General features: G+C 60.6%; 52 protein-coding genes and 3 pseudogenes (2 of these 55 cut by a window edge). 31 read left to right on the top strand and 24 right to left on the bottom strand.

All coding sequences use genetic code 11. The features are described from left to right. The 3 genes and pseudogenes from ligD to FJ950_RS27975 form a co-directional block, all read left to right on the top strand. On the top strand, positions 1-1,109 hold the 3' portion of the coding sequence (gene ligD, locus FJ950_RS27985) for a DNA ligase D (RefSeq protein ID WP_281408405.1). It extends 796 nt beyond the left edge of the window; 1,109 of the gene's 1,905 nt are visible here — the last part of the coding sequence; its start codon lies beyond the left edge, outside the window; its stop codon occupies positions 1,107-1,109. A gap of 59 nt (positions 1,110-1,168) precedes the next feature. Next, a pseudogene (locus FJ950_RS27980) lies at positions 1,169-1,654 on the top strand (AGE family epimerase/isomerase); the annotation flags it as partial. A 204-nt stretch (positions 1,655-1,858) separates the two neighbouring features. Then, on the top strand, positions 1,859-2,776 hold the full coding sequence (locus tag FJ950_RS27975; RefSeq protein ID WP_140620282.1) for a nucleotidyltransferase and HEPN domain-containing protein: 918 nt from the start codon (positions 1,859-1,861) through the stop codon (positions 2,774-2,776). 325 nt (positions 2,777-3,101) lie between these two features. Here the strand turns inward: FJ950_RS27975 and FJ950_RS27970 are convergent, their stop codons facing one another. Then, positions 3,102-3,773 carry an FCD domain-containing protein gene (locus tag FJ950_RS27970; protein ID WP_140620280.1) on the bottom strand — a complete coding sequence of 224 codons (672 nt, stop codon included), beginning with the start codon at positions 3,771-3,773 and terminating at the stop codon, positions 3,102-3,104. A gap of 190 nt (positions 3,774-3,963) precedes the next feature. Between FJ950_RS27970 and FJ950_RS27965 the strand changes: the two genes are divergently transcribed. The 13 genes from FJ950_RS27965 to FJ950_RS27905 all read left to right on the top strand — a co-directional run bounded on the left by FJ950_RS27965 (position 3,964) and on the right by FJ950_RS27905 (position 19,999). Beyond that, entirely contained in the window at positions 3,964-4,842 is an 879-nt protein-coding gene (locus FJ950_RS27965; protein ID WP_140620278.1) for a fumarylacetoacetate hydrolase family protein, read from the top strand. Then, a complete protein-coding gene (locus FJ950_RS27960; RefSeq protein ID WP_140620276.1) occupies positions 4,839-5,618 on the top strand; it encodes an alpha/beta fold hydrolase in 780 nt (259 codons plus the stop codon). The genes FJ950_RS27965 and FJ950_RS27960 overlap by 4 nt, the downstream gene beginning before the upstream one ends. Before the next feature lie 52 nt (positions 5,619-5,670). Then, positions 5,671-7,002 carry an amidohydrolase family protein gene (locus tag FJ950_RS27955; RefSeq protein ID WP_140620275.1) on the top strand — a complete coding sequence of 444 codons (1,332 nt, stop codon included), beginning with the start codon at positions 5,671-5,673 and terminating at the stop codon, positions 7,000-7,002. 62 nt (positions 7,003-7,064) lie between these two features. Further along, a complete protein-coding gene (locus FJ950_RS27950; RefSeq protein ID WP_181166481.1) occupies positions 7,065-8,066 on the top strand; it encodes a branched-chain amino acid ABC transporter permease in 1,002 nt (333 codons plus the stop codon). Next, positions 8,063-9,091: a branched-chain amino acid ABC transporter permease gene (locus FJ950_RS27945; protein WP_140620271.1), complete on the top strand. Its 1,029-nt coding sequence runs from the start codon at positions 8,063-8,065 to the stop codon at positions 9,089-9,091. Before FJ950_RS27950 ends, FJ950_RS27945 begins: the two co-directional genes overlap by 4 nt. A 50-nt stretch (positions 9,092-9,141) precedes the next feature. Then, positions 9,142-10,389 (top strand): ABC transporter substrate-binding protein, encoded by a 1,248-nt coding sequence (locus FJ950_RS27940; RefSeq protein WP_140620269.1) that lies wholly within the window; start codon positions 9,142-9,144, stop codon positions 10,387-10,389. A gap of 23 nt (positions 10,390-10,412) precedes the next feature. Continuing rightward, positions 10,413-11,198 (top strand): ABC transporter ATP-binding protein, encoded by a 786-nt coding sequence (locus FJ950_RS27935; RefSeq protein ID WP_140620268.1) that lies wholly within the window; start codon positions 10,413-10,415, stop codon positions 11,196-11,198. Beyond that, on the top strand, positions 11,191-13,416 hold the full coding sequence (locus FJ950_RS27930) for an ABC transporter permease (RefSeq protein ID WP_140620266.1): 2,226 nt from the start codon (positions 11,191-11,193) through the stop codon (positions 13,414-13,416). The genes FJ950_RS27935 and FJ950_RS27930 overlap by 8 nt, the downstream gene beginning before the upstream one ends. A gap of 83 nt (positions 13,417-13,499) precedes the next feature. Further along, the gene (locus tag FJ950_RS27925; protein ID WP_140620265.1) at positions 13,500-15,686 is read left to right on the top strand and encodes a flotillin family protein; all 2,187 of its coding nucleotides are present in this window, start codon (positions 13,500-13,502) and stop codon (positions 15,684-15,686) included. A 36-nt stretch (positions 15,687-15,722) separates the two neighbouring features. Next, entirely contained in the window at positions 15,723-16,160 is a 438-nt protein-coding gene (locus tag FJ950_RS27920) for an SRPBCC family protein (RefSeq protein WP_140620263.1), read from the top strand. Between the two features lie 9 nt (positions 16,161-16,169). Beyond that, on the top strand, positions 16,170-17,690 hold the full coding sequence (locus FJ950_RS27915) for a zinc-binding dehydrogenase (protein WP_181166478.1): 1,521 nt from the start codon (positions 16,170-16,172) through the stop codon (positions 17,688-17,690). A 1,108-nt stretch (positions 17,691-18,798) separates the two neighbouring features. Further along, positions 18,799-19,374: a recombinase family protein gene (locus FJ950_RS27910; RefSeq protein ID WP_140620261.1), complete on the top strand. Its 576-nt coding sequence runs from the start codon at positions 18,799-18,801 to the stop codon at positions 19,372-19,374. Positions 19,375-19,690: 316 nt separating this feature from the next. After that, positions 19,691-19,999 carry a hypothetical protein gene (locus FJ950_RS27905; RefSeq protein WP_140620259.1) on the top strand — a complete coding sequence of 103 codons (309 nt, stop codon included), beginning with the start codon at positions 19,691-19,693 and terminating at the stop codon, positions 19,997-19,999. A gap of 215 nt (positions 20,000-20,214) precedes the next feature. Here the strand turns inward: FJ950_RS27905 and FJ950_RS29980 are convergent, their stop codons facing one another. Further along, a complete protein-coding gene (locus FJ950_RS29980) occupies positions 20,215-20,400 on the bottom strand; it encodes a hypothetical protein (protein ID WP_246677804.1) in 186 nt (61 codons plus the stop codon). 286 nt (positions 20,401-20,686) lie between these two features. Between FJ950_RS29980 and FJ950_RS27890 the strand changes: the two genes are divergently transcribed. Further along, positions 20,687-20,974: a hypothetical protein gene (locus tag FJ950_RS27890; protein WP_246677803.1), complete on the top strand. Its 288-nt coding sequence runs from the start codon at positions 20,687-20,689 to the stop codon at positions 20,972-20,974. A 242-nt stretch (positions 20,975-21,216) separates the two neighbouring features. Here the strand turns inward: FJ950_RS27890 and FJ950_RS27885 are convergent, their stop codons facing one another. The 3 genes from FJ950_RS27885 to FJ950_RS29650 are packed head-to-tail and all read right to left on the bottom strand — an operon-like array spanning position 21,217 to position 22,405. After that, positions 21,217-21,936, bottom strand: coding sequence for an SOS response-associated peptidase (locus tag FJ950_RS27885; RefSeq protein WP_140620251.1), 720 nt, complete (start codon positions 21,934-21,936; stop codon positions 21,217-21,219). 46 nt (positions 21,937-21,982) lie between these two features. Further along, positions 21,983-22,204 (bottom strand): DUF768 domain-containing protein, encoded by a 222-nt coding sequence (locus FJ950_RS27880; RefSeq protein ID WP_140620249.1) that lies wholly within the window; start codon positions 22,202-22,204, stop codon positions 21,983-21,985. A 51-nt stretch (positions 22,205-22,255) separates the two neighbouring features. Continuing rightward, on the bottom strand, positions 22,256-22,405 hold the full coding sequence (locus FJ950_RS29650) for a hypothetical protein (protein ID WP_181166477.1): 150 nt from the start codon (positions 22,403-22,405) through the stop codon (positions 22,256-22,258). A 143-nt stretch (positions 22,406-22,548) separates the two neighbouring features. Here FJ950_RS29650 and FJ950_RS27875 point away from each other — a divergent pair, with 143 nt between their 5' ends. Then, on the top strand, positions 22,549-23,235 hold the full coding sequence (locus FJ950_RS27875; RefSeq protein WP_246677794.1) for a hypothetical protein: 687 nt from the start codon (positions 22,549-22,551) through the stop codon (positions 23,233-23,235). A gap of 337 nt (positions 23,236-23,572) precedes the next feature. Then, positions 23,573-23,746, top strand: a complete 174-nt coding sequence (locus FJ950_RS29645) for a hypothetical protein (RefSeq protein ID WP_181171474.1) — start codon at positions 23,573-23,575, stop codon at positions 23,744-23,746. 162 nt (positions 23,747-23,908) lie between these two features. Here the strand turns inward: FJ950_RS29645 and FJ950_RS27865 are convergent. From FJ950_RS27865 to FJ950_RS27850, 3 genes and pseudogenes are all read right to left on the bottom strand, one after another. Next, positions 23,909-24,632: pseudogene (locus FJ950_RS27865) on the bottom strand (RNA ligase family protein). Between the two features lie 745 nt (positions 24,633-25,377). Further along, the gene (locus tag FJ950_RS27855; RefSeq protein WP_140620245.1) at positions 25,378-25,623 is read right to left on the bottom strand and encodes a hypothetical protein; all 246 of its coding nucleotides are present in this window, start codon (positions 25,621-25,623) and stop codon (positions 25,378-25,380) included. 33 nt (positions 25,624-25,656) lie between these two features. Continuing rightward, positions 25,657-25,933: pseudogene (locus FJ950_RS27850) on the bottom strand (hypothetical protein). A 516-nt stretch (positions 25,934-26,449) separates the two neighbouring features. On the opposite strand from FJ950_RS27850, the gene FJ950_RS29640 reads away from it, so the two are divergent. The 3 genes from FJ950_RS29640 to FJ950_RS27835 all read left to right on the top strand — a co-directional run bounded on the left by FJ950_RS29640 (position 26,450) and on the right by FJ950_RS27835 (position 32,285). Continuing rightward, positions 26,450-27,043 (top strand): hypothetical protein, encoded by a 594-nt coding sequence (locus FJ950_RS29640; RefSeq protein WP_181166475.1) that lies wholly within the window; start codon positions 26,450-26,452, stop codon positions 27,041-27,043. A 602-nt stretch (positions 27,044-27,645) separates the two neighbouring features. Further along, complete coding sequence (locus tag FJ950_RS27840; RefSeq protein WP_140620243.1) at positions 27,646-29,823, top strand: adenylate/guanylate cyclase domain-containing protein; 2,178 nt, start codon at positions 27,646-27,648, stop codon at positions 29,821-29,823. Between the two features lie 272 nt (positions 29,824-30,095). Next, positions 30,096-32,285, top strand: coding sequence for an adenylate/guanylate cyclase domain-containing protein (locus FJ950_RS27835; RefSeq protein WP_140620241.1), 2,190 nt, complete (start codon positions 30,096-30,098; stop codon positions 32,283-32,285). Between the two features lie 106 nt (positions 32,286-32,391). Here FJ950_RS27835 and FJ950_RS27830 read toward each other — a convergent pair whose 3' ends face one another. The 4 genes from FJ950_RS27830 to FJ950_RS27820 all read right to left on the bottom strand — a co-directional run bounded on the left by FJ950_RS27830 (position 32,392) and on the right by FJ950_RS27820 (position 34,414). Beyond that, on the bottom strand, positions 32,392-32,895 hold the full coding sequence (locus FJ950_RS27830; RefSeq protein ID WP_181166474.1) for a YHS domain-containing (seleno)protein: 504 nt from the start codon (positions 32,893-32,895) through the stop codon (positions 32,392-32,394). A 12-nt stretch (positions 32,896-32,907) separates the two neighbouring features. Then, a complete protein-coding gene (locus tag FJ950_RS27825; RefSeq protein WP_140620240.1) occupies positions 32,908-33,498 on the bottom strand; it encodes an ankyrin repeat domain-containing protein in 591 nt (196 codons plus the stop codon). 464 nt (positions 33,499-33,962) lie between these two features. After that, positions 33,963-34,097 (bottom strand): hypothetical protein, encoded by a 135-nt coding sequence (locus tag FJ950_RS30150; protein ID WP_263492600.1) that lies wholly within the window; start codon positions 34,095-34,097, stop codon positions 33,963-33,965. Positions 34,098-34,156: 59 nt separating this feature from the next. Then, positions 34,157-34,414, bottom strand: coding sequence for a hypothetical protein (locus FJ950_RS27820; protein WP_140620238.1), 258 nt, complete (start codon positions 34,412-34,414; stop codon positions 34,157-34,159). A gap of 122 nt (positions 34,415-34,536) precedes the next feature. Here FJ950_RS27820 and FJ950_RS27815 point away from each other — a divergent pair, with 122 nt between their 5' ends. Next, entirely contained in the window at positions 34,537-36,036 is a 1,500-nt protein-coding gene (locus FJ950_RS27815) for a winged helix-turn-helix domain-containing tetratricopeptide repeat protein (RefSeq protein WP_140620237.1), read from the top strand. Positions 36,037-36,465: 429 nt separating this feature from the next. Here the strand turns inward: FJ950_RS27815 and FJ950_RS27810 are convergent, their stop codons facing one another. From FJ950_RS27810 to FJ950_RS27795, 4 genes are all read right to left on the bottom strand, one after another. Beyond that, positions 36,466-37,227, bottom strand: coding sequence for an AAA family ATPase (locus FJ950_RS27810; protein WP_140620235.1), 762 nt, complete (start codon positions 37,225-37,227; stop codon positions 36,466-36,468). After that, positions 37,224-37,613, bottom strand: a complete 390-nt coding sequence (locus tag FJ950_RS27805) for a hypothetical protein (RefSeq protein ID WP_210241266.1) — start codon at positions 37,611-37,613, stop codon at positions 37,224-37,226. The genes FJ950_RS27810 and FJ950_RS27805 overlap by 4 nt, the downstream gene beginning before the upstream one ends. Then, the gene (locus FJ950_RS27800; RefSeq protein ID WP_140620231.1) at positions 37,547-38,989 is read right to left on the bottom strand and encodes a hypothetical protein; all 1,443 of its coding nucleotides are present in this window, start codon (positions 38,987-38,989) and stop codon (positions 37,547-37,549) included. The genes FJ950_RS27805 and FJ950_RS27800 overlap by 67 nt, the downstream gene beginning before the upstream one ends. A gap of 266 nt (positions 38,990-39,255) precedes the next feature. Next, positions 39,256-40,212 (bottom strand): DUF4238 domain-containing protein, encoded by a 957-nt coding sequence (locus FJ950_RS27795; RefSeq protein ID WP_140620229.1) that lies wholly within the window; start codon positions 40,210-40,212, stop codon positions 39,256-39,258. A 548-nt stretch (positions 40,213-40,760) separates the two neighbouring features. On the opposite strand from FJ950_RS27795, the gene FJ950_RS27790 reads away from it, so the two are divergent. From FJ950_RS27790 to FJ950_RS27760, 7 genes are all read left to right on the top strand, one after another. After that, the gene (locus FJ950_RS27790) at positions 40,761-41,498 is read left to right on the top strand and encodes a sigma-70 family RNA polymerase sigma factor (RefSeq protein WP_181171472.1); all 738 of its coding nucleotides are present in this window, start codon (positions 40,761-40,763) and stop codon (positions 41,496-41,498) included. Between the two features lie 4 nt (positions 41,499-41,502). Next, positions 41,503-42,102: a hypothetical protein gene (locus tag FJ950_RS27785; protein WP_140620225.1), complete on the top strand. Its 600-nt coding sequence runs from the start codon at positions 41,503-41,505 to the stop codon at positions 42,100-42,102. Continuing rightward, on the top strand, positions 42,103-45,444 hold the full coding sequence (locus FJ950_RS27780) for a UvrD-helicase domain-containing protein (RefSeq protein ID WP_140620223.1): 3,342 nt from the start codon (positions 42,103-42,105) through the stop codon (positions 45,442-45,444). 163 nt (positions 45,445-45,607) lie between these two features. After that, entirely contained in the window at positions 45,608-46,078 is a 471-nt protein-coding gene (locus FJ950_RS27775) for a hypothetical protein (RefSeq protein ID WP_140620220.1), read from the top strand. Next, a complete protein-coding gene (locus FJ950_RS27770; protein WP_140620219.1) occupies positions 46,078-46,554 on the top strand; it encodes a hypothetical protein in 477 nt (158 codons plus the stop codon). The genes FJ950_RS27775 and FJ950_RS27770 overlap by 1 nt, the downstream gene beginning before the upstream one ends. After that, entirely contained in the window at positions 46,478-47,026 is a 549-nt protein-coding gene (locus FJ950_RS27765) for a Mov34/MPN/PAD-1 family protein (RefSeq protein ID WP_140824283.1), read from the top strand. Before FJ950_RS27770 ends, FJ950_RS27765 begins: the two co-directional genes overlap by 77 nt. Beyond that, a complete protein-coding gene (locus FJ950_RS27760; RefSeq protein ID WP_140620215.1) occupies positions 47,019-48,410 on the top strand; it encodes a thiamine biosynthesis protein ThiF in 1,392 nt (463 codons plus the stop codon). Before FJ950_RS27765 ends, FJ950_RS27760 begins: the two co-directional genes overlap by 8 nt. A gap of 108 nt (positions 48,411-48,518) precedes the next feature. Here FJ950_RS27760 and FJ950_RS27755 read toward each other — a convergent pair whose 3' ends face one another. Together FJ950_RS27755 and FJ950_RS27750 are read right to left on the bottom strand one after the other, a co-directional pair. Continuing rightward, on the bottom strand, positions 48,519-49,208 hold the full coding sequence (locus FJ950_RS27755; RefSeq protein WP_140620214.1) for an SMC-Scp complex subunit ScpB: 690 nt from the start codon (positions 49,206-49,208) through the stop codon (positions 48,519-48,521). 2 nt (positions 49,209-49,210) lie between these two features. Further along, positions 49,211-50,167 (bottom strand): DUF1403 family protein, encoded by a 957-nt coding sequence (locus tag FJ950_RS27750; RefSeq protein WP_140620325.1) that lies wholly within the window; start codon positions 50,165-50,167, stop codon positions 49,211-49,213. Between the two features lie 125 nt (positions 50,168-50,292). Between FJ950_RS27750 and FJ950_RS27745 the strand changes: the two genes are divergently transcribed. Beyond that, positions 50,293-51,507, top strand: coding sequence for a site-specific integrase (locus FJ950_RS27745; RefSeq protein ID WP_140620323.1), 1,215 nt, complete (start codon positions 50,293-50,295; stop codon positions 51,505-51,507). Positions 51,508-51,610: 103 nt separating this feature from the next. On the opposite strand, the gene FJ950_RS27740 is transcribed toward FJ950_RS27745, so the two are convergent. From FJ950_RS27740 to FJ950_RS27715, 6 genes are all read right to left on the bottom strand, one after another. After that, entirely contained in the window at positions 51,611-52,129 is a 519-nt protein-coding gene (locus FJ950_RS27740; protein ID WP_140620212.1) for an RES family NAD+ phosphorylase, read from the bottom strand. After that, positions 52,126-52,461 (bottom strand): antitoxin Xre/MbcA/ParS toxin-binding domain-containing protein, encoded by a 336-nt coding sequence (locus tag FJ950_RS27735; RefSeq protein ID WP_140620322.1) that lies wholly within the window; start codon positions 52,459-52,461, stop codon positions 52,126-52,128. The genes FJ950_RS27740 and FJ950_RS27735 overlap by 4 nt, the downstream gene beginning before the upstream one ends. A gap of 295 nt (positions 52,462-52,756) precedes the next feature. Then, on the bottom strand, positions 52,757-54,097 hold the full coding sequence (gene repC, locus FJ950_RS27730; protein ID WP_140620211.1) for a plasmid replication protein RepC: 1,341 nt from the start codon (positions 54,095-54,097) through the stop codon (positions 52,757-52,759). Positions 54,098-54,253: 156 nt separating this feature from the next. Continuing rightward, positions 54,254-55,219, bottom strand: coding sequence for a plasmid partitioning protein RepB (gene repB / locus FJ950_RS27725; RefSeq protein WP_140620209.1), 966 nt, complete (start codon positions 55,217-55,219; stop codon positions 54,254-54,256). A gap of 80 nt (positions 55,220-55,299) precedes the next feature. Next, a complete protein-coding gene (gene repA, locus FJ950_RS27720) occupies positions 55,300-56,502 on the bottom strand; it encodes a plasmid partitioning protein RepA (protein ID WP_140620207.1) in 1,203 nt (400 codons plus the stop codon). Positions 56,503-57,277: 775 nt separating this feature from the next. Continuing rightward, a protein-coding gene (locus FJ950_RS27715) for an EamA family transporter (protein WP_140620205.1) crosses the window boundary here: on the bottom strand, positions 57,278-57,671 show its 3' end. 554 nt of this gene lie beyond the right edge of the window; the window shows 394 of its 948 coding nt (coding positions 555-948); its start codon lies off the right edge, out of view; the stop codon is at positions 57,278-57,280.

Below are 57,671 nucleotides of genomic sequence, written 5' to 3'. Positions count from 1 at the left end.
CCCGTCTGATGAAGACCATGGCGCCACTCGAGCAGAAGGCCGCCACGGTCGAAGCGCCGCGGGCGGAGGTTCGCGGCGCGCACTGGCTGCGTCCCAGGCTTGTCGCCGAGATCGCCTTCACCGAGATGACCAATGAAGGAACACTGCGTCATCCAAGCTATGTGGGCCTGCGTGAGGACAAGAAACCGGAAGCGGTCGTGCTCGAGACGGAACACCGCACAGCGACACTGCCGCCGCCGACAACGACAACGACAACGATCGCGATTAGCAATCGCGGCCGCGTGATCTACCCTGAATCCAACATCACCAAGGGTCAGCTTGCCGATCATTACACCGACGCCGCGATCATGCTTCCCTGGGCCGGCAGCAGGCCGATCAGTCTTGTCCGCTGCCCGCAGGGCCGAGCAAAGAAATGTTTTTTTCAAAAGCATGACGCCGGCAGCTTCGGCGACAAGGTTCATCACGTCGGGATCACCGAAAAGGATGGTCACGATGAGCCCTATCTTTACGTCGACGACGCCGAGGGGCTTGTGACCTGTGTCCAGATGGGAACGATCGAGTTCCACGGATGGGGAGCGCGCATCGAAGACGTCGAGAAGGCCGACCGCCTTGTCTTTGACCTGGACCCGGACGAGGGATTGGATTTCGAGACGGTTCGCGCTGCCGCATTCCAGTTCCGCGACATGCTGAAATCCCTTGGGTTGACCACCTTCCCGATGCTGACGGGCGGCAAGGGCGTGCATGTAATCGCGCCGCTCACGCCGCGAGCTGAATGGCCTGAGGTGAAGGGCTTCGCCTCAGGCCTTGCACAGGCGGTCGCGCAGAGCGACCCTACCCACTTTACGGCCGTGTTGTCGAAGGCCAAACGCAAGGGACGTATCTTCGTCGACTATCTGCGCAACCAGCGCGGCGCAACGGCGATCATGCCTTATAGCGCTAGGTCGCGGCCAGGAGCCCCGGTCGCGGCACCGGTCACCTGGGCGGAGATGAAGACAATCGATGCGCCCTCCCATTTCCATGTCGGCGATGCGCCCGAGTTGAAGAAGCGCGCCGCATCGAAGGCCCTCGCGGGATGGGGCCGGGCCGATCAGTTCCTCCCGGATCTATAACGCCATGAAGATCGCGACGTACAACGTCAACGGCCGCCTGCCGGTGCTGATGCAGCGGCTGGAAATGGGCCAGGCTGATCCTGTAATTGTGGGTGCTGGGCGGCAAGAAGCAGGACTGGATGCCAGAGGCTGCGGAGACGCTGTTCCGGCGCTCAGTGGAATTGGGATGGGATGAAGCTAAGGGCGGCTTCTTCTACACGCTGGACTGGGCCGACAAGCCGGCATTCCGGTTCAAGCCCTGGTGGCCGATCGCCGAGGCCGCGGGCGCGGCCTCCTTCCTTGTCGAGCACCGCCCGAGGGCCTTCCATGAACAATGGTGCCGGCGCATCTGGAATACCATCGCCGAGACCTATATAGACCGCGAGCATGGCGGATGGTTCGAGGAGCTGGATGAGGGACTGCAGCCGGCGCATTCGCTGTTTGTCGGCAAGGCCGACTTGTACCACGCACTGCAGGCTTGCCTGATACCGCTCTATCCCGCGCAAGGGAGCCTAACAAACGTGATCCGCAAACGATACGACGCTCTCTCAACCAGGAATTCTTAGCGGTACCGCGACTCACCGAGGCGGCTATGACTCGAATCAGGACCATGCCGCCTTTACTCTGTACCGACTTACAACTCCTCTGGACGACCATGTTTATATTTTTGCAACAACTTTTACGTTGCTTGGCGCGGCCGGAAGGAGCTAATTACAGAACGAAGGCTTGGCCTTGCCTATCAATGCCATATGGGCGGTAGATCATTGTTCATGAAATCCAGCATCGACCACCTTCCTCCCCCGAAGCAGCGTGAGCTCAAAAAGGCAGTCGAGCTACTGCTTCGGGAGTTCGATGACGCTGTGAGAGGAGGAACCGCCAATTTCAAGAAGCGCGGGCGCATTCTGAAGATCATACTCTTTGGATCCTATGCCCGCGGCGGCTGGGTCGACGAGCCGCATACCAAGAAGGGCTACCGTTCCGATTACGATCTGCTGGTGGTGGTCAACAATCGAAAGCTGACCGACTTCGCCAGCTATTGGCAGCCTGCAGCCGACCGTTTGATGCGTGAGATCAATACGCCCGTCAGCTTCATCGTGCACTCGCGCCGGGAAGTGAACTCGGCGCTTAAGGAAGGCCAGTACTTCTTCGTCGACATTCGCCGCGAAGGAATCGTGCTCTACGAGCTTGACGACGAGCCGCTCACTAACCCAATCCCGGCAAAGCCGGCCGATGCCCTCCGGCTAGCAACTGAATACCTCAATGACAGATTGCCACACGCTCGGGTGTTCGCAAAAACCGCAGGATTTCTCCTTCGGGAATCCAATCTCAAAGAAGCGGCCTTTCTTCTTCATCAATCAATCGAACAGGCCTACGCAGCGTTGTTACTCGTATCAACGAACTACAGCCCTGCATCGCACAACATCAAGTTTCTTCGAAGCCTTGCCGAGGACCAGTCCCAGCAGCTAGCCGACGTATGGCCTCGTGACCAGCAGCGATTCGTCGCCTGGTTCAACATAATCAACGAGGCCTATGTGAAGGCACGCTATTCGAGGCACTTCGACATCACGCGAGAAGCTCTAGAGTGGCTCGCAGAGCGCGTCGATGATCTTATCGATCGGATTGAACCGATCTGCCGATCCCGCCTTGAAAAGTTGAGAAACGAAGCAGGCACCGCAGCTCAGGGTTGAGAGCAAGGCAGTCTCAATTCCAGACTGCCTTTTTATGCGACTTTTCGAGCACAGACCGGGAACATCTGAACGTTTCCATTCATCGCCAAGGCCAGTTTAGCGCTGGAAAAGCCAAAGTGTGGGAGTTCAGAAATGGCCGCAACGGGCCGATTCCGGTCAGGCAGGTTTCGGCGCAAGCGTGGCGGAAGCGGACGTTCGAGTCGACATGCGTTTCGTCTCTATCTGGTTCATGACTGACGTTTAGTGCTGTCAGCTTTTGACCGACGCCTCGAAATGATGCGGAAGGAGGTTTAGAACACACCCCAAAGTAGGGCAGCCCGATTGATCACCTGCCCAATAAGTTCTTCTCGACTGTCTTGAGGTGCCCGAGCATCGCCATCTTCGCGCCTTCCGGATCGCGGTGTAACAACGCTTCCAAAATGGCCTGATGTTCTCGGCAATACACCTGACGCCGTTCCTCCGAGAATGAGCGCCTCTTCATTTCGAACCAGGGTGACTGGTTACGAATGGCGCGCATGAGATTGTGAATCTCTTTGAGGAAATCATTACGGCAGCACGCAAACACCCGATGATGGAATTCGGCGTCCCAATGCTCGAAATCTGGCATGTCCTGGGCCTCGCGTGCTGTCTGATGGGCTTCGCGAACCGCGTTCAGTTCCGCAGCACTTGCGTTGGTCGCGGCAAAGGCTGCCGCTGCTGGTTCGAGCAACTGCCTGATCTCCATCATGTCAGCCGGGCTGATGCCTTCCATTCGTGCGACCATTGATGCGATTGACGTGGGGTTCGTCGCGGTCAGAAAGGTGCCCCGCCCGACATGCCGCACGACTGTTCCGTCGTCCTCCAAGAAGCCGACAGCACGGCGCACCGTGTTGCGCGCGACGCCGAATTCGGCGGCAAGGTCACGCTCGGGCGGCATGCGGCCGTCCTCAATCCACTCGCCGGAGGAAATCCGCTTCTTGAGCATTGTGGCGATATCGTTGGCGACGAGCTTCGGCATTCGATGATGGCTTTTACCTGATCCAATGTTGGACCAATGTTATCGATTGATTGCCATTCGGTCCAGTGCCCAGACACGGGATTGTTTTGTTGAGTGGTGAGCAGAAACCCTCTTGCAGCGTGAACCAATCGGCGGTAGCGTGTAACGAAAGAGCGGATATTGGTTCAGAAAAGGTTCAGGGAGGAATCGAATGCGGGTCGCGACATTTTCGATCGCCGGCGAACGTCGCGTAGGCCTTGTCGATCTTGATGCCCAGACCGTCGCACCATTCGATTTCGCCGTCGATCAGGCGAGGAACGGCATCCTGGCGCTAATCGAGCGAAACGACGCCGGTGTGCCGCGCACGCTTTCGGCCATTCCGCTGCCGCAGGTCGATATTGAAGCCCCCATCCCCTTGCCTTCGCGAAACATCTTCTGCGTTGGCAAGAACTATCATGAACATGCGCACGAGTTTGCCCGCAGTGGTTTCGATTCCAGCGCCGGCGCTGGAGCGATACCGAAACACCCGATCATCTTTTCCAAAGTGCCTGAATCGGTCGTGGCCAACCATGCCGATGTGTTGATCGACTCCTCGGTCTCGACGGCCATCGATTACGAGGCGGAGCTGGCCGTCATCATCGGCAAGGGCGGGCGCGGCATCTCCAGGGAAGATGCGCTCGACCATGTCTGGGGCTACACCATCGTCAACGACGTCACGGCGCGCGACCTGCAGGGCAAATACAGCCAGTGGCTGATCGGCAAATCGCAGGACACGTTCTGTCCGATGGGGCCTTGGGCTGTGACCCGAGACGAACTCGATCTGGCGACCACCGGCATCCGCTGTTTCGTCAATGAGGACCTGCGCCAGAATTCGCAGATATCGCTGCTCATCTTCGACATCCCGACCATCATCGCCACGCTGTCGCAAGGCATCACGCTGAAGCCAGGCGACATCATCGCCACAGGCACGCCGGTCGGCGTCGGCATCGGTTTTGATCCGCCGAAATACCTCAAGGCCGGTGACGTCGTGCGCATCGAGATCGATGGCATCGGTACGCTGGAAAACCGCTTTGTGGAGCATACTCGATGACCACGGTGACAGTTGGTCATATCGTCGCCGAGGTGGTCGGCGAAGGCCCTGCCGTGGTGATGATCCACGGCCTTGGCGGCACGTCGAACATGTTCCAGCCGCAGATGGCGGCGCTGTCGGGCTATCGCGTCATCCGGCTCGACCTGCCGGGTTCGGGCCGTTCGCCGCGGCCGATCGAACCGCTCACCGTTGAAGGGATGAGCGAGGCGGTCATCCGCGCCATGGCCGGCATGGGTGCCACCTCTGCGCATTTCGTCGGCCATTCCATGGGCACCATCGTTTGCCAGCATATCGCGGCGACGCAAACTTCGCTTGTCGCCTCTCTGGCGCTGTTTGGTGCATTGGCCGAGCCCGTCGAAGGGACACGGCAAGGCCTCGCCAAACGCGCGCAACTGGCACGCTCGGGCGGCATTGCCGATATCGCCGACCAGATCGTCGCCAACGCGATTTCGGCGCATACGAGGGAAACCTCGCCGGCCGCCGTCGCCTTTGTGCGGGAATCGATCACGCGCCAGGACCCGGAATCCTATGCCCGTACCTGCGAGGCGCTGGCCAAGGCGACCGCTGTCGACGCACGCCGCATAGCAGCGCCGACGCTGCTCGTCACCGGCGACGCAGACACCGTCAATCCGCCCGGTGTCGGACAGGCGCTTGCCGATAAGATCAAGGGCGCCGTATTCTCGTCACTGGATCGGTGCGGACACTGGGCGACGGTGGAAAACCCGCGCGAAAGCAGCCAGAAACTGGCCGATTTTTTAAGACGGGTTGATAGGTGAGAATTTCCGATCGAGCGTAGACTTATGCGCTCGGCAAGTTGGGAGGCTTGTGATGGCAGACGACAGCTGGAACGGCAACGGTTCGGGCAGCACGCTGTTCACCAACGTGCGCGTGCTCGACGCCACGGGTGAATATCCCTACACCGGCGAGGTGCTGGTGCAGGGCAACCGTATCAAGCAGATCACCAAGGGCTCGTCGCGCTACGGTTCGTCCTCGTCGTCCTCGTCCTACAATGGCGGTGCAACCGTGATCGACGGCATGGGCGCGACGCTGATGCCGGGAATGATCGACGCGCATCTGCATCTGTCGTGGAACAATGCGCCAGGCATCGACCCCATCCAGATGATGGAGGTCGAGGAGCATATGCTGGTCACGATGGAGATGGCCAAGCTGGTGCTCGATGCCGGCTTCACCGCTGGCCGGGGTGCCGCCGCCGCCAAGCCGCGCCTTGACGTGGTCGCCAAGAAATTCATCAACCAGGGCCGCTTCCCCGGACCGCGCTATCTCGCCGCCGGACCCGAGATAACCACGGTCGGCGGTCTCGGCGATTCCTCGCCCTCGCACATTCCGCATGAGGGTCTGAACCTCGGCCTGGTCGTCTCCGGCCCGGAGGAAATCCGCCGTACCGTGCGCCAGCTGATCAAATACGGCGTCGATTCCATCAAGCTGAACCTGTCGGGGGAAAGCATCACCGGCATGGGCGCCGAGGAGACGCCGATGTCGGAGGAAGAAGTCGCCATGGCCGCTTCCGAGGCGCGCTGCCGTAACAAGGTGCTGTCGGCGCATGCGCGCTCGTCCGGCTCGGTCAAGCAGTGTGTCCGCCACGGCATCCAGAACATCTACCATGCCTCCTTCGCCGATGAGGAAGCGCTCGACATGCTCGAGGCTGTCAAGGACAAGCACTTTGTCGCGCCCGGCATCGCCTGGCTGATCAACACCGCGCGCCATGCCGAGCAATGGGGCATCAAACCGGGCTCACCGCTGTCGCTCGAATATGAGCGCGAACTCGAGATGTGCGTCGACACGATGAAGAAGATGCACCGGCGCGGCATTCGTGTCTGCATTGGTGGCGACTACGGCTTTGCCTGGACGCCGCAAGGCACCAACGCCAAGGACATCCAGACCTTCGTCGAGATGCTCGGCTTCTCGCCGATGGAAGCGATCCAGGCCGGCACCAAATATGGCGGCCAGATAATGAACATGGGCGACGAGCTCGGCATGATCAAGGAAGGCTACCTCGCCGACGTGCTGCTGGTTGACGGCGATCCGATCTCCGACGTTCGCATCCTGCAGGACAGGAACCGCATCCTTGCCATCATGAAAGACGGCAAGTTTCACAAGGCGCCGCGTTTGAACGAGCAGCGCCGGCGGCTGACCGCATGAGTCTGCTCGACCGGCCATCCTCGCCGTCCCAGCTGTCCTCGCCGTCGATAGCGAATGGCGGGATGACGCATGGGCAGGTCTGGGGTGTGGTCGGCCTGCTTGCCGGCGCCGTGCTGGCATGGCTGGTCTTCGCCGTCTGGCCGGATTGGCTGAACGCCATCCTGATCTCGAAGAAGGCCTTCGTCAGCGCCATCCTCAATGGCATCACGCTGGCCGGCCTGTATTTCCTGGTCGCCAGCGGCTTCACGCTGATTTTTGGGCTGATGCGCAACGTCAATCTCGCGCATGGCTCGCTCTATCTGCTCGGCGCCTATATCGGCTACGAGGTCACCAGCCGAACCGGGTACTGGCTGCTTGGCGTCGCCGCTGGTTTCGCCGCCCTGGCGGTGGTTGGCCTCGTGATGCAGGTTTTTGTGTTTCGCCGCCTCGAGGGCGACGATCTCCGGCAGACTCTGGTCTCGATCGGCATCTCGATCGTTGCCGCCGACCTGATGCTGGCTGTGTGGGCCGGCGGCACCTATCAGATCACCACGCCGGAGTGGCTCGATGGCGCGCTGACATTGCCCGTGATCACCGCCGTGCGCTCGGATGGCGCCTCGGTGCTCCTCACCTATCCGCTCTACCGCGTCGTTGTCCTGGCGGCGGCGATCGTCATCGGCGTCGGGCTCTGGCTGATGCTGCACAAGACCCGCGTCGGCATGATGATCCGCGCCGGCGTCGACGACCGCGCCATGCTGCAGGCATCCGGCGTCAACGTGCATGCCGTGTTTGCCATCGTCTTTGCCGTTGGCGCGGGCCTCGCCGGCTTTGCCGGCGTCGTCGGCGGTTCGGCTCTGTCCGTCGCGCCGGGTGAAGATGTTCGTTATCTCCTGGCCTCGCTGGTCGTGGTCATCGTCGGCGGCATGGGCTCGATCACGGGTGCCGCCATCGGCGCGCTGCTGATCGGTCTCGCCGAACAGATCGGCCTTGTCTACTTCCCGACCTACGGCGTCGTGCTCACCTTCGTCATCATGGTGGTGACGCTGGCGATCCGGCCGCAAGGCATCATGGGGAAGGCCCGATGAGCCTGGCCATCGCTCCCGTTGGCGCGACCCCGCAACAGAACTGGCTGGAGAAGCTTGGCGCCAGCCACATCATCCTTGCCGTCGCACTGGTGCTCTATCCGCTGGTGGCCTCGGATTTCTTCCTGACGCAGATCGGCGGCTATTCCTTGATCTTCGGCATGATCGGCCTGTCGTTGATGCTGCTTGCCGGCTATGGCGGCATGGTCAGCCTGGCACAGATCACGGTTGCCGGCATATCGGCCTATGCCATCGCCATCCTGGGCAACAACAACTCCAACATTCTCGGCTTCGGCTGGCCGTGGTGGCTGGCCGTGCCGTTCGCGGTCGCGACGGCGGCCCTGGCATCGGCGCTGATCGGCTGGATCTCGGTGCGCACCGAGGGCATCTACACCATCATGATCACGCTGGCGATCGCCACCGCGACCTTCTATTTCGCGCAGCAGAACTACGCCATCTTCAACGGCCATTCCGGGTATGCCGGCATCCGCGCGCCGGCCTTCTGGAGCATCAACTGGCGCGACCCCAAGCCTTTCTACTATCTCTGCCTTGGCCTCGCGGTGCTGTCCTATGGAGCGGTGCTCTACGGCTCGCGCTCGACCTTCGGCATGACCTTGCAGGCGATCCGCGACAACCCCCGGCGCATGTGGGCGCTTGGTTACCACGTCACCGCGCACAAGGTCTTAGCTTGGCTGCTGGCCGGAATAATTGCCGGGCTGGCGGGTGTTCTGCTGGTCTGGTTCAACGGCCGCGTTTCGCCCGGCACCATCGGCGTCGATGCCGCGATCGACGTTTTGATCATCGCCGTCATTGGTGGCCTGCGTCATCCGATCGGGCCGTTTCTGGGCGCGGTCGTCGTCGTCCTGATGCAGACCTTCGCCCTCGACATCGTTGGCGCCGAGCGCTTCAACACGCTGATCGGCATGGTGTTCCTGGTGATCGTCTTTGTCTCACCAGATGGAATTCTTGGGTTGTGGGGGAGGATCAAGCCACATCTTGCCCAGGAGTCCTTGCGTCCCGGGCCATGAGTGCCGGGGCGGATGAACCACTGCAAACGAAATCAAAAGGGAGGAAAATCATGAGGATGCATAGACGTACGTTGCTGGCGCTCGCGGTGTTCACCGGGCTGACCGCCCCATCGATGGCGCTCGCCGCCGACGACAGCATCAAGATCGGCCTGCTTGCCACGTTCGAGGGGCCGTTCACGGTGCTCGGCGAGGATGGCGAACGCGGTGCGATGACCGCGGTCGAAGAGGTGAAGGGCATGGTCGCCGGCAAGAAGATCGAGATCGTCAAGGGCTCGTCCGACGCCTCGCCCGACAGCGCGGTGCGTGCCGCGCGCAAGCTGGTCGAACAGGATGGTGTCAAGGTCCTGATCGGCCCGCTTTCGGGTGACGAGGGCCTGGCCGTCAAGGACTACGCCAAGACCCAGCCCGGCGTGACCTTCCTGAACGGCGCTTCGGCCGCGCAGGACACCACCTTCCGCAATCCTGCGCCGAACTTCTTCCGCTTCGGAACCGACGGTGCGCAATGGATGGCCGGCCTTGGCACCTACGCTTTCAAAGAAAAGGGCTACAGGAACGTCGCCACCGTCGCCGAGGATTATTCCTTCCCCTACACGCAGGTGTTCGGCTTCATGGCCGAATTCTGCAAGGCCGGCGGCCATGTGCCGTCGAAGTCCTGGGTGCCGATCGGCAACAAGGACTTCTCCTCCGTCATCGCGGCCATTCCCGACAATGTCGATGCGATCTATGTCGCGCTTGGCGGCGCGGACGCGGTCAACTTCCTGACGCAGTACCAGCAGTCCGGCGGCGCGGCTCCGCTGATCGGCGGTTCGATCACCGTCGACCAGACGGTGCTGACCTCGAAGGGAAAGCTGAAGGATGTGCTGAAGGGCACGCCTTCGGCCGGCCCAACCGCCGACACCAACGACTCTCCCGCCTGGAAGACCTTTGTCGATGCCTATAAGAAGCAGCCGGGTGCGTTCCCGTCGCCTTCGCTGTTCGCGCACGCCTATTACATCAACATGAAGGCGGCACTGCTTGGGCTCGACAAGGTTGGCGGCGATGTGTCCGACGGCGGAACCAAGCTGCGCGACACGCTGTCGACGCTGTCCTTCGAAACGCCGACCGGCAAGGTGTCGCTCGACAAGAACCGCAACGCCATCGCCGACATCTTCCTGACCGAAGTGACGGAAGGCGCTGACGGCACGCTGCTCAACAAACTGATCAAGGTCGTGCCGCAGGTGAACCAGACGCTCGGCATTCCCGAGGACGAGTTCACCAAGCTTGGCGCGGTCAGCCGCGACAATCCAAGCTGTCCGTGATCGCGACTTTCGAGTAGCCGCCAGTGACCGAAAGCCTCGTTGCGAATCGTGTCCAGAGCTCCGGCGCCTATGCGCTGGAGCTCGATGGCGTGGCGCGGCATTTCGGGGCGCTGGTGGCGCTCTCGGGCATTAATATGAGGATCGCGGCCGGCGAACGGCGCGCGGTACTCGGTTCCAACGGCGCCGGCAAGACGACATTGTTCAACGCCGTCAGCGGCGACTTCATGCCGACGTCGGGGCGCATCCGTTTCTTCGGCGAGGACATCACGGATCTGCCGCCGCATGAGCGCATCCGGCGCGGCCTGCGGCGCACCTATCAGATATCGCAGCTGTTCAAGGGCCTGTCGGTCCTCGATTCGATTTTCCTCGCCTGCCGCGGCGTCTCGCGCCGGCGCTTTTCGCTGCTGCGCCCGGCCATATCTGACGTCAACATGGTGCAGACTGAATCGATCCTTAACGCCGTGCATCTGGAAGCCTATCGCGACACGCTGGTGGCGACGCTGAGCCATGGCCAGCAGCGCCAACTGGAGATCGCGCTGGCGCTCGCCGGTGCACCGCGCTTCATCCTGTTCGACGAGCCGGCGGCGGGTCTGTCGCCGACCGAACGCCGCGACCTCGTCGCCATCCTGAACGCGCTGCCTAAACACATCGGCTACATCATCATCGAGCACGATCTCGATGTGGCGCTGCGCGTCTCGGAATATGTTTCGATGATGCACAATGGCCGCCTGTTCAAGGAAGGCACGCCGCGAGAGATCGAAGCCGATCCGGAAGTCCAGGAGATCTATCTCGGAGGCAAGCATGGCTGAGCGCCAGGCCTCGTCCCCTAAAACCGTCAGGGCGATCCTCCGGATAGACGACCTGCAGGTCTTCTACGGCGAAAGCCATGCGCTGCAGGGCGTTTCGCTGACGCTGGAAGGCGGTGTGCTGTCGGTGGTCGGCCGCAATGGCATGGGCAAATCGACGCTCTGCAACACCATTGTCGGCCTGAGACGGGCGAAGTCCGGTTCGATCCGTGTCGATGGCCGTGAGATCACATCGCTCGAGCCGCACGAAATCCATCGTCTCGGCGTCGGCTATGTGCCGCAAGGGCGCCGGGTCTGGCCGAGCCTTACGGTCGACGAGCATCTGCGTCTCGCGGCCGGCAACAGCCGCGATGCCAGTTGGACGGTCGAGCGCGTCTACCAGACGTTTCCACGCCTGGCCGAACGCCGAGGCAATGGCGGCTCGCAATTGTCGGGCGGCGAACAGCAGATGCTGGCCATCTCGCGCGCCTTGCTCAGCAATCCCAAATTGCTGGTCATGGACGAGCCAACCGAAGGCCTGGCGCCTGTTGTCGTCGACCAGGTCGAACGGATGCTCGTCGAGCTCGCCGCCGAGGGCGAGATGGCAATCCTCGTCATCGAACAGAATATCGGCGTGGCCACAGCGGTGTCGAACCAGGTCGCTATCATGGTCAATGGCCGCGTCAACCGGTTGATGGAAGCAAAGGCGCTTTCCGCCGATCGCGAGCTGCAGCAGCGGCTGCTCGGCGTCGGCCGCCATGCCGAAGACGCACCCGTCACGCCGGTGGAGTCCGCGCAGGCCAAGGAACAACTGGCCGAAGTCTATCGCATCGACCGGACGGCCAACGGCTCGGCCGAGCCGGAGCCTCGCAATGGCGTCTATCGCCCGGTCACCGAATTGCCCAATCGCTGGAATGTGCCGGTCACTGAATTGCGGCAAGCGGCGGTCGAGAAGGCAGCACCGCAAGACGAGCTGAAGAAGGTCTTCTCCATCCCCTTCGCCGAGCGTTTTGGCAGGACCGTTCTGGTCGTCGGCACCTTCGACACCAAAGGCAAAGAATTGCGGTTTGTCGCCGACCGGCTGAAGTCGCTCGGCATCTCGGTTCGCACCGTCGATCTGTCGACGTCGGGCAAACCGACAAGCGCCGATGTGCCGGCGATGCAGGTGGCCGGCATGCACGCGCGGGGATCGTCGGCCGTCTTCACCAACGATCGCGGCGGCTCGGTCAGCGCCATGGCCGACGCCTTCGCGCGCTGGATCGAGCGCGAGCCTCGTATCGGCGGTGTCATCTCGGCAGGCGGTTCCGGCGGCACCACGCTGGCGACGGCGGGCATGCGCGTGCTGCCGGTCGGCATCCCCAAGCTGATGGTCTCGACGGTGGCTGCCGGTGACGTCGGCAAATATGTCGGCGGCGCCGACATCATGATGTTTCACTCGGTCGCCGATGTGCAAGGGTTGAATTCGATCACCGAGCAGGTGCTGTCCAATGCCGCGCACGCCATGGCCGGCATGGTCGCGCAACTGCCCAACGCCGAAGCGTGGGAAGCCAGGCGCAAGCTGGCACGCCCGGCCGTCGGCATCACCATGTTCGGCGTCACCACGCCTCTGGTGCAAGCGGTGACGAAACGACTTGAAGCGGATTATGACTGCCTCGTCTTTCACGCCACCGGCATAGGCGGGCGAGCTATGGAAAACCTTGGCGACTCGCGGCTGATTTCGGCCTTCCTCGACCTCACCACCACGGAGGTGGCCGACATGATTGTCGGTGGCGTCTTCCCTGCGACCCAGGATCGTTTCGGCGCGGCGATCCGCACCGGGCTACCCTATGTCGGCTCCACTGGCGCGCTCGACATGGTCAATTTCGGGCCGCGCGACAGCGCGCCCGAGAAATTCCGCAGCCGCAAATTCGTCATCCATAATCCCAATGTCACCTTGATGCGCACCACGCGCGACGAGAACCGGGCATTCGGCGAATGGATCGGCGCGCGGCTCAACGCCATGAACGGCCCGGTTCGCTTCCTGCTGCCTGAAGGCGGCGTTTCGATGCTCGATGCGCCAGGCCAGCCCTTTCACGACCCGGAAGCCGACAATGCTTTGTTCGAGGCGATCGAGAAGACGGTCCGCCAGACGCCACAACGTCATGTCGAGCGGGTACGGGCCAACATCAATGACACGCTTTTCGTCGATGCGGTGATCTCCGCGTTCCACGCGATCACGCCGAAGCTGCAGAGGCGGGCATGAGGAATTGGACTTCGCCACCCTGCGGGTGGATGTTTGAAATCGGTCGCCTCGCGCCGGCCGCATTGTCTTGGGGAGGATAGATCATGGACGCGCAGACCTTTGGCGCTTTCCTGTTGTGGCTGATCGTTGCCGCAGTCGTCGTGGTGATCGCGGTCTATATCTTGCGCTGGCTCTATCGCCGCTCGACCAAGGAGACGGCGTTCGTGCGCACCGGCTTCCTGGGCGAGAAGGTGGTGGTCAATGGCGGCGCCTTCGTCATTCCGGTGCTGCACGAGATCACCCCGGTCAACATGAACGTCCTGCGGATCGAGGTGCGCCGCGAAGATGGGCATGCGCTGATCACCAGGAACCGCATGCGCGTCGACCTGATCGCCGAGTTCTTCGTCCGTGTCGGCGCCAGCCGCGAGTTGGTTGCCGCCGCCGCGCAGACACTTGGCCGCCGCACGCTGCAGCCCGACAGCCTGCGTGAATTGCTGGAAGGCAAGTTCGCGGGTGCCTTGCGCACAGTCGCAGCCCAGATGACGCTGGAAGAAATGCATGAACTGCGCGGCGACTACGCCGCCAAGGTGCGAAGGCTGGCCGAGGAGTCGCTTGCCGCCAACGGCCTGGAACTCGAAAGCGTCGCCATCGTCGATCTAGACCAGACCAGCCTCGAATATTTCGACCCGTCCAACGCCTTCGACGCCGAAGGCCTGACCCAGCTGACGGAATCGATCGAGACCCGGCGCCGCATGCGCAACGAGATCGAGCAGCGCACGCTGGTCGATATCCGCAACCAGAACCTCGATACCCAACGCAAGGTGCTGGAGATCGACCGCGACAGCGAATATGCGCGCCTCGAACAGGAGCGCGAGGTCGAGATCCGCCGCGCCGCGCAACGTTCGGAATTGGCCATCGATCGGGCGCTACGCGACCAGGAATCTGAGCAGGCACAGCTTTCGTCGCGCGAGGCGGTCGAGAAATCGCGGCTCAACCAGGAGCGCAACATCACCGAGGAGCGCATCAAGAGCGAGGAAGACACGCAGCGCCGCGAGATCGCGCGCCGCCGTTCGCTCGACGAAACCGAGATGAAGATGCGCGAGCTGACCGAGCGCGAGCAGATCGCGCTCGAACTGTCGCTGGAGAAGGCCCGCATCGAGCGCGAGGGCACGCAGAGCCAGCTCGAGATCGAGCGCAAGAAATTGCTCGAAGTCGCCGAGCTGGAGCGCCAGATCGCCCTCGCCGAAAAGGCGCTGCAGGTGACCCGGGCCGAGGCGGAAAAGCGTCGTTCCGAGATCATCGAGAACCAGGCGACCGAGACGGCGCGCATCGCGCAGGACCGTGCCATCGACGAGGTCAGGATCGCAAGGGAGCGTCATCTCGAAGCACTGCAGATCGCGAAGCGCCAGGCCTTCGAGGAGGCCGAGATTTCGGCCGGCGAAGAGGTCGAACGCGCCCGCATCACCACCGAGCGCGGCATCGAGGAAGCGCGGCTGATTAAGGATCGCGACATCAGGCAGCTCGGCGTCGACCGTGACCAGAAGATCGAGATCGCCGAGATCCAGAAGGCGATCGACATCGCCAAGAAGACGCAGGAGCGTTCCTCCGCCATCGCCGCTTCCGAAGCCGTGCGCGCCAAGGCCGTCCAGGCCGAGGAGCAGGCCTTCACCGCCCGCGAACGCGAGATCGCCGAGCGTCGCAAGCTGACCGACCTGATCGGTGCGCAGCGCGAGGCCGAACGCGAGGCGCTGCGCATCACATCCGCAGCGGACGCCGAGATGAAGGCGGCGAAGAGTCTGGCCGAGGCGCAGAAGATCGCCGCCGTCGCTTCGGCCGAATCGGAGAAGATCCACGCCCTTGCCGCCGCCCAGCGCTACGAGGTCGATGCCGCTGGCCACCGCCAACTCAACGAGGCCGAGAACATCCTTTCCGAAGGCGCGAGGGCCGGGCGCCTGCGCGGCAAGCTGCTCGACCACATGGAAGGCATCATCCGCGAAAGCGTCAAGCCGATGGAGAAGATCGACGGCATCAAGATCCTGCATGTCGACGGCCTCAACGGTGGCACTGGCGGCAACCGCAACGTCACCGACGAGGTTATCGATTCCGCGCTGCGCTACCGCGTGCAGGCGCCGATCATCGACAATCTGATGAAGGAGATCGGCATCGAGGGCGGCTCGCTTGGCCGCATGACCGATGTGCTGCGCGACGCCAAGGATATTGCCAGCCTGACCCGCGACAAGAAGGGCAAGGGCAAACCCACCAAGGACGACGATGACGACCGCGATCACTGACGGGATTGCAGTGGCAAATATCGGCGGCTATTCGAAATGACCAAGGTCTATGTCTCCTCGGTCATTCCAGCGCCGGCGGCGGAAGTCTGGAAGCTTGTGCGCAACTTCAACGCATTGCCAAGCTGGGCGCCGTTCGTCGCCGAGAGCCGCATCGAGCAGAACGCGCAGGCAGACCAGATCGGCTGCATCCGGAGTTTCACGCTGAAGGACGGCGGGCGTGTCCGCGAAAGGCTACTGGCGCTGTCCGACTACGACCTATCCTGCAGCTACGCCATCCTCGAAAGCCCGATGGCGGTCGAGAACTATGTCGCCACCTTGTCGCTGACGCCGATCACCGACGGCAATTTGACGCTCGCCGAATGGCAGGCGGAGTTCGACTGCGCGCCGGATCGCGAGGCCGCCCTGATGCATCAGATCGGCCATGGCGTGTTCCAGACCGCCTTGGCCGCGCTGAAACATCGGTTCGGGCGCTGACGCCGGCCGATGGTCAAGGTCTGCCAGAGCACGATCATCGAGGCACCGGTCGACGAGGTCTGGGCGATCCTGCGCGACTTCAACGGCCATGGCCGCTGGCATCCGGCGATTGCCTTCAGCGAGATCGAGGGCGGCGAGCCGATCGACGCGGTAGGCTCAGTGCGCCACTTCAGGCTGAACGATGGCGGCGAATTGCGCGAGCAATTGCTGGCGCTGTCCGACAAGGACCGGCGGCTGAGCTATTGCCTGCTCGAAGCGCCGCTGCCGCTGATGGGCTATGTCGCCTCGATGCGGCTGAAGCCGGTGACCGACGGCAATGCCACTTTCTGGGAATGGCGCTCCGAGTTCACCCCGCCGGCGCATCGCCGCGACGAGCTGGTGAGGTTGGTCACCGAAGGCATCTATCAGGCCGGCTTCGCGGCCATGCGCAATCTTCTACGAGAGCGAAGCGTCGGCTCGCCGATCGATGTGAGGGCTTCCCGGGCGGTTGCCGCTCCTGCGCCATCGGCAGGTGTGCCGCCCGTCGTGCCAACGGTCATTGAGGGTCAGGCCGCAACAACCAGGGCGATCGTTGTCGAGCGCTATGGCGGCCCCGAAGAGCTGCGGCTCAGGGAAATCGGACTGCCGTGGCCGGCGCCGAACGAAGTGCAGATCCGCCATACGGTGATCGGTGTCAATTTCATCGACGTCTATTGCCGCACCGGCTATTTCGACCTTCTGCAGCCGCCTGGCGTTCCGGGCATGGAGGCGGCCGGCGTCATCGAGACGGTTGGGTCGGCGGTGTCGGGCTTCTCTGTCGGCGACCGTGTCGCCTATGCATGTCCACCGGTCGGCGCCTATTGCGAGCGGCGCAACATGGTGCCCGATCTTTTGGTCCAACTCTCCGATGATATCTCCGATGACATTGCCGCCGCCGGGCTGCTCAAAGGCATCACCGCGAGTTTTCTGCTGCACGACGTCCATGTTGTCCGTCCGGGCGAGATTGTGCTTGTCCATGCCGCCGCCGGCGGCGTCGGCCAATTGCTGGTGCAGTGGGCTCGCCATCTCGGTGCGACGGTAATTGCGACGGTGTCGAATAACGACAAGGCGCGGATCGTCGAACGGCTGGGGGCTCATCACGTCATCGTCTATTCGCGAGAGAATTTCGCCGAGGCGGTTATGCGATTGACTGGCGGCGCCGGGGTGGATGTCGCCTATGATGCTGTCGGAAACGACACCTTCGGCGGGTCGCTGGCAGCGCTCGGGGTACGAGGCCATCTCGTTAGTTTTGGCCAGGCTTCAGGCCCAGTCGGCAACTGGGACATTGGTCGGTTCTCCTCGAAGTCCGTCACGATCTCCCGGCCCAACTACGCTCACTATACGGACACACCGCAAAAGTTTGCTCCGCAATTGAACCGGTTCTTTGCCGCGCTCCGACTGGGCGTTGTCAAGGTCGAGCATCCACGGCCCTACGATCTTGCAGCAGCGTCTCAGGCCCATCGCGATCTGGAGTCTCGACGAACGACCGGCGCGCTGGTGCTAAAGGTTTGAGACAAGTTTTCACAATCGGAGTACGGGCGGCACCGCCCTTCGCGGTGCCGCCCGCGCAGCGGCGTCACACGAAGCTGGCGGTCGCTATTGCCGCCATTCATTTCAAGGCGTTGCGAATGGTTGCTGTCGGCGTAACCCCGACCAACCGCTGGCGCTCGCAGGGTCCGCTTTGGAGAACGCTTAGACGGGCTTCGACCACCGATATGAGGCGCAAAGCCGTCACTTCAGGGCATACCCCTAGGTGACGTCACTGGCACTCCCCTTCTCGGCGTAACATTTGGGCCAAGGTCAGCCATTTGTTACAGTGTTATCTCGGGCCTAAAACCTGATGTGACGCCCGGGGCCGATGATAGGTTACGCAGCTGCAAGGTCCATTGCCAGTAATGTCCAGATTGGACCGAAAACAGTCCGGCAACTTCGAGGCACGGATCATCAGAGCCCGCCATTGACGTGATGGCCAGCTTACGGCAGTCCGGTAATGATGTCGTCGACCATGCGGTCAGCGAAGTAATCCTGATCTGAGTCACCCATCAGGTCCGCGAATGGCAGGACCGCGACGGACGGTTTGTCGGGCAAAGTCACCAATGTTTATACTCGGCAGGACCGCCTGCACTGCCTAAATTGCCGGATGGATGTTGCCCCGCATGATATCGTGCACGTCTGCGAGATCGGCAAGGGCTTCCGCCGCGGCCTTGCTGTCAATGAGATCGATCGGGGAGCATCGTGGAATCCTATGCTATGGCGTCCGTTTCACCGGCAGGACCACAGGGAGTGGTCGTTCGAGTCCACGTGAACATCCCTCCAGTAAACAGCGCCAATTATTTCCGGACGTAGTCATCGTGGATTGGCTCGGACGCGTGCCGACCGGAGAGCCGTTGTTCTGTGCACGTGTGTGGCAAGAAAGTCCGAAACCAGCCCTCCTTACGAGCTGTCAGCCGTGCATGAACATTCGGCTGCTTTCGGGATCAGCACCGTCGACGCTGAATTACCAAGATGAGGCGCAAAACTGTCATTCGTATTGTGCTCTCACATGTGGTGCGCGATCAGCTTGACATCGACTATTTGCGGCAAGGTAGCATCAAGCCTTAGCACCTTGAGGTGACACCAAATGGCTCGCATTGGTTACGCACGCGTCAGCACAATCGATCAAGACCTCGATACGCAACTTATTAAGCTGAAAGCCGAAGGATGCGAGGTCATTCGCTCGGAGAAGGTTTCGGGCGGCAGTCGTGACGGTCGCGCCGAACTGGCAACGGTGTTGGATTTTCTTCGTCCTGGGGATGAGCTGGTGGTTACGCGCCTTGACCGGCTTGGCCGCGATACCCGCGACGTGCTTAACCTCATTCATGAATGCGAGCTGAAAGGCGCATTCGTTACCGTGCTCGATCCGCACGTCTCGACCCGTGGCGAGATGGGGCACGTCGTGCTGACCGTGCTTGGCATGGTCGCGCAAATGGAACGGCGCTTCATCAAAGAGCGACAGCGCGACGGCATCGAGCAAGCTAAGCGAGCGGGCGTATATCGTGGAGGGAAACGCCGATTGGATCGCGACACTGTTCTGAGGCTGAAACAGGAAGGCAACGGACCGGCAGCGATTGCCACTGCACTTGGCTGCTCCAGAATGCAGGTCTATAGGATTTTATTAGGCAATGTGAGGTGGGCTTGCCGGGCGTGGTTCTTTTGACGACCTTCATGTCGACTCCCGCCTCGGACTCCACGCGCTCACTTCAGCGTCACCGCCGTGACGTGCGGGCGGGTCGCGCATACTTCCAAGATCTGCGCGTTGAACGGCGCAGATGCTCCTTCGCGCCAGGGAATGCATGTCGACGCGATACCTCCGAGGTGAGCTGCGTTGAAGGGGCAGCTCCCGACACTTCTGCCGGAGCGCCTGGAGGGTGTGCGCGCCAACTCCGGGCCGAACGCTGATAGCTGGCAGCACGTCATGCAGGAACCTCCTGGCACGCATCGAGTTTGAATGACGTAGTCAAACGGAGCAACTGATGAACGTCGCCAACCTGCAACTCGAGGGGCTGCTGATGGCAATAGCGGCCATTAACAACGCGCTCGTCCACAATGGGGTGTTGTCGATAGATGCCATTGACGATGCACTGCGCAAGGCTGAAGCTTCAGTTACAGGCGAAGAGCGGGTATACGAGGACATGTCGCCGGCCAACAGGGATGCGATCCGCTTCCCGTTGAGGCTGCTGCAGCTCGCCAATCTCTCGCAGGACGAGACCGGGGTTCCGCCCTTCTCAGAGTTGGCGCGGCAGGTCGGGCAGACCAAGGAACCGTACAACGACCAGAGGTAGTTTGTAGAGCCGGCGAACCAAAGCATTGCGCCGCAACAGTGCTTTGTGGGCTGTGTGGTGTCTGTGTAGTTACGTGGGGGCAACCACGTCTTAGGCAGCCACCTTAACGGGCCGCGACGGTTGTGAAGGCTTGCCACAGGTAACGGCCTAGGCCCGCCAGGTAGGTTGCAGAGGTACCCGGCGGGCATCTTTGCAACGCTCCGAGAAAGAACCGCTCATCCCCTGAACCTTTCGGTGTACCAGGTGATCTTGCCGTCCACCTTCATCGGCTTGTGGATCATCAGACGCTTCGGAAGGTGCTCCGGATGGACTTCAAGGAGCGTGATCTTGATCGATGGCTTGCACCGGTTGCAGTCGAATTTCAGCTTCAAAGGATCAACCCCGCCGCCATAGACCATCATGAGATCGGCCGATCTGCAGTAACGGACATTGCCGCAACTGCATTCCACCTTCACAAGCATATTGTGCCGGGTCGCCTTCCCCAGCGTGTCGATCGGATCATGCGCCATGAGAACAGAAAAGGAACAAATTCCTTGCCCGTCAAGCGGTCTTATGGAATCTTTCCGCAGATGAGCGACGAACCGACCAGGCTTCCCGACGGCATAACGCCCGTGCCGCGCGAGCGTGCCAGAGTGCTAAGGCACATGTGCGAGCGCACAGGTTGCGCGAAGCGCGGAGGGTTCGGCTTTGCTCGGCCTCGCCAGGATCCGCATTGGTTCTGTTTCGAGCACCGAGATGATGGGGAGGCTATCTCTGAAGGAGGAAACCATGGCAGATAGACCACCATATATGCCCACAGGAATTGGCATCGGCATGCTGAGGGACGACGAAACGAAGATCGGCGTCCTGATTTTCGAGACGGCGGAAGGCAATTTCGACTTCGCAGTCAACTTGCAGGCGGTCGACGTCATTCGGAAGGCGCTCAGCAAAATCGAGACGCACCTCACGAACGGCAAAATCTCGGACGTGGATTAGCCGGTGAAACTATTTTATGCCCCTGACGTTCTTGCCGTCTCAGGTAGGTGGGCAGGTGGTACTTGGCAGGATTTAGGAAGTTCGGGTGTCGGCAATGTCTCGGCGCCGGCAAGGTTTTTCAAGCGCAAAGTGGCTGAGCTCAAACGGCACGTGTTGCCCGACGGGAGTGCACCGAACCGGCTGCAAAGGGTCTACGATCAGATGCCCTATGTGTCGTGGCAGCGGCCTCCAAAGCCCGGAACCTAGACGTCAAACAGATCAGTAGGCCCGCGACCGATCTCATCAATGATGTCGGGCGTGTTGTTGCGCGGAGATCCGACCTTGCTGTCGATCGGCCACATCTTCATTAGATCGGACGGAAAGGGCTTCATCAGCTCGCGAGGGTCCTGCTCCGGCCCAAGCCAGCGCATGTACTCGGCCGGCGCCAGGATCACCGGCATGCGGTCGTGGATGGTCGCCATCAGATCGTTGGGCTCGCAGGTGGCGATGGCAAAGGTCCGCACAAGTTCGCCCGTAAGCTTGTCGGCATACTCTTCCCATATGCCGGCCATGGCGAAGGGGTCATCAGACTTCATAGCGATAGCATAGGGCTGCTTCTTCTTCCCCGACGCGTCGAGCTTCTGCCATTCGAAATAGCCGTCGACGGGCACCAAGCAGCGGCGCGTATTGTAAGCCTTGCGGAACAAGCCATTACTGGCAATGGTCTCGCAGCGGGCGTTGACCGGCGGCGGGCGGCCGTCACCTTCCCGAGCCCATCCCGGGGCCAGGCCCCAGCGCGCCGACACAAAGCCGGCCATGCTGGTCGACAGCTCTTCACGGATGATGATCGGGTAGGTCAGGCTCGGAGCACCGTTCCAGAGAGGAAAGCTGTTGCCAAGCCGTTCGACCTCGCCAGGATGGGCGAATTCGAAGCGGCGAACCATGTCGGGGATTGTAGTCTTTACGAAAACTCGTCCGCACATGCACCAGAGATAGGGACCCGAAAAGCAATAGTCTACTTCGGGACCGCTATTCGATCGCGCCACCCTCATGATTGCTGACAGCCTCCGCTATTACGGCGAAGACGCTGTCGACCTCCTCATCTATCTCACGCGGCCGGATACCAGCCTTGATCGCGTCGGCCATGGCCTGATCGGCAAGATGAGCGATCAGGCCCGGATCGACGGAAGCATGTTCGGGTATATTTTCGCTCATCCAGCGATAGAGGAAATCCACGCCGCGTGTGCTCATTCGGCGATAAGTGCGATGGGTGCCCCTAAGTTCCCGGCTGGCACGCGTTGGCTATTGCTTATCCCGGAAATCGAGCAGCTTGGCGTAACGTAGCTTCTCCTCGCCCTTCAGGAACTTCACGCGGCCGACGAGGCCCGGCCTTAGCCATTCGGCCTTTTCCTTCGTGAGACCTTTCGGCGGCGGCGCGCCGATCTTACTCACGACACGGTCATTCGTACGGATGACGCATTTCCTGGTTCGTCGGCTAAGATTACTATCGGACGGCTCCCCTCAGTCTGGATTAAAAGATGATCTTGGAGCTATTTGGGCCCTCCGGCGCTGGTAAGACCACCTTGGCGTCCGAGTTGGCACGCGATCTGCGAGGTCAGGGCCAGCCCGTTCTTTTGCAGATCGCTGACCGTGCACACCCGGTTAGAAGAGCCGCCTTTAAACTGGTTTCTGGCGTTCATTCAAAGTGGATTGGACAGCATTCTCTCGGAGAACTGTTTGAGATTCTCCCACCCAAGAACGAGATGTGGGCAGCTCGTCTGAACTGGCATCTTGAGGCTCTTTTGCAAGCTTGGCGCGCCGCAATGGCGTCTAATCAAAAGATCTCAATTTTTGACCAAGGTATGGTTCAATTCGTATCCTCACTGGCTTTGTTCAGCGACATCACGGATCGTGAAAGAGTGTCGCGTGCTCTCGAACTTCTGCCCAAACCGGACCTTCTTGTCCGATTGCGGGCGCCAAGGCGAATTCTAGAGGTGCGGTTGAGGGAACGCCGGCGTACTCTCGGGATCATTCAGAAGTTCCTCGATCTTGATCTGCAGAGCAGTCTTGATCAAATCCACCACATTAATCTTGTCGAGGAAGAACTTAAATCGTTCCCGGTACCCACTATTTGTGTCGAGAGCTTGGATTCAGACGGCCTCAGAGCCGCCACCCGAGTAATAACGCTTCGATTAACAAGATTGCGCGGCGCGGCCGATATTCAAACGGGCTTGGTATCAACGAAGACAGATCGCCGACCAGAGCAAGATGTTGCGGATTAGAACGGCCAACGCCATCCACGGCGCACCTCCTTTAGCAATTAGCTAAAATAGTTTAGCAAGGCCAAGTGTTTGAAGGCCGCATGACGAAGCTATCTGGGTCCTCTGTAAATAACTACTCATGTGGTATGATTCGCTGCATGGACAAGAAGGCGAAGCACAGAGGAAAGCAGGCTATCATTGCACTCCGATGACGAGTGCAAACAGAAGCCGCTTACTATGCCCGCAAGTGCGGCATTACCCCGGAAGAAGCGGCCAAGATGATTCGGGAAGCCCACGCCCCAAAGCCCACCATCCTCTCTAGAGGACGTTGAGGCCATTATCCGTTGACGAAACTGAAGTGAACGTGCGCAATAAGCCCGGCCTTGCCGATATTAAGCGGAAAAAGCCCACCGGCCTGAGCCAGCGGGCGGTGAAAGGCAGATGTTTCGGTTATTCGATCGATCAGAGCGAGCGGCAAAGCCTCATCCGCATCAAAGAAACTCAGGAACTCATCGAGCAGAACCGCGGCTGAGAAAGAGGTCCCGCCAAATGCTTGCGCACGCGTCCGCCGCGCTTGGCAGCATTTAGGATCCCATACCCCGTCCGCATGGTGTCGGGCGTGTAGATGACGCCGACGCTCCCTGTCGATCAGTGACTCAAGCGTCCAGTTGTTACGCATCAAAGCACGATGTCCCTATTTTTCCGGAAAATCCTTGAGCGAGGCGTGACGTAGCTTCTCCTCGCCCTTCAGGAACCTCACGCGGCCGACCAGACCGGGCTTCAGCCATTCCGCCTTGTCGCTCTTAAGACCCTTCGGAACAGGTCCGCCGACCTTGCCCCTTCTCAGTATAGCACTTGATCTTGCGCCAGTTCATCGTCGTCCCGCTGCGATATTTGCTGTCCTTGCGCTTTGAAACCATGCCCTCCAGGCCGGCTTGGTTGACAAGGTGATAGACGGCATCGCCGGTCCCAAGCATTGCTTCGCTGAACTGGATGCGGCCACCGGTCGGGATCAACGCCTGAAGGATGTCGCGGCGGATTTCCTCTGGCATTTCGCGCAAATCACGGCCATTGAGGTGCAGGAGATCGAACGCCACGAGATACAGATCGCGAGACGGCTTGCGGCTGGTGATGGCTGATTGCAGTGCATGGAAGTCAGACAGCCCAGCTTCATTGATGGTGATCGCCTCACCGTCGATGATGAAATCCTTCGCTTCGATCGCCGCTGCTTCGCCGGCAAGCTGGATATAGCGACCTGTCCAATCGTAGCCATTCTTGGTGATCAGCCGAATCCCGTCGTCGTCCTTTGTGACTTGGGTCCGGTACCCATCGAACTTGATCTCGTGGAGCCATTCGGCGCCCTGTGGCGGGGTGTCGACCAGTTCGGGCTCCATTGGCTTAATGAACTTCAGACGCATCAACTCACTCACGCAAACCGTCGATTCAATAAGCTTTAGCTAAAATGGTTCCGGAACATTTAGCATGACCGGATGTTGCAGCCCGCATGACGAAGCTATCCGACCTTGGCCCTCGATTCCCGGCAAACTGTATGGGCGGGAAGAAATTGAAGAGCAACTTCACTTCTACAACTGCCCTGAATGTGGCCAGCGGGTCGACCAGCGCGATCTGCGGCAAATCTTGTGGCATGAGCGGCCCGGGTCATGAACCGCTGGAGCTGGAGACCGAGGTGATAGAATTTCCAAAGCGGAAATAACAAAGCTCGCCGGCCGGAGCCAGCGGGCGGTAAGTTCCGCTCAGAGTCGCAGAGCGCGGCCCACGTTAATGTATATTCAAGTTCTCTAATTTAACGTTTGTGAATGCGCTTCTCGGTTTTGCTTTTTTGCTGGGCAGCATTCTTCGGTTGGGACTTCGCCGCCAACGAAGGCGAATTCACCGTTGCCCTTGGTATGCGAGTTGCCCACCTAATCCACGTCATATCGGGATTGCTATAAAGCTGTGGCCCGTGTCCTGTTTCGTTCACAGTCTACGGGACGATAGCGCCTGACTTGGTGCCGAGCCGGTCGAGCAGCTTGCGGGATTCATCGATTATGCGGCGCGTCTCTGCGATGTCTGAGCGCAAATCCGCAACATGTGCCACCGCCCGTTGCTGATAGAGGCGAGCGCTCACGGTGAAATAATCGTCAGGCTCCCAAGGCTCCATCGTTATCGGGTCTGTTTTCGAATTAGCTCGAACGTGACCTTCACCACAAAAATAATTGGTTCGCTCGAACCATCATGCACATGCAAGGCGACCTCTCGGAAGGTGCCGTCCGGCATTTTGTCCCTGGCTATCGCTAGGAGTGCCGTTGCCGCCTCGTCTTCAGCGGATTCCAGGCTCGGAAGGTCAATTCCTTCAGTGTTCGGGTAGGCGGTTCCGTTATCGGTTAGATCGAAGTAGTAGCGCGCCATCGACGGCGAACGTGAAGGTTCGACGTTTGTTCCTCATCTGGGACTATTGCGTACGGTCTGGTACAAAAAGAAGCGCGCGGGCCTCGATGGAATTTTTTGAGCGGTCGCTTCGTGGTGGACGATCGCATCAAGGACCGCCTCATACGCTGCCGGTGTCTTCCTCGATCTCAGTGCTACTGATGCCGACCGTTTTGGCATCAGCGAAAAGCTTTTGTGTCAGCTCGGCAACTGAGATGACATCCGCACCGACTGTCTTCGGAACGTTGGACCGGATCCACTGGTCAAGGAAGTTTGTGCCGCGCGTACTCATGCAGCGATAAAGCTCCCAGGGAACGTTAGGTTCGGCTAATTGACAGCCCGAGGCGATCATCGTCACGGTGGAGAAGCTGACCAACTAGACGAACCACCAAATGGCAGCCAGCACAATTGCTGCAGCGATGAGACCGGCCAGTAGATCCAGTCGGGGAAGTAGAATGCTGCGGCGCGCCGCTTTGCGGGCTGCTGCTGGCGCATACGCACTGTAAAGACGCTGGCCATCTTCGGCGAAGCGGTCGCTGTTCGGGTAAGCTTTCTTAGGCTTTGGCCGTGGTCGAAGTATCCTCATGAGGACAATGATAAACCAGATGCAGGACGCCCGCCAGCCTACGCTGAAGCGGAAGACGCCGCTCGTCGACGAGCCGACGTAGGCGGGGCAAAAGTAATAACTGGGTATATTTGGTGTGCTTCTCATCTTAGGCGTCGAACGCGTTTACCCAAAATATTCGTAGACCCTTGCACGCTAACCACTTTGGGAGAAGCTGTCCTTTGGCCTTGGGAGGGCCAGGGGATGAAAATCAAATCAATAATGGCACTTGGTGCCATTGCAGTGCTATGCGGCTGCCAGACGAGTAATCAAGCTGACTATATGCAGATCGGCTACGGGCCGAGTTTCGACGTCGCCCATGCTCAGTGCGAACTGCAAAAGGGTTCGGCCGATCACGGCTATATTGCGATCGGATCGCCGGGCTGTGTCGCGGGTGCCGGAATAGGCAACGCTCTTGGCAACTTGGCCGCCGAAGATCAGTACATGAAGAACTGTCTGATCATCAATGGGTGGAAGCGCGCGCCTCACGGTCAGGGAGCTGCAGCAGCGGCGGCAGCCGTCGCGAGTGGCGCGCCACCGACACCATACAGGATAGCCCGCGCGCCTGGCAGCTGGATCGACACGGCATTGCTGGATTGGTCGGATGCGAACAACAAGTGCGTCGCCGGCGACAAGGCTGCCTGTGCGACCCGCGCAAATCCTCGGCGCGAAGCTCAGGGCGGCCGGCATCAACCCGTCACCGGTCTGAGGGCGCCGCCAATGCGCCTGCAGTGTGACTCTGGCGGCCGGCGAAGCCAACCACGCCAACACCCTCACTCAGACTGTGGACCCGTTTAATCCAAACAGCCAGAACACACACATCGAGGGCGATGGGCAGCGTTCGGCCGCTGTCGTGGCTCAATATCGCGGTCCGCCGGTGATGGGCGTGGCGGGTGCCACCGTAGGATCTGGCGGCGGCGGTAATGGATACAGTGGAAACTACCCAACGCCGGATCAAATTGCCGCCAATGACAAGCGGTGCGGTGGTCGGGCAGCGAGCGAACGGCCAGGAGGAGCATTGGGTCCATGAAGGGTGCGGCATCCGCATTGATCGCTTCTGCCGGTCGGGATCGCGGGCATGGCCGGTTGCCGAGTCCAAGCTCAAAATCATATCCCCGGCAACCGGACCGCCTACATCAATTGCTTTGGGCCGCAAGCAGTAAGTCCGCTTTTGGTGAGGAGAAAACGATAGCGGACCTTTTAACTTTGTTGGGTGACCCCGGGGCATCGTTCTGCTTCATCCATTTTTTGGCTATGAACTGCCCCACCTGGGCAATGACCGCGAAACCGACGGGTTGCATTGCACGCTGCCCCAAGGGGCCAAGCATGCTCGCAATCAAAGTAGTACTAGAGTACGCTCTCAAGCCAAGCTTTTGCCCTTGGAGGTGGGACACCAGCGTATGGAGCGACGGCTCACCGCAATCCTTGCTGCCGATGTGGTTGGCTACAGCCGCCTCATGGGCGAGGACGAGGTCGGGACGCTGGAGCGGTTGAAAAGCTGCCGTCGCGAACTGGTCGACCCCGCGATCCAGGAATTCCACGGTCGCATTATCAAGCTCATGGGCGACGGGGCGCTGGTCGAGTTCGCCAGCGTCGTCGATGCCGTCCAGTGTGCTGCCGCGATTCAGCGCCGGATGGCCGATCGCAACAAAGGCACCGCTGATGCCCGGCAGATCCGGTTTCGCATCGGCGTCAATCTCGGCGACGTCATCGTCGAGGAAAATGACATCTACGGCGATGGCGTCAACATCGCCGCGCGCCTTGAAGCGATGGCCGAGCCAGGCGGAGTCTGCATCTCCGGAACCGCGTTCGATCATGCCTTCCACAAGGTTGATGTCGGCTTTGCCAGCCTTGGCGAGCAGCGGCTCAAGAACATCGCCGATCCGGTTCGCGCCTATCGGCTGCTGCTCGATCCCGCAGCCTCGGGCAAGGTCGTGGCCACACCACACCGGCAAGGCCCACGCTTCATAATCCTGGCGAGCGTGGCCGCCTTGGCGATTGCCGCGATTGCCGGCATTTTTGCCTGGCAGAAATTCTCGGTGCCATCGCGGCCATCGGTTGCCGTGCTGCCGTTTGCAAACCTTGGCGGTGATCCAGGCCAGGACTATTTCGTTGACGGCATCACCGAAGATCTGATCACCGATCTCACCAAGCTTTCCGGTCTCGACGTCATCGCGCGCAACTCGGTGTTCGGCTACAAGGACAAGCCTCCGGCGCTGACTGCCCTCGCGCGCGACCTTGGGGTCCGCTTCGTCGTCACGGGCAGCGTCCGCCGTACCGGCGAGCAGATTCGCCTCAATGCCCAGCTCATCGATATGGCAACGGGTGACAATCTATGGGCCAACCGATTCGACCGTGGCATGGACGGCGTGTTTGCCGTCCAGGACGAGATGAGCGGCGAGATCGCCAAGGCGCTTGGCATCCGGGCTTCGGCAGCGGAGAGCGAACGAATGGCGCGCCCGCCGACGGAAAACCTCGAAGCCTATGACTTCTATCTTCGGGCCGAGCAGACAGCACGGACCGGTCGGCGCAACGGGCTGCGGGAGGCGCTTACGCTCTACGACAAGGCGGAGGAGCTCGACCCCGCTTTCGCAGAAGCTTTCGCGGCTGATGCAAGCACAACAGTCTATATCTGGCGCGAGTCGTTCAACGACATCATGCAGAGCGCGCCCGCGCGCAAGCGCGCCTATGAGAGGGCAAGCCGCGCGCTGCAACTCGACCCAGGCCTTTCGTCGCCTTATGCGATTCTTGGCATCATGCAGGTGGTGGATCGCCGCTACGAGGAAGCCGTCGCTTCGGCCGAACGAGCCGTCGCACTCGGCCCCGGCGATGCGGAGACGCAAATAGCTCTAGGATACGTGCAACTGTTCGCCGGCAATCATGCCGAAGCAGCCGCAGCGGTCGAGACCGCGCTCAGGCTCGATCCCAACCTTTCACCCATCAACCGGCAAATTGCCGGTTTGGTCTTTCTCATTCAAGGTAGCAACGACAAGGCGATCGAGGCGCTCGAACGCACCCACGACGATGCGCCGTCAGTCGGAGATTTCACGGTCACGCTTGGTGCCGCTTACGCCCGCGCCGGCCGCCTGCAGGATGCGAGGGCGGCGATCACGGACGGACTAGGTGCCATGTCGATACCGGGGTCCGATTCATTGTCCGCAATCCGGCTCAACGGGGCCCAATACCGTAACCCCCAGGATTTGGCTCTCATCATCGACGCGCTGCGGCAGGCGGGCTTGCCCGAATGGCCGTTCGGCTTCACCGGCGACGAACACAACCGCTTGAAGGGCGATGAGATCGCCTCGCTGGTGCTGGGCCATACGTTGCAAGGTCAGCTTGAACCCGGTCTCCAACCAGCCTTCCTCCAGATCGGGAGCGACGGCAAGGCAGCCTTCCGCTCGACGACGCGGCTGGTCACCGAGACCATCCGTGTCGATGGCGACCTTTTGTGCGAGTTGAGCGAGAATATGTTCGGGCGCCCCGACTGCGGACCTGTGTATAAACACCGCGACAATGCCAGCAAAGGATATTCCTATGCCAATACAAGTAAGGTATTTCACTTTACGGTGGTTCGGTAGGCGAACCTGGTCTCAGTGATACTTGTCGAGCTCCATAGCGGACGTTTTACCTCTAAGGTCCGATGTCGTGAGCTGACCCGAACCGGTTATTCCAACCGCATTCGGCGTCTCCAACGAAGACACTGGGCCAAGCCGCCGCTGTTCGCCCCAAGCAGACATCGACGAGTAACCCCGGCATCCTCTGGAAAGCGGCTGCGTACGCTCGCGTCCGACGCGGGACTGGAATAGGCTGCAGCAAAGCCGCGTAATCGACCGGGAGGGCGCAGGCAGGTATGGAGCGACGGCTCACCGCAATCCTTGCTGCCGATGTGGTTGGCTACAGCCGCCTCATGGGCGAGGACGAGGTCGGAACGCTGGAGCGGTTGAAAAGCTGCCGTCGCGAACTGGTCGACCCCGCGATCCAGGAATTCCACGGTCGCATTATCAAGCTCATGGGCGACGGGGCGCTGGTCGAGTTCGCCAGCGTCGTCGATGCCGTCCAGTGTGCTGCCGCGATTCAGCGCCGGATGGCCGATCGCAACAAAGGCACCGCTGATGCCCGGCAGATCCGGTTTCGCATCGGCGTCAATCTCGGCGACGTCATCGTCGAGGAAAATGACATCTACGGCGATGGCGTCAACATCGCCGCGCGCCTTGAAGCGATGGCCGAGCCAGGCGGAGTCTGCATCTCCGGAACCGCGTTCGATCATGCCTTCCACAAGGTTGATGTCGGCTTTGCCAGCCTTGGCGAGCAGCGGCTCAAGAACATCGCCGATCCGGTTCGCGCCTATCGGCTGCTGCTCGATCCCGCGGCCGCAGGGAAAATCAAGCAGGCAGTTCACCGGCCGATATCCCCCCGGGCGATCGGGATTGCAGGAATCGCGGTCCTGTTTGTCGTGCTCCTTGCAGGGTTGTTTGCGTGGCAATCGAGGACATCTTCCCGGGCCGACCGACCATCGGTCGCCGTAGTGCCGTTTACAAACCTTGGGGGTGATCCGAGCCAGGACTATTTTGTAGACGGCATCACCGAGGATTTGATCACCGACCTTACCAAGCTTTCCGGTCTCGATGTCATCGCGCGCAACTCGGTGTTCGCCTACAAGAACAAGCCTGCGGTGCTGGCGGACGTCGCGCGCGATCTTGGCGTCCGCTTTGTCGTCACGGGGAGCGTCCGCCGCACCGGCGAGCAGATCCGTCTCAACGCCCAGCTCATCGATACGGCAACGGGTGACAATCTGTGGGCCAACCGGTTCGACCGCGGCATGGCCGGCGTGTTTGCCGTCCAGGAAGAGATAAGCGGGGAGATCGCCAAAGCGCTCGGCATCCGGGCTTCGGCAGCGGAGAGCGAGCGCATGGCGCGCCCGCCGACGAACAATCTCGAGGCCTACGACTACTATCTCCAAGCCGAGACGGCGTCACGCAGCGGCCTGCTGGCCGGTCTGCGGAAGGCGCTTGCGCTTTATGAAAAGGCGGAGGGGCTCGACACCGCCTTCGCGGAAGCCTTTGCGGCCGACGCGCGCACGACAGTCTATATCTGGCGCGAGGCCTTCAACGACATCATGCAGAGCGCGCCCGCGCGCAAGCGAGCCTACGAGAAGGCGAGCCGGGCTTTGGAACTCGAACCGGACCTTTCATCGCCCTATGCCATTCTCGGTATCATGCAGGTCGTGAATCGCCGCTACGACGATGCGATTGCCTCTGCCAGGAAGGCTGTTTCAATCGGTCCGGGCGATGCAGAGGCGCAAGCAGCCCTTGGATATGTTCAGTTATGCGCCGGCAATTATGCCGAGGCAGCCGCAGCGGTCGAGATAGCGCTCAGGCTCGACCCCGACCTCTCCGCTATCAACAGGGAGACTGCCGGGCTGGTTTTTCTTCTCCAGGGGAATGTCGATAAAGCGATCGAGGCTCTCGAACGCACCCGCGACAATGCGTCCACGGTTGGCAACTTTCGCTTTACACTCGCTGCGGCGTATGTCCACGGCGGCCGTCTACCGGATGCGAAAGCCGAAATCGCAGCTGGGCTCCACCTCGTAGCAGGGTCCAGCTATGTGGACTCTTTGGCTGGATGGCAGATGACTCATGCACATTTCCGGAACCCGCAGGACCTGGCGATCCTCGTCAACGCACTGCGGCAGGCAGGCCTACCCCAATGGCGCTATGGCTTTACCCCGGACGAGCACGACCGATTGAAGGGTGCTGAGATCGCTTCCCTCGTCATTGGCCATACATTGCAAGGCCAGATCGAACCCGGTCTCCAACCGGCCTTCCTTCAAATCGGGAGCGACGGCAAGGCGGCCTTCCGAACGACGACGCGGCTGGTCACCGAGACCGTCTACGTCGATCGCGATTTCTTGTGCGAGCATAGCGAGAACCTGTTCGGACGCCCCGACTGCGGTCCCGTCTACAGGCGCAATGACGCAGCCGGCAAAGGCTACTCCTATGCCAATACAAGCAAGGTGTTTCACTTCACGGTGGTCCGGTAGGCGAACCTGGAGCATTTCACCGTTTCACGGAGACGGCGAACGCTCCATCTTTATCACGAAATTCCGGACGAAAAACCGATCACACTTTTCCTGGATTGCTCTAGGCTCAGTGATACTTGTCGAGCTCCAGATTGGCCGCGACCTGCGGCCAGTTGGCATCGGCTTGCGGTATGTTTTCAGCTGCGTGCGCGGCGAAATCATCCGCATTGCCGACGTCGTAGATCAGGTAGAGCTTGCCGTCGATAATCTTGAATGCTTCCGGATCGACATTGATCGTGACCCCACCGCCCACGACTTCGCCAGCACAGTAGCCGCCATATTGAGGAGCGTACTTGACCGGTTCGCTCATGAACATTTCCTGGTGTTTCTTGCTGGCGAAATGCCAGGGTGTCCCTAACCATTCATAGGTGAACTCTTCGGAGCCCTTCACGGCCTTGCCGTCGGTGAAGTAAGCGACTGTGTCGTAGCCCATGATCGCCACACCGCCGAAATAGCCGGTGTTTACCGAATCGTCGGCCCGGGCCGATCCCGCGCCGGCGACCGCAGCTACCGCGACCAGGGCAGCCGCCCCCAGATTCCGAACCAGTCGTAACTTGATCATCGTGCTCATCTGCATCCTCCGTCAGTCGTGGATTTCGGCGCACTTGGCCGCGTTCGCCTCGCCAAGGACCTTGGCTTGGCAGGTAGCGCCATGGCGTTTGAACAGTCGTAAGATATCCGTATTGCCCTTCCAGAATGCGCGCGTTATCGGCATGTAACCATGAGCCTCGGGATGGTTCACATCGGCACCTTTCGCGATAAGGAATTCGGCCAGTTCTAGGTGGTTTTCCTCGCCGGCCACCAACAACGGCGTAGCGCCCGCCTTGTTGGCGGCATCGTCGAGCACCGCGCCTATCTGCAGCAGCATCTTGGCGATCGGCAGGCTGCCCGAGAAGGCCGCCGCATGAAGCGGGGTAAAGCCGCCCGAATTACGCGCCATGACGTCGGCGCCCTTGCCCACCAGGAATTCGGCGATTTCGGGCTGGTTGTTGAGCGCGGCAGCGATGAGGAGAGTTGCCTGGTCGCGTGCCCGGCTGTCGATATCGGCACCGCCTGCCAGGGCTTGCTCCACGGCGCCCTTGTCGCCAGCGGCGATGGAGTCGAACAACGGCTCACCTGCGGCTGCAGTTGTAGCCGCTAATACCAGCATTCCAAGTGCCAGCAGTCCGCGCATGTCGCAGGAGTAGCATATATTAGCCTGGAATCATACAAGCGGTTTGGGCTCACCGGGAGGATGCCGACGTGCGATCCAGCCGGGCGTAGCGAACGCGGCCCAGGTGGAAGAGGCGCAGGGCTAATGGCTTCGACTAGGGCCTCAGTTCTGGTTTTGACTTGAAAATCCGACTACCGGTGCTGGGCGGCCTCACACAAACGTGTCTAGTTCCTCGATTGGACGGCCGGCAACCGCTAACGTAGCCGTTCACTGGGATGTCCGCTTTCCGGATGCGGCTATGGTCTGCTCAATGAAAAACATTGGTCGCATTGCGGTCGAAGGTCGATGACTCGGTGAAAGGAGGCTTTCGCGGCCTCGCAGCCCGAAACCTGGGAGCCCGTTTCCCACCCCCAGCCCGAACTAGCAGCACAACAATACCGTCCCGCGAAGAGGTCATCCGCCGTACACGAATGACCCCTACGGCGTCAGATTTCAGTTCGTTCTGCTAAGAGCAAAGCGTCTTCGATATCGACGCCCAAATACCGCACTGTATTCTCGATCTTGGTATGCCCGAGCACGATCTGAATGGCGCGCAGGTTGGCCGTCGCCTTGTCGATCATAGCAGAGAATGCGTGCCATAATCCGATGCTCGAAATGGCAGTGAAATTATGGATGCAAATCACGCCTGCCAGAACGGCTTTTGGAGTTCCGCCTCGACGCCAGCCAGGGTGAGACCGACGTCGTCGATCCGCTGAGGCCCATCTCCCGCCAGTCGCTTCAGCTCCTCGCGATAGTACATGCGCTCGCGCCAGACCGCGACCAGCCCGCGCAGGGCGATGAGTCTCGCCCAGACCGATGCCGGTCCAGTCGTCCACGTCGGCTGTTCGCTCCAGAGAGACTGGTAGAACCTTGAGGTAAGAGAAAGCTGCGTGCTCATTTGGCTCGTCCTTTCTTGGTGCTGCTAGAATCGATGACGCTACTTTGGCGGATGAGCGGACCTGCGTACTAAAGCGCGGCCGAAACTGTTCCGAAAAATTCCGAAACGTCTAATATGGCGTGATGCAACGGGTTCACCTCGCCTTTGGTCCGTTCGTGCTCGACCCTGAGAAGGGGACGCTCCTGCGGCAAGAGCTACCGATCTCCATCGGGCATCGCGGCATCACGCTGCTCGCCACGCTTGCAGCGCGGTCCGGCGACATCCTGACCAAGGCCGAGCTGATGGAAGCTGCCTGGCCGGGTCTGGCGGTCGAGGAAAGCAATCTCACCGTCCAGATTGCGACGCTGAGGAAGGCGCTCGGCCCTACCGACCAAGGTGGCGACTGGATCGCCACCGTGCCTCGCGTCGGCTACCGTTTCACCGCGCCTGTCGAGCGCGTGGAAGGTTCAGTGCAGCGACGGATCGCGCCGTCCGGCAAACCCACCATTGCCGTGCTGCCCTTCGCCAATTTGAGCGGCGATCAGGACCAACACTATCTGAGCGACGGCATTACCGAAGATATCATCACCGAACTGGCGCGATACCGGTCGCTCGTGGTGATCGCGCGCAATTCATCTTTTCAGTTTCGTGGACCAGCGCCGGACCCTGCGGAAGTCCACCGGCAACTCGGCGCGCGCTACGTCGTCGAGGGCAGCGTACGACGGCTGGGGGACCGCATCCGGATCACGGCGCAACTGATCGACGGGGCCAGCGGCTTCCATTTGTGGGCTCAACGCTACGACAGGGCGCTTGAGGACGTCTTTTCGGTTCAGGAGGAGGTGGCGGCCCTCCTGGCTTCAACCGTCCAAGGCGCTGCCGAGGCAGATGCGACTAACCGCTCGCGGCGAACGCCGCCGGTCGATTGGGCCGCCTACGACTACTACTTGCAGGGTCGCGCGCACTACCATCAGTATGAAATGGACAAGGGCGAATCCATGTTCGCCCGGAGCGCCGAACTCGATCCGGCTTTTGCTCAAGGTCATGCCTATCTGGCGCAGTGCCTGGTTGCGCGCTTCTGGTATGACCACGATCCTCGTACGCTGCAAAGTGCCTTGCAGTCTGCGCGCACGGCGCTCCTGCTCGACCGGAATGACGGCATCTGTAACCAGAGCATGGGTCTTGTGCTTGTACATATGCGCCAGCATGGGGATGCCGGACTGCATTTCCAGCAGGCCCGGACGCTCAATCCGCACGACGTCAACATTGCCGGAGACTATGCAAGTTGGCTTAACTACGGCGGTCAGCCTCAGCAGTCCCTAGCGGTCCTCGAAAGGGCCATACTGCTCGACCCGTTGCCCCCGGTCTGGTTCTGGGAGGTGAAGGGCAGCGCGCTCTTCCTGCTCGGCCGGTACGCCGAGGCCATCGACGCTTATCGGAAGGCCGGCGACCAGTTCTTCATCCATGCCTTTCTTGCGGCGGCATACGCACATCTGGGCGAGATGGCAAACGCGCATGTCGCAGTCGAGGCCACACTGAGCCGGCAGCCGGACCTCTCGCTTGGCTACCTTGCCCACCTTCCTTTCGCAGACCCGTCATCCTTCGAGCTCTTCCTCTCCGGCTTCAGAAAGGCCGGCTTTTTATAGGATCCACCGAGAACTCATCGCTGCATTTGGGTGCATGCGAGCAGTAGAAGGACGACGGCGATGACAATCTCCCATACTCTAGGAACCTGACATGCGGGGTCATTGTTGGATCAGATCATCGTCGAGCGACGCACTCATGCTACTTTGGCAGACTGTCCACTTTCGAGCGAGGTAACGTTCGCCGAACCATCCGAGATGGGGGGCATTGCTGACAGGCAGCCTTGGTGCCGAAGGCTGCCTGTCAGCTTCCGCGCAGCCAAGATGGAAAGGCAGATATTCGCCTGAAGGGGCGGCCGCCCGAAGCTCACCCATGTCGGACGGGCTGGAAGAACTCGAGGCCGTCGCTTATCGATGGCCAAGGATGTTACAGGTGCGCGCCATCCTACGATCGACGCTGTGCCGTCCGGAATTATCTGTCGCTGTCCGGAATTAAGCCGGGCTGCGAAGGTCGTGTGCGGCGGCGTTTCGGCGCTCGTGTAGAAGCCTGAGCACATCGCTGCCGCATGACATGCCGCGAAGCGTGGTCTCGATCCAGGGAAGACGAATGCTGCCGATGCCGCTGGTAGAGGCAGCGCAGTTTTGGAGAAGGTGGCAAAGCGCGCGAAGGGAGGTGTTCTCACCGTAGATGACAATCGCATCGTAGGCGTCGGCTCCCTCAACGTTGTGTTCGGCGCCTATCCTCATGCAGTCCTCCCGCGTCGGCTGCCCGATCTCGAAACGCATGCCGATACGGCTTTCGATTTGATCCATGGCGTGGGTATCACGCCTGGTGCCAGCTAATCGATGAGTGTTGCCAGCGAGCAGTAAAGCGAAACCGCAGCGCTCCTGAAGGTGCAGCAGCTCCCGCAAAACAGTGGGTGTGAAGTTCTGATATTCGTCGACCAGCAACGGACGCGTCGGGCCGTATCGGGCGCCCAAAAAGTTCATGCAATCCTTCGCAAGATCATATGCGTGCTTGCTGTCCTTTTGGACGCCGTAGGCGTCGTGCAGCATCAGGAACATCGGCCTGATAGCCTTGGTATGCTGCGCAACCTCACAGTAGGCAGCTCCTCTTTGGGCGGCTATCCAGTTGAGTGCTACAGTCTTTCCGAGTCCGGCATTGCCGACCGCAAGCACCGGATATCGCATCTTGACCGCCGTATCGAAGGCAGCTCGCACCGTGAGCGCGGTGCGGGTTTCGATAAACGTCATCCGACGATCCTCTTCGCCAAGTCCATCTGAGCGGCTATGCGCTCGTCCTGTTCGTGTAGGCTCTCCTCGGAGGTCGAAGGCCTCTTCGGCATAACGATCCGCGCCGTCCGCTTCGCCGGGTCGTAAGAGACGATGCCGACGGGTTCGTTGGGAACCGTGTCAGGCTGGGCTTCGCCGCGTGCAATCAGGCGTGCAGCCACATTGATATCAGGCGCTGACAGATCGAGATCACGCACCGCCTGCCGATGCACCTTCGCGCGTTCGGCTGAGGTTTTTGCGCCGCGCTTATCGAGCGGATGGAATTCGACATCGGGAGAGGCTATGCCGACTCGTTCACCATGCCGGTCAAGCAGCAGCAACTCGGCCGGTGTGTGATAGGCCGGCACACGGACCAAATCTTCTCGTACTGGTAAGCTTGCAATTCCGGGCATGTCCAATGACGGCCACCGACCGATATCCCACCCTGAACAACCGACCGCTCTTCGGTTCGCGCACATGCCGCGCGCACTTCATCGCGGCTCATCGCAGTCGGCGCCCATCCGGCCTCAAGGTGTTTTCGGAATGTGGCTTCAGGTGAGAGACCTTTGAGCGCGCTCTTCTTGCCCTGCGCAGTGTGATTATAGGTGCGCACGAAGCCTTCTATGGCCGGCACCACATCTTCGAACGCGCCGAACGGAGCAACCGTCCTGCCGATCGCCTCCTGCTTCTTGCTCATTCGGTTGCCGCCGATGTGGCCGCGCGCCGTGCTGAAATAGCGCGTCTCCAAGTCACCGAATAAACGCTCAATCGGCTTTGCGGAGGCGTTGTAGGGCAAAGCATTGATGACGTGGGTTGATCGGGACGGGCCATGGAAGCCCGGCACGGTAAGCTGCATGGCATCGTCCAGAAAGGCGGCGAAGCCGAATTCTTTGCCGTTGTCGAAGTAGAGCGACTGCGGCATGCCCCACGCTTCGATCATGGCTGCGAAGACTTCGATCACGTCGCGGTTTTGCACGCCGCCGCGCTTTTCGAAAAAGATCAGCCCGATCCAGAGGCGCTGCGTCGCCCAGTCTAAGAAGCCGATCAGTCTAGCAGTGGCGACTGTGCCGTCAGGACGAGTGAGGTGAATGTCCACAGGGTGAACATCGCCTACCACCAACTCCATCGGCTGCATGCCGGCGAGGGTGCGACGGATGCGCGGCCGGCGATCATCATAGGCCTTATGGTCGCGCTTAAACCGGTGGACGTTTCGGAAGTGGAGCTCCGCCGAGACGAGTTCGGTTGGGATAGGAAAAGCGCGCTCCAGCACGTTGGGATCGCCGGGACGGAAGCCCCAGGCCCGAGTCGCGTCGATCAGGAACTTCTCGGCTTCTTGCAGGGTGTGGCCCCACGACATGCCGCCTTTGAGCAGGCCGCGGATTTCCTGTTTTAGGTCCTCCGCGATTTTCGCCTTGGTGGGGGCGTCGAACGGGACCAGCTTGTCCCACTTCCGGCTTATGACGACACGCTTCTTGCCCTTGTCTGATCGACCATGCCGTCCGACCTTCATGCCTTCGTCAAAGCGTGCGGCATGACGCTGTAGCGTCCGCAGGGAATAGCTGACCGCCCTACCCTCCCAGTTCCGCGTCGAGTTGGCTGGATGCTGAAGCGCTGGCCTCAGGTAATCGAGCCACCATGCGTGCTCCGCCGTCCTGTCGATGATCGATTTCGAGTGGTTTTCAACGGGCGTTTGAGAGGTCTTTAAGCGGTGCTGGTATTCGAGCGGCAGAGACGTCGAATTCACCTGATATTGCTCCCCGGCGTTCCCGCCGCGCCGACAATTGACCTTCCGCTTGGCCTTAGGTTCCCAATCTTGGCCGTAATAAGCTCAATCAAAACATCTCCTTAAGGCCAGTCGGGAATTGATTGTCGTTGGGGCACATTGGTAACCTGTTGTCCGAAAGGCATTGGTAACCTCTTCGGCACGAAAGCAGCGGGAAATCATCCACTTAGCAGTCCAGCCGACGACAGATAATTCCGGACGCCATAGCACTTGGGGATTCATGGCACTCAGCCCCCACCGTCCGCCTGTCGTTCCAAAGCGGCGCCAAGGTCCCAGCCCCGGACGTAATGCTCTGTCCTGGTGTGGACCTCAAATGACCCGTCGCGAGCATAGAGCTGCTTGGTCGCATATCGAGCAATGCTGGTATTCAGTGCGGCGACCTGGTCGCGGCCATGATCTCGTTGTGGAGGCTGTTTGACAAAAAGCCCGACCAATGCGAGCTCCGGCGAGATCGTGAACATAACGATTGTATTTTGGACGCCAAACCCTGGCGAGTAAGGCGTCGGCCTACCGTCAACCCAATTTAAGATCACCGGATCGTCGGACGTCGCGTAGGTGCAACCAGGCGCAGCCGAGACGAAAGACCAACTCCGGCGAGCCAGTTGCTCAACAGCCGTCGGGACCGCGTCGAGCTCCAATTCAATCAGGTAAGTCTGATCGATCGCAACCTCATATTCGCCTCGATCGATGAAGTCCTTCATATCCTGGTAGTTGATGTCATCGCGGATTGGGACGCCATTCGCTCGCGCTTCCTTCACCGAATCGTTGAAGCGATTCTTATCCTGCAGCATCATTTTCATGATGGCGTTGACCATTTGCCGATGAAAGCCTTCCGTCATTGACCTGAACCGTGGATTGCGCACCGCCACGTTCCCCATCAGAAGCATGACCGAAGAAAAATGCGCTTCCGATGGGAAGCACTTCGCCTTTATCACCTCGGCGAGATGCGCTGAGATTTCACCCTCGATCTCGGCCATCCCGTCCTCGACGTGGTTCGGATCATAGCCCTCGACATCGATCCGGAAGAAGTGGCGCCGGCTACCGACGTTCCGGACCAATGTTTCAAACGATTTTCTCGTCGATTGATCGTAGCAGAAGACCTTAGCCTTCCGCTTGTCGCAGCCGACACTGAAATTGCGCAGATAGAATTGAGGTATGAAGTGGTGGTTTGCCTTCTCTGCCATTATTGCTCCCAATGCTTGCAGACTGTTGAAAGCCTGACTCCGTCGATTACTGCCGATATCGCCTAAGGATTTGGATGACAAATGGCTCTAGCTCTTTGTTTTAGCTGATATTGATAGCCGCCCAGCATCAGGTGCTTATGCCGCTCACCCTCACTGAGCAAAGGTCTCTTCCATCGCCCTTCAAAACTCGTGGTACTCATCTTGGCTCATAGCAAGAATCGGACCGGATCGTGGTCCGATTTTGGTTCGAAACATTTCCCGCCGGTTACTCGGCGCTATAGTGTTAAAATATTCCGTGGAAAATATTGATCCGGCGAAACGAGTGCATTTTCAATAAACTCATTTCGTGAAAATTGGCTGCAAGGTCGAATCGTTTCAGACAGCCCGTTTCTGGGTCTGCATCACCGAAGATGGCAGGCCTTCGCGGAACTGAAGTTGGCGGGGTGGAAAAGCGGGTTTGAAAAAAGGTGAGGATTCCTCTTTCCGCTTTTTCGCTCTTCGTCAGATCAACAGAGTACCAGATGACTGGATTGCCAAGGGAGAGCCCGGTGAAGCCACTGGCGGGATCGAACAAACAAGGCGAGCGCTACGTCCGGCCGGACGCGGTGACGGCCGAGATAGAGGCGGTCCTTGAATGGCCGCTGCCGCAGTCGTTTGCTTTGGCTGCAGCGGGCAACCTGCGGCCTCAGACGCTTGTTTACTTGATGCGAAACTGCAAGCCGAACCGACCTACTGCGCGATATGATGCCCTGATCGTTGCGTTCTTCTCAAGGCTGCAGCGGGCCGGCGCTCCAATGACAAGGGGTATGTCGGATCTAGACAGAGAGCGCGTAGACGATCTGGTCAAGGACAAAGCGCTGAAGTTGATAGAAACGGACCGCTTGGACATCTTCGAGATGAGTTTCAAGCTCGGTGCGGAGCGGCTTTATCTGACGGCAAAGGCCGCTGTCCGTCTTCGCACTAGGACAGAGGTCTCACGCGAGGACCTTATCGAACCGGGCTCCGACCTCACCGGCGAGGAGGCTGCGGATACGCTGGGCCTGGCCAAAGGTGGATCGATGCCTTTGGCGGAGGCCAGAGCGATGTTGAACCAGATCTACGAGATGCTCACCGAAAAGGAGCGCCTGGCAATATTCTACGTGCAGGAGGCTGGCCTGACCGAGAAGGAGGCAGCTGAGCAGATGGGCTGTACGGACCGCAACGTCCGATATTTGATCACGAGCGCGAGCCGAAAGGCACGGGCGAGCGAGGAGAGCGCGCCACGCCAAAGGCGCGGGAAAGAGTGAGGCCATGAGCAGCAACCAAATTCCTATGGATCAGCTTGACGATATACTGGCCGGCGTGCACATCGAACTTGAGGATGGCGCCACCGCCGACCGCATCAATCAGATCGCAAACGAGAACCCGCAACTGCGCGCAGAGATTCTGGCCTTTGCCGCCGAATGGTTCGCTTCGGATGGAAGTGATTTGTCGGACGACATCCTCACCGTCGAACAGACGGTTTCGGAACATGCAATATTGTTGGAGCGCTTTTGGCAGTTGACAATGCCTACTGCGGCCGACCCGTTCGAGAAACTATCGACTGACGACCTGCAGGCATTGGCTGAGCGATGCCGCGTCGACCTGGTTATCCTTCGTCAGCTTGTAAGGGGTCGCATCGACGAGACCACCATTCCGGGAAAGTTGATTACCTGGCTCGCAGACGCCACCGGCGCGAGGATGGCAGACGTCTGGTCACATCTGGAATCGGGTCAAATCAACGCCGCAGCCGATTATTTCGCGCCTTCAGGCAGGCGCACGGGCACAAAGGTAAGCTTCGCCGAAGCGATTCGAAGTTCGGGCCTCAGCCCAGATGACAAACAATTTTGGCTCGCGCACCTGGAAGCTTGATTGGACCAGTTTGCAGCAATTCGCGCACTTGCTCGGGCGCTCAGGAAGGAAGCCGCACTGTCGGATTCTCTGACTGCGATCGAGGTTGCTCGTGGGTCGGCAAAACATCTCGGTCTCACCATCCGACCACATGATCCGGACTACCATGAGCTGGACGGTGCGCATGGCGCGCTCGACCGTCAATTCAAATTCATCTTCGTGCGCAATGACCTGGCCGATGACGAACTGGCCGAGGTGCTCGCCCATGAGATTGGTCATTTCAAAGTCCATGATGGCGTGGAGAAGGGTTACTATCCCCGCTCGGAAGCGAATGGCGGGGATCCCAACCAGCGCATTGAGACTTATGGCATCAAGGAGCGCCGGGAGGCCCAGGCCAACAGTTTTGGACGAGAGCTGGTTTTGCCGCGGCCGCTTGCCAAGCAACTATTTCTGCAAGGAATGAACGCCAGCCGCATCTCTGAAGACCTCAAGGTGCGCTATGACACCACGCTACAGCAACTTGCCGACGGCCTGCTTCTACCTGACGTACAGCCCACGGCCGAGACGTCAAGTCCCGCAAACGACAATTGCAATGAGTCACAGGCACGCGCGGTCGATCATCGCGGATCGCCATTCCTGCTTGGGGCCGGGCCGGGAACCGGAAAGACCAAGACCCTCACCGCCAGGATCGTCTCCCTGATTAAGGACAAGGTCCCGCCAGAGAAGATCCTGGCTCTCACGTTCTCGAACAGAGCCGCACTGGAACTGGCCGAGCGGGTCCAGCGCGTAGCGGGCTCAAGTGCCGTCAATGTCTGGACCGGAACATTTCATGCTTTCGGATTGGACACCATCCGCAAGCACCATGCGCTCTTCGGTGTCTCGGACGATCCAAAGATCGTCGACGCCAGTGAAGGCGTGGCAATGCTTGAGGAGGTCCTGCCAGCGCTTGATCTGAAGCACTACCTCAATCTCTTCGAGCCGGCGCTGGTGCTTCGCGACATATTGCGAGCGATCGCACGCGCCAAGGACGAATTGTGGAGCTGGAAAGACTACGCGCGGGCTGCCGAACAGATTCGCGCGAGGGCACAGTCGGATGACGACGTGATGGCTGCCGAAAAGGCGCGCGAAGTCGCGCTGGTCTACGAGCACTATCAGAACCAGCTCATCAAGGACCAGGCGGTCGACTATGGCGATCTGATCATGCGACCGACACTGTTGATGCGCTCGGACCAGGATTTTCGGGAGGGAATGCGCAAGCGCTTCACCCACGTCCATATAGATGAATACCAGGACGTGAACCGCGCCAGCGCGATGCTTGTCAAGGAAATCGTTGCCGAAGGCAGCAATCTGTGGGTCGTAGGCGACGCCCGTCAGTCCATCTACCGGTTCCGTGGCGCATCTGCGGCAAACATAGCCAGGTTTGAAGCCGACTACTCCGCGGGAACAAGGGACGGCCTGGAAGAGAACTATCGCTCAAGCGAAGAGATTGTCGAGGCCTACACGGCCTTTGGCGCCACCATGAAAGTCAGCGCCTTCGCAGGCACCAACACGCTGCATGCCGCAATCGGTTCGATCGGTGAGAGCCCGTCCATTTTTCCATGCGCCGACACCCAGACCGAGATGGACGTCCTTGCCGGGTCAATCCGCGAGCTCGAGGCAAGAGGCGTTTCGCTTCGCTCCCAGACTGTTCTTGCCAGAAGCAACGGCTCGCTTGCCACTGTTGCCGAGGAGCTCGAGGCACGGGGAGTACCCGTTCTTTATCTCGGACCGCTTTTTGAGCGCGCAGAGGTTCGCGATCTGCTTTCCCTACTTTCGATCATTTCCGACAGCGCAGGCACGGGCCTGGTGCGAATCGCTGGTCTTCCCGAATATCGCATTCCCCTAGAGGACGTGCTGAAGGTCGTCGGGGCCGCACGCACTACCGAGCAACGGGTTTTCGATCTTCTCAGAAAAATCGAGAGCTTTAGGGAAATTTCACCGGTCGGGCTTGCCGGACTGATGGTGTTAGCCCGTCACCTGCAAGGGACTACCCAAGGCACGACACCCTGGCTGGCGCTTAGCCGGTTTCTCTTTGACACAAGCGACTATGTAAGGACGGTTCTGTCGGGTCAGTCGCCGTCCGATGACTTGCGTCGGGTCGCTGTGCGCCAACTCCTCGATGCGTTGCGCGCCATGCCCCTCCACGGTAAGGGAACACCGATCCGCCGCGCCCTTGATCGCATCCGCCACATGATCATGCTTGCCGACGAGCGCGACCTCAGACAGCTTCCGCCCGAACTGAGCGGGCTGGACGGGGTGCGCCTTATGACCGTTCACGCATCCAAGGGCCTGGAGTTCGAGGCAGTCCACCTGCCGGGGCTTTACGCTGGAGCGGTTCCCGCACCAAACCGACCGCCGGCCTGCCCCGCGCCGGTCGGAATGCTTGGCTCCGAGGAGGAGCACGCTCACGAGGCGGAGGAGGAGTGCATCCTCTTTGTTGCTATGTCGAGGGCAAAGAGGCACCTCAGACTCTATCGGCCCACCACGCGAAACGGCCGGAAGGCCAATCCATCAAAATTTCTCGAGCGTGTTCCCGTCGGCCCGGGTCATTCTATCGCCGGCGTGATCCGCAAATTGCCCCCGCCGAGCTACCCCCCTATTCGCCTTCCGGCTGCCCCTGATGAGCTGACAGCAGATGATGTGGAGCGCTACTCGCAATGTCCGCGCCGCTTCTTCTACGCGCGCGTCCTAGGCCTGTCACAGCGATCCAAGGCAGGCGCATATCTTGCCGCACATAGCTGCGTGCAAAAGGTGATCGCCTTCGTTCGCCAACTCGGCGAAGGCGTCGAATATGATCGCGCCGAAGCCGCCGCAATTTTTGACCAGGCGTGGCATGAATGCGAGCTCGAAGAGCACATGTTTGGCGCTGCATATCGCAAGCTGACTATGTCAATGCTCGATCGGTTGCACGCTTCGGCTGCTGGAGCGGCCGCCACCAATGGCCGCCTCTCCACGTCCATTGGTGGCGAGACCGTAGGCCTGGAGGTAGACCGTATCGTTCGCGACGGCGACAACCACGTTGTCAAGACAATCCGTTCGGGGCGGCAATCGGCCGGCGATGCGGATCGGCTGTCAGCGACCCTTCTTCTCAAAGCCGTCGAAGAGACGCTCGGCCCCCAAACGCGTGTCGAGAACCATTACCTGCTCCTGGGCTCAGTCCTTGAGATGGGCCAGACAAAGGCGAAGTTCGACAAGCGTCTGGGCGACTGCGAGGCGGCGATCGCAGATATCCGGAACGGGCTCTATGAGCCAAGGAAGGACGATTTCCGCTGCCCGCGCTGTCCTTACCTCTTCATTTGCGCCGCCCCGAACGCCGAAGCCTGACCGGGACCCTTTCTTCGGCAGCACCGTTTTGGCGGCCGAAGCACCAGCGGCGAAACCAATCCTCTAAAAAATCTTGGCAGCTGCCTTTCCGCTTTCGTTGAACTCAGCCGATCCAATGTTCAAGGGCGGCCTGTTGCCGTGCCGGAATAGAGGAAACTGATAGATGAAAACTGTAATCTTTTTCGCGGCCGGAGCCGAGCCTCTCGATCGCCTCGAACTGGAAGGGGCTGCCGTCGTCGGAGATCTCCTTGCCGTGGTGAAGGAGCGCGGTATCGATGTCGCCGAGCTCCTGATTTTCAAGGAGGACGACGACGAGCCCCTGGAACACCACCACCCGCTCCATGGGCATGATCACCCGGTGTTCCATGCACACCGTTGCCGCAAAGTCGACGTCACCGTCCACTACAAGACGGAAGCCTTCAAGCACAAGTTTGCGCCCTCGGCGACGATCGCAAAGGTAACCCGCTGGGCCGTGGAAAAGGCGGGCCTTGGCAAGGAGGAGGCCGAGGAACACGTCCTCCAGATCCATGGCAGCCGCGTCCAGCCGCCCCAGAATGCGCATCTGGGCAGCTTCACCGGCGAAAGCTGCACCGTGGTGTTCGACCTGGTCCGCAAGAAGTTGGTGCAGGGCTGATGGAAGCTTTGGCGACGGCCGAGGAAAGGGCGTTCCGGGAACACCTGAAGCGCCCTGATTTCCAACTCGGCACGATCAAACAACAATGGCGCCTGCTGCGCGTAGCGTGGCCGACCGCCGACTTCGCTATCAGAGCGCGCGATGGCACCGAATGGGGGTTCCGTTTTCTTCTGGACGGTTATCCAGTGCAGCTGCCGAACGCCAGGCCTTGCGACATAGAGACCGGCGCGCCGCTTGCCGCAGGATATTGGCCCAAGGGAGCGGGCCGGGTGGCGGCGGCCTTCAATCCCAACTGGAACGCCGCAGCCCTCTATTTGCCATGTGACCGGATGGCGTTGCCCGGCCACGAGCAGTGGATCGTGGAACACCCCGAACTGCTCTGGAAGCCCGCCCGCGGAATTGTTCATTATCTGGAGATCATCCATGACCTTTTGGCTTCGTTTGCTTATTTCGCGCCTGTTCGGCCGGCCGCCTGATCTTTCCATCTCGGCTGGCCTCTGGGTCGAGCTGCTTGAGGGGCTGCGCGTGCGAGGCGGCAATCGCCGTGAAAGCGGCGCCTTCCTGCTCGGGCCGACTGCAGCGCACCGTAGGGTCAGCTCTATCGTGTTCTACGACGAGATCGATCCTCACGCGTTCGATACCGGCATCATCGAGATCGACGGCGGCTCGATGGCGGATTTGTGGAACATCTGCCGTGAACGTGGCGAAGTTGTCGTGGCCGATGTTCACACCCATCCCGGCAGTGCCGGGCAAAGCGAATCTGATCGGCTGCATCCAATGATCGCCGAGCCGGGTCACATCGCAATGATCCTGCCTCGCTTTGCCGCCGAGCCGATCAGCTTCGAGGAGATCGGGCTCTACCGCTACCTGGGCCGTTTTCGCTGGACCGCACTCAAACGGTCGCTTCTGCGGCCCACACTGCGCATAGAAGGAATAATCTATGGCTGAAGATATCATTGATACCCTGAACAGGTCCGCCAAGCTCTTCATGGATCGCGGCACGGCCGCTACCGCGGAGGAAGCCCAGCAGCAGTTGCATTCTTTCCGGATGCATCTTTTCATCGGCGAGAGCGCAGCCTCGAGCCCGACCCATCAGGCGGCGCTGCTCACCGCTCTCAATTGCGCTCGCCGCACCTTTCTTGGCGGCGTTACGGTGTCGGGCGCCCCAGACGCGCGTTTGACTGTGCCGGTCGTTGCCGGTGCGACCCTGGCTGACGCAGTAGGACACCTTCAGGGCATCGTCGTCGAGAACATCCCGCAAGGCGTTCCGCTTGTCAGCATCGGAGCTCCGCCGGCGGTCGATCGCGCGGGTTTTGCTATCAGAACAACATTCGAAGGCTGGCGAGCCGGCCTAGTGCCCTTCGGCGCCCCTGCCCTCGCCGACTGTGCCGAGTTTACTCCCTCTGGCGTGCTTGCTGGAGCGCTAGCCGTGTCGGAAGTCTTCGCCCATTTCGATGGCGAGCCGATGGCGGGACACCGACCAATTGGGATGTCGCTGTGGGACCTCAAAGGGTCCGCCGATTGGAGATCGCCGACGTCTGATGGACCCGCCGTGGCACAGTTCCCATCGGATTTCTGGGTGATTGGGCTTGGCCATCTCGGCCAGGCTTTTCTATGGACGATCGGCCTCCTTCCTTTTGCCGATCCGTCAAATGTCCGCATCTTCCTTCAGGACGTCGACCGGGCCGGGCCGTCGACCGAGAGTACGTCCGTTCTCACTTTCGCTACAGACGCTGGGCGGCTGAAGACCCGCGTCTGCGCTGACTGGGTTGAGGCCCGCGGCTTCCAGTCCAGGCTCGTCGAGCGGAGGTTCGCTTCCGACCTGCGTGTTGGCCACGACGAACCCCTGCTGGCGCTTTGCGGAGTGGATAACCCCCAGGCGCGGGCCATCCTCGAAGGCGCGGGCTTTGCGACGGTCTTCGAGGCCGGCCTCGGTAGCGGCGTGGAGGATTTCCGCCTGATCAGAACCCATAGCTTCCCGGCACCAAACAAGGCGCTCGATATCTGGGCCGACGACCCGGAGATGGACGAAGCGGGGCATCAAGGAAATGCGCCCGTTGCCCTGGCTGGGCGCCCGCCTGCTTATAAGGATCTTCATGATCGCGGCGATCTCGACGAATGCGGCCTGACGCGGTTGGGACAAGTGGCGGTGGGCGCTCCCTTTGTCGGTATGATTGCTGCTGCCGTCCTGATTTCGCAAACGATCCGGATGGTCGCTGATGGCGTTCGCCCGACCGTCGTCAATTTGGATCTTAGGGCACCACAGCATCGTAGCCTGGTGCTGCGCGAAGCTCATGACATCGTTCTGTTTGGCACGGCCGGATTGGCCTGAGGAGGATGTCCGCCCACCCGAGATACAACTTCCCTCGCCCGCTCTGCATCACACGTGCGCAATCAGTCGACAGGGGACTCGTGGCGGCAAGCAGCGACACGAGATGGCTCACACCATATCGTCGTCATCGAGTGAGGCCGTTTCTGCTGCGAGCGGGATGATCCCGGCCAGTAGCTTTTCCTTCGACAGCAGCCCGGCATCCTCGAGCGCCTCGAAATCCGGCAGCTGGCGCAGCGTGTCGAGCCCGAACTGCGACAGAAAGGTTTTCGTCGTCACATAGGTGTAGGGCGCGCCTTGAGTGGGGCTGCGCGGCCCCGAGGCGATCAGCTCCTGCGCGCGCAACACGCCGATCAGATCGCGCGACACCTCCTTGCCGAAGAAGCTCGACAGCTCGCCACGCGTGATCGGCTGGAAATAGGCAATGCACATCAAAACAAGCGCCTCCGCCTGCGACAGCTCTTTTGTCCCCTCCCCGGCGGCCGTGCCAAAGGCGGAGCGGATGACGTCGCCAAAGGCTTTCTTGGTCCGATGCTGCCAGCCGCCGGCGACCGACACCAGCTCGTAGGGGCGGCCGGCGAGCTCGGCGCGGATGTCGTCGATGATCAGCTCGAGATTGCAGTTTCTTCCCACCACCCGCGCGAGGACACTACGTGTCACCGGTTCGCTGGCGGCAAAGATCACCGCTTCGACGCGGCCCATCCATTCGCGCCAGCGCAGTTCTGGCGGCAGGTGGTCGAGCTCGGTGTCCAGCAGCGCCGGCTGATCGCTTGTTTTGCGGCGGGCAGAGGCTTCGCTCATCGCTAGAGTCCAAACAGCCGAAAGGTTTGGCGGCCCGACAGCTCGCGCACGGCATCCAATTGCTGCAGCCGGTCGAACAGGCGTCGCGCCGCAAAACGCGACAGGGTTTTGGTTGTCAGCGATCCGGAAACGGCGTCCTCGTTGAGCAGCAAAAAAATCACGTCGCCGGCGCCTTTCGCGCGCAGCTTTGGCGCCACCACCAGGAGTTTGTCGGCGCGGCGGGACAGCTCGGCGGCCAGCCGGCAGGCATCGGCTGCCGCCTGCGCCAGCGCCACACAGATCGCTGCTTCAAACCCCTCTTCTCCCGGCCGGATTCTTTTGCCGCGCGCGTCCGCGGACCGAAATGCCGGCCCAAAAACCTGCGCCATCAACAGCGGCAGTGGCCGCGGCCAATGCAGGCTCTGCGCCAGCACCAGGTCGGCGAGCCACCAAGCCAAAAGCTCGGCATCGGGCCGCATGGCAACGACACGGGCGGCGATCGCCGCGGCAGCGAACGGGGCCGGCCGCGGCGACCTCGCTGCTTCGCCGATCGCCGTGCAGAGGTCAGCGAGAGAGGCGCCGTCCCAATGGAGTCCAAGCTGGTCGACGATCTTTTCGAGCCGATCGGAGTCGGCGACAGGCGGCTGGACGGACAACCGCCGCCAGGCGGCGAAGATCGCGCCGGCGGGACCGGGATCGGCACCGGCCGAGCGCAGGTACCAGGCATCGCGCAACGCGGCTTCGTCCTCGGCGCGGCCGGCCAGCCGCATGCTGGCGGCGGCGCAGTTGAGCGCCAGCCGCTGGCGCCAGGCGCCGGCCCAGGCGGGCTGCGCGCGGGCGAGGCTGTCGAGCGCACCCAGGGCGGCGCCGGCCCGGAAGGCGGCGTCGACGTCGCCGAGCGCGCCGCCCGACGCGAGCGCCCAGGCCGGAATGGAGGGCGGCGCAGAGGAGCTGGCGGTCGCGGGATCGAGGCGAATCATGATTTGGAGGGTAAAGCGCCGGTGCGCTTTTTGCCATGATTTTTGCGCCAAAACGCACAGCCTGTCAGTGCAATAAAACGAATGATAATGTTGCCTTATCGTTCGTCTTGCTCTCTAAGGGAGAAATGGCTGTTTTCATCGAGCAAAAGCCGAAAAAGCACTCTCAGGAGAGCTCCGGACCGTCCCACAGCACGGCTGCGCACGACGATGCGGGCGCGCGGCTGTCGGTCGAGCCGCAGGACGCGATCGCTGACGACTTGCCCGACATCATCGACGTCGTCCTGGCGATGGGGACAACGCCGGAAGAACCGCCGGCCGAAGCTCCCTCCCCTCTTCCGGACGTCGCCAATCCGCGCCTGCCGGCGCATCTCGAGGCGCTTGCTGGGCGCGCCCGTGACTATGTCGATGCGGCGAGCTCGGCCAACACTCGCCGCGCCTACGCTGCAGACTGGAAGCACTTTGGCGCCTGGTGCCGCCGGCAATATTTTGACCCGATGCCGCCGGATCCGCAGATGGTCGGGCTCTACATCACGGCGCTGGCTTCTGGGTCTGGAGGGGATAAAAAAACCGTTGCGACGATTGAACGGCGTCTGTCCTCGTTGACCTGGAATTATGCCCAGCGCGGTCAGCCGCTGGACAGAAAAGACCGGCATATCGCCACTGTGCTGGCCGGCATTCGCAACAGCCACGCCAAGCCACCTGTGCAGAAGGAGGCCATTCTCCCCGAAGATCTCATTGCCATGCTGGAGACGCTCGATCGAGGCACGCTGCGCGGCTTGCGCGACCGCGCCATGCTGCTGCTTGGCTTTGCGGGCGGACTTCGCCGCTCGGAGATCGTCGGGCTCGACGTGGCCCGTGACCAGACCGAAGACGGTCGTGGCTGGATCGAATTCTTCCCTGGCAAAGGCGTCCTGGTCACGCTGCGCGGCAAGACCGGTTGGCGCGAAGTTGAGATTGGCCGCGGTTCGGCGGACGCCACCTGCCCTATCGTGGCCCTGGAGGCGTGGCTGAGACTGGCACGAATAGGCTATGGGCCGCTGTTTCGCCGTGTCACCGCCCAAGGCAAGGCGGTCGGCGCCGAGCGGCTCAACGACCAGGAGGTGGCACGGCTGGTCAAGCGCGCGGCACTTGCTGCCGGCGTGCGGGGTGATCTGCCGGAAGGCGAACGCGGCCAAAGGTTTTCGGGACATTCGCTGCGAGCCGGTCTGGCCTCCTCAGCCGAGGTCGACGAGCGCCATGTGCAAAAGCAGCTCGGCCACACCTCGGCTGAAATGACCCGCAAATACCAGCGCCGTCGCGATCGGTTCCGCGTCAATCTCACCAAAGCGAGCGGGTTGTAGCAGGAAAAGCGCCCTCCCCTGCCCCGAACCAGATGTCCAGAAAGACCAGATGACGATCTGGTTTGAGTTGGCGCCGCAAGCCGCCAAACTCGTTAAAGGGCCGTCATAGCCAGGATAGCTGGTCTTTCGGCAACCGTCCGCTCGGATCGAATACCGTCACCTTGTGCGGCAGATCTGGCCCCCAATCCCAAAGCACGAGATTGCAATCTTCTGCCTCGGCGCCCGGCGCAAAGCTTGGCACCAGAATGCCGGCAATGCCTCGAGAACGCAGGCGGTCATGGACATCCCATGAAGCCGGGCGTTCCCCGTTGCTGAGCGCCGTCGCCCAGGCGCACGACACCTCGTCGAGCGTGACGGACGCTTCTCCCCTCCCCTTCCCCGTTGTCAGGTCCACAATGGCCTCGCAATCAACCTCGTAGGAACACAGCACGCACGGATCGATCCGATGCGCGAAGCCCTGATTGGCTTCCTTGACGGCCGTCATGATGGTCAGGGCCAGGTAGAGTGCGGGCACACCTTTGGGATTAAAGCGCGCACCCCTGATCGCGGCTCCCTCACCGGAAGTCGGTTTGAAAGCCCAACGCGGATCATGTGCCCTGTAGCAGGATCCAACGAACCTCAAGCAAAGCCGCCAAGCGCCATGTGATCGAGATAGTCACGAACGGCACCAGCCTTGCCCTCTTTCACGAGCGCTTCGGCGGTGCGCCCTCCGAATGCCGCAAGCGGCTGGGCTCGATACCACGCCATCGCCTGGTCCTTTCCCCCCGCCCAATCCGCCACGCGGCTGATGATCTCAAGCATCTCACGAAGTCGCCCCTGTGTTTTGGCGGCGCGGCTGCGCTCCAATCGATAAAGGGTCTCGCGAGCAAGGCCGGCCGTCTCGGCCAATTGGCCCTTGGACATTCCAAAGCCATCCGCCACCTGGTCGACAGCAATGTTCCCGGCCGGATCCATATAAAGCAAAACCAACGGTGCGTTCGGGGCGATTTTTCTGAGTGCGTGGCCCACAGCTTACATCCTGTCATATCAGACGTCACAAATACTAGGCAAAACATAAGGCACTTTACCGTTAGCATCAAGTCTCGCAACCGAGGCGACCACCGACGAGGCTGTTGGATGGCCCGCTCGCGGCTGATCAAGAGCATTCCCCTGCCTCGACTTACGACGTGACAGCACGTGACCCAGTACACCGGCTAAACAGCTTGGCCTTGAGCGGGATTGATCAACGACCAGGCCCGTCCCTCCCCAATCAATCCCAGCCTTTCCGTTTCATGCTGAGCCGCAGTGCCTCGCTGATCTCAGCGGATCTTGGGCCGCTGGCCGGCCCATCCTGATGCGCGCTGTCCTTCCAGAGCGGCTTGCCGGCGTTCTGGCTGGTCTTTGCATCAAGCCTTGCACGCAGCAGCGCCATGACCATCGGCCACACCGAAAACTGGCCGTTGCGAGCCCGCTCCGTCAGGTTCCTGAGATAGCCGCCCCGACTGTTGATCTGGTCGGTTCGCTGCAGCATCGCAGCTATCGTGATAGCCGCGTTTTCAGGCCCCATCACCTGGACCGCCTCCTGCCATGCGCTGGGGCTGACCCCCATATGGGGCCGGGCCAGTTCGGCCGCCGCAACAAAGTCGCGCCAGGTTCGGATCTGGGCGCCGCGGCCCATGTTCAGGATTTCCGGGCAGGCGTCCAGCACCATTCCCAGGGGCAACTCCCTTTTGGGCAGGCTGTGCACATTGTTATCGTGCCCGGCGCTGCCGCTCGCTTCTTTCTCGTTTTCCTGGCGTTCTTCAGTTTCATCGTTAGAATGAGAGTCTGGGTTTGAATTCTGTATGTGGCGCTCGAAATGGGACTCATTGGCGTTCATATTTTGTGATTTAACGAATGTTTCCAGCAGCTGATGCACTTCGGCCCAGATGTCCTCCAACTCGTCGGCAACCGACTCCAGCAACTGGCGTGAGGCTGTCCGCGGCAATCGAGCGACCGCCGCCTCATACCGCTTCTGAAACCGGCGCCAATCACACGGAACCTGTTCATTGAGCCCTGCATCGATCATCTTGACGATGTCGCGCCGGCAGATGGTGAGACGCTCCTTGACCAGCCTGTAGGCCTTCCGCTCGGCTTGCACGGCGGCCGCCAACTGCTTGAATTCCTCGGCACGAGCCACGATTGGCGCAAGGTCGAAGCCATAGGCCTGCTCGATCTGCCCGCCCTCCCCCTTGCGAGCAAAGCGTTTGCCATTCGGGCTGTCACGACGGATCACCAAGCCACACGTCACAAGGACGGACAGGTGGCGCCTAAGCGTCGCCGGCGACATGCCGTTGGCACGCCGGATCAGCTGCTCGTTGGAGGGAAACACGACCAGGCCCCCCTCCCCGGAAAGATCATCCTCGCGGTGAAACGACAGCAGCGCATTGAGGATCGCCAGCGAACGATCGGTCGCGCCTATGGCGTCCCTGGCCTCTGTGATGTCTCGAAACGCCTGCCATTTAGGCACCACAGTCGTTCGGTCGATCGCCTTTGCACCTGCCTGGCTTGCCATCTGGGCAAGCGTCATTGACCGCCGCCCAAAGGGCGTCGTTGAGATATGCGTAACCATTTTCCCTTTGCCTCTAGTCAGACAAAAGAAATCTGCTCGCCAGACGACGCCTAATAGCACTTGACAGTGATTCGCGGATTTGCGATTCTCGGCTTGCTACAGACCTGAGAAGGGCTTCCGTGACGGTGACGTTCGGGGGCCTTTTTCTTTTGCGGTTCAGTCTCCTGTTGTCTTCCTGGATTCCGTCTCTCGGAACGCCTCGAACAGATCCTCGAGCCTGCCGGCAATGAAAGCACCGAACGCCGAGGCCTCCCTGGATTTAAAAGCCAGGGTGAAAACCTTCCCGGTATCGGTGATCCTTGCCTTTACGGAATTGTCTTTTGTCGCCCAGGCCCTTTCCACGGCCCTCGTCGGCGTCGATTTCGCACCGTGGACGGTTGCCGCCAGCAGTTCATAAAGGGCCTGGAACCGCGCATCGCTGCCGGCTTGCTGGAACTGGGCGGACTGGACATGCGCCTGCGCCCTGGCGGCATTGGCCGGATGCTCCATGAGCTTAGCCAACTGCCACCAGCGGTCACGGCCGATCCCCTTGGCCGCCCCGATGGCCATGATGACGGATTCGGAGACGTTGCTCGACACGGACCGCATCTTCGAGAAGGTCGTATCGTCGAGCGTCAAGGCCGATTTAACGATATCGGCCGAATAGCCCTGCTTGAGCAGGCGCTCGGCAAACAGCGTCCGCTCGACAAAGGACAGGTTGGCGCGAGCCGCATTCTCCTGGCCCTGGGCGACGACGTGATCGCGATCGTCCATTTGCTTGACAACGGCTCGCACTGGGCGCCCCAACGCACGTGCGACCCTGACGCGCCGATGCCCGAACACGGTCTGGTAGCGCCCGGGGGAAGCCGGATGCGGCCTGACCAGAATGGGCGAATCCTGTCCGCGCTCCTGGATCGCCCGCACCAACTCGGAGAATTCCTGCTCATCCTCGCCAATCCGGTCCGACACAAACGAGGTGTCCACCAGCTCTGGGTCGAGATCGACAACCGAGCTTTTCGACAGCTCTTCAAAGGACTGCATGATGGATCGCGATGCGCCGCGAACAGCGTAGCTCGACACATCCCTGGTCTGCTCCACCGCAGCGGACCCCATCACGCTATCGAAAATGTCCTTGCGCGCCATTCAGCCCCTCCTCAAATCAGCTACCAGTCTGATTTTGTGGACAAAAATCTGCGTTTTTACTGCAGTAAAATTCATCGCCATCACGCCCTCCCCCACGCGCGATGGACGAGCGAGACGATCTCGGAATTGACCGCGTCGAGCGATTCCATCGCCCGATCGTAGGTCGTGCGCGTGAACGATGATTTCTCGACTTCGTAGAGTGTCTGCTTGGTAAGCCCGGCGTCCGATATGGCGGTCGACTTCAGCATCGGATGTTCCAGGATCTGGCCGGCCAGCATCGATTGCATAAAGCCCACCATCTGGGCCTGCGGGATGTCGGTGGGCTCGTAACGGGTGATCAGATAACGGAACCAGTCGAGCTGGATCTCGGCTCCGGCTCCCTTGATGGTTTTTAGGATGCCGCCGAGCATCAGCAGAAACTGGCTCATGGACATGAGATCGAGCATTTGGGGGTGAACCGTAATCAGCACCGACGTCGCGGCCGACATGGCGGTCAAGGTGAGATAGCCGAGCTGTGGGGGACAGTCGACGACGACGACGTCATAGCGATCGTCGACGTCACTCAAGGCCCTGGCTATGCGCAAGAAGAACTGGCGGCCGGCATTGGATGATTTGTCCTGCATTGCCAACGGCGTATCGTACTCATATTCCTGAAGTTCGAGATTTGCAGGAACAATGTCGAGGCCGGGGAAATTCGTCGGGACGATGACGTCGGCTATGGACCTACGCTCCGCATCATAGCGGATCGCCTCATAGAGCGAGAGGTTCCGGTCGAGTTCCGGCTGGAAGCCGTGAAGTGCCGACAAAGACGCTTGCGGATCGAGATCGATGGCAAGCACGCGATGGCCGGTAAGTGCCAGGTGCTGGGCGAGGTGAGCCGCGGTCGTGGTCTTGCCGCTTCCTCCTTTGAAATTGACCACCGCGATGACCTGCAGCTTATCTCCGGGCTTGCGGTGCGGGACGTATTTCTTGACCTCCGTTCTGCCATGCTGGTCGAGGAAATGGCGAAGCTCCAGCATCTGGTCCGCCGTATAAGAGCGTCGACCCGACTGCGCTTGTTCGGGCAGGGGCCCCTTGCCTTCGAGATGGAGCCGCTTCAGATTGTTTTGCGACACACCAAGATAGTGCGCTACCTCGGCCATGGAGAAGGTGCGCAGGGTCTTCGTGGCGTTCGGAGGAAACTTCTCCATGCGCAGCTGATTGAGCCGACGCGATATCTCCGCCCCGTGCTCGAGGATCTTGTCGTCGAACTCAAAGCTGGGCAGCCGCATCGCGATGTTCATACTTCCGGAGACCTGAATTGGCGCTTTTTGCTGGGAAACAGACCAACAACCGCCATTAAGCTCCGATTCGCCATCCCGAGCAAGAGCTTTTGGGTTAACAGGAGGTTAACGGCCCGAGCGGTCGACACGCCGGTAGAAACGTCTGCTGGCGTGAGCTACCACACTGTTTCGATTTAGGTTTTTGCGGAAATTTACTGCAGTAAAGTACAAACAGTAAAGTTGCCACCACTGTCGCTGCAGCGGCGGGAAAACGGGAGTCATTCGACCCCGGGGGCGAGATATCTGTGCATGGGGCCGGGGCCCTGGTGTCAGTCAGCCGCACCCATGACCTGGCGGCCAGGCGTGTTGATCAGCAGCAGCCCTGCAAGTTCACGGCTGACTGGCCCAAGCGCCTGGCATAACGCAGCGCGAACGCGTGCCGGACGGCCATTCTATGCCAGGCGCGCCGCTGGCGACAAGCGGCTGCTGCCAGGGCGACGGCTGCTGAGACGGTCATGAGCGCCAGCCCCGCCGTGTCATAAGCCAGCGCATCGCGCAGGTTAAATTGCGTTGTAGTGACCAAATGCGATTACCGGCTCGTAGACGATATAGGTCCTGGTGATAGCTTCCTTGTGCCTCCTCAACCCTGTCATCTGCGATACCCAGGACAAGCTGTTGCTGCTCGAGTCATTGGCTTCGTCCACGGCCTCTGGCCCGCGTTCGCGTTCTCGGCTCCGAGCAGGCAACATTGCAAGACACTGCCGCTGCGATGCCGAGCCTCAATCGGAACGTGCCGCTAGTCGACGGCAAATTCGGTCCGGGCATTGTTTGGTCTCCTGGAACCTCGAGCGGAGCTGGTGAAAAGCAGGCCGCTCACGGAAAGGATCACGAGGAGCGCGCCACTCGCCATCCATATCGACGGAACCTCCGCAAGAAAGGCCCAGCCGAGCAACACAGCGATGATGGGGTTGACGAAGGTATAGGTCGCTACGAAGGTCGGCGTGACTTTGCGGAGCAGCCAGATGTAGGCGGCAAAGGCGATCACCGTTCCGGCAACGGTGAGGTATGCCCACCCAGCGACCGACAACGCCGTGATCGAGGAGGGGTGAAAAAGGCTCACTTCACCCTTGGCGGCACCGACAACCGCCAAGGCAGCGGCGCCAGCCCACAATTCGATGATAGACATCACC

The sequence above is a fragment of the Mesorhizobium sp. B2-3-14 genome, assembly GCF_006442175.1.
GTDB lineage: Bacteria > Pseudomonadota > Alphaproteobacteria > Rhizobiales > Rhizobiaceae > Mesorhizobium > Mesorhizobium australicum.
The sequence above is the reverse complement of the archived record's forward strand: the minus strand, read 5'-3'. Positions and strand labels throughout refer to the sequence as shown.

Excerpts from the sequence above, each read along its gene's own strand:
- FJ950_RS27975 (WP_140620282.1), top strand. The coding sequence starts at position 1,859 with ATGAAATCCAGCATCGACCACCTTCCTCCCCCGAAGCAGCGTGAGCTC.
- FJ950_RS27970 (WP_140620280.1), bottom strand. The coding sequence starts at position 3,773 with ATGCCGAAGCTCGTCGCCAACGATATCGCCACAATGCTCAAGAAGCGG.
- FJ950_RS27965 (WP_140620278.1), top strand. The coding sequence starts at position 3,964 with ATGCGGGTCGCGACATTTTCGATCGCCGGCGAACGTCGCGTAGGCCTT.
- FJ950_RS27960 (WP_140620276.1), top strand. The coding sequence starts at position 4,839 with ATGACCACGGTGACAGTTGGTCATATCGTCGCCGAGGTGGTCGGCGAA.
- FJ950_RS27955 (WP_140620275.1), top strand. The coding sequence starts at position 5,671 with ATGGCAGACGACAGCTGGAACGGCAACGGTTCGGGCAGCACGCTGTTC.
- FJ950_RS27950 (WP_181166481.1), top strand. The coding sequence starts at position 7,065 with ATGACGCATGGGCAGGTCTGGGGTGTGGTCGGCCTGCTTGCCGGCGCC.
- FJ950_RS27945 (WP_140620271.1), top strand. The coding sequence starts at position 8,063 with ATGAGCCTGGCCATCGCTCCCGTTGGCGCGACCCCGCAACAGAACTGG.
- FJ950_RS27940 (WP_140620269.1), top strand. The coding sequence starts at position 9,142 with ATGAGGATGCATAGACGTACGTTGCTGGCGCTCGCGGTGTTCACCGGG.
- FJ950_RS27930 (WP_140620266.1), top strand. The coding sequence starts at position 11,191 with ATGGCTGAGCGCCAGGCCTCGTCCCCTAAAACCGTCAGGGCGATCCTC.
- FJ950_RS27925 (WP_140620265.1), top strand. The coding sequence starts at position 13,500 with ATGGACGCGCAGACCTTTGGCGCTTTCCTGTTGTGGCTGATCGTTGCC.
- FJ950_RS27920 (WP_140620263.1), top strand. The coding sequence starts at position 15,723 with ATGACCAAGGTCTATGTCTCCTCGGTCATTCCAGCGCCGGCGGCGGAA.
- FJ950_RS27915 (WP_181166478.1), top strand. The coding sequence starts at position 16,170 with ATGGTCAAGGTCTGCCAGAGCACGATCATCGAGGCACCGGTCGACGAG.
- FJ950_RS27910 (WP_140620261.1), top strand. The coding sequence starts at position 18,799 with ATGGCTCGCATTGGTTACGCACGCGTCAGCACAATCGATCAAGACCTC.
- FJ950_RS27905 (WP_140620259.1), top strand. The coding sequence starts at position 19,691 with ATGAACGTCGCCAACCTGCAACTCGAGGGGCTGCTGATGGCAATAGCG.
- FJ950_RS29980 (WP_246677804.1), bottom strand. The coding sequence starts at position 20,400 with ATGATGGTCTATGGCGGCGGGGTTGATCCTTTGAAGCTGAAATTCGAC.
- FJ950_RS27885 (WP_140620251.1), bottom strand. The coding sequence starts at position 21,936 with ATGTGCGGACGAGTTTTCGTAAAGACTACAATCCCCGACATGGTTCGC.
- FJ950_RS27880 (WP_140620249.1), bottom strand. The coding sequence starts at position 22,204 with ATGAGCACACGCGGCGTGGATTTCCTCTATCGCTGGATGAGCGAAAAT.
- FJ950_RS27855 (WP_140620245.1), bottom strand. The coding sequence starts at position 25,623 with ATGGCGCGCTACTACTTCGATCTAACCGATAACGGAACCGCCTACCCG.
- FJ950_RS29640 (WP_181166475.1), top strand. The coding sequence starts at position 26,450 with ATGAAAATCAAATCAATAATGGCACTTGGTGCCATTGCAGTGCTATGC.
- FJ950_RS27840 (WP_140620243.1), top strand. The coding sequence starts at position 27,646 with ATGGAGCGACGGCTCACCGCAATCCTTGCTGCCGATGTGGTTGGCTAC.
- FJ950_RS27835 (WP_140620241.1), top strand. The coding sequence starts at position 30,096 with ATGGAGCGACGGCTCACCGCAATCCTTGCTGCCGATGTGGTTGGCTAC.
- FJ950_RS27830 (WP_181166474.1), bottom strand. The coding sequence starts at position 32,895 with ATGAGCACGATGATCAAGTTACGACTGGTTCGGAATCTGGGGGCGGCT.
- FJ950_RS27825 (WP_140620240.1), bottom strand. The coding sequence starts at position 33,498 with ATGCGCGGACTGCTGGCACTTGGAATGCTGGTATTAGCGGCTACAACT.
- FJ950_RS30150 (WP_263492600.1), bottom strand. The coding sequence starts at position 34,097 with ATGATCGACAAGGCGACGGCCAACCTGCGCGCCATTCAGATCGTGCTC.
- FJ950_RS27820 (WP_140620238.1), bottom strand. The coding sequence starts at position 34,414 with ATGAGCACGCAGCTTTCTCTTACCTCAAGGTTCTACCAGTCTCTCTGG.
- FJ950_RS27815 (WP_140620237.1), top strand. The coding sequence starts at position 34,537 with ATGCAACGGGTTCACCTCGCCTTTGGTCCGTTCGTGCTCGACCCTGAG.
- FJ950_RS27810 (WP_140620235.1), bottom strand. The coding sequence starts at position 37,227 with ATGACGTTTATCGAAACCCGCACCGCGCTCACGGTGCGAGCTGCCTTC.
- FJ950_RS27795 (WP_140620229.1), bottom strand. The coding sequence starts at position 40,212 with ATGGCAGAGAAGGCAAACCACCACTTCATACCTCAATTCTATCTGCGC.
- FJ950_RS27785 (WP_140620225.1), top strand. The coding sequence starts at position 41,503 with ATGAGCAGCAACCAAATTCCTATGGATCAGCTTGACGATATACTGGCC.
- FJ950_RS27775 (WP_140620220.1), top strand. The coding sequence starts at position 45,608 with ATGAAAACTGTAATCTTTTTCGCGGCCGGAGCCGAGCCTCTCGATCGC.
- FJ950_RS27770 (WP_140620219.1), top strand. The coding sequence starts at position 46,078 with ATGGAAGCTTTGGCGACGGCCGAGGAAAGGGCGTTCCGGGAACACCTG.
- FJ950_RS27760 (WP_140620215.1), top strand. The coding sequence starts at position 47,019 with ATGGCTGAAGATATCATTGATACCCTGAACAGGTCCGCCAAGCTCTTC.
- FJ950_RS27755 (WP_140620214.1), bottom strand. The coding sequence starts at position 49,208 with ATGAGCGAAGCCTCTGCCCGCCGCAAAACAAGCGATCAGCCGGCGCTG.
- FJ950_RS27750 (WP_140620325.1), bottom strand. The coding sequence starts at position 50,167 with ATGATTCGCCTCGATCCCGCGACCGCCAGCTCCTCTGCGCCGCCCTCC.
- FJ950_RS27745 (WP_140620323.1), top strand. The coding sequence starts at position 50,293 with ATGGCTGTTTTCATCGAGCAAAAGCCGAAAAAGCACTCTCAGGAGAGC.
- FJ950_RS27735 (WP_140620322.1), bottom strand. The coding sequence starts at position 52,461 with ATGGATCCGGCCGGGAACATTGCTGTCGACCAGGTGGCGGATGGCTTT.
- repC (WP_140620211.1), bottom strand. The coding sequence starts at position 54,097 with ATGGTTACGCATATCTCAACGACGCCCTTTGGGCGGCGGTCAATGACG.
- repB (WP_140620209.1), bottom strand. The coding sequence starts at position 55,219 with ATGGCGCGCAAGGACATTTTCGATAGCGTGATGGGGTCCGCTGCGGTG.
- repA (WP_140620207.1), bottom strand. The coding sequence starts at position 56,502 with ATGAACATCGCGATGCGGCTGCCCAGCTTTGAGTTCGACGACAAGATC.